Genomic DNA, 57,671 nt, shown 5'->3' with positions numbered 1-57,671 from the left:
CAAAGGAGAGTTGTACGACTTTCTGCGGGCCAACGACGGAACCGTGTTCGTGTGTAACGATTATGGCTACCTCACGGATATGAGCAAAGGCATCCCGCACATCGTGACCTATGGCAGTAAAACAGCCGACTACACCGGCGAAGTACATGCCGGCGATGCATTGCTGGGCGTACAGGTAACCGGCAACAGCCAGGTAGGATTTATACAAACCCACCTCACCGGCGCCTATAACTTCCCGAATGTGATGGCAGCCGTGGCGGTAGCCAGTCACTTCGGTGTACCGGAAAATAAGATAGCACCGGCTTTGGCGGCATATACCCCCTCCAATAACCGCTCACAGGTGATCCGGCAGGATAGCAATACCATTATCATGGATGCCTACAATGCCAATCCATCCAGTATGCGGGCCGCTATTGAAAATTTTGCCGGTATACAGGCTCCTAAAAAAGTATTGCTGCTGGGTGCTATGATGGAATTAGGCGCAGATAGCATCAAAGAACATGAAGCCCTGGTACAGTTACTGCAAAATACCCATTGGGAAGCTGTGGTATTGGTTGGCGGCGATTTTAAAAAGGTTAACCATCCTTACATTTTCCTGGAAAATGCCGCTGAAGCCCGCAACTGGCTGCAACAGCAACAATTCACCGATACTTATATACTCATCAAAGGCTCCCGCAGTACCGGTATGGAAAAGGTACTCGCCTGATAAATGCCGGCAGGGTGAATTGCGTAGCTGTATCTGGTTGGATATTCCTGCGTAATTCGCCCTGGTAGCAACAAAGCAGGGAATGATGCTCCCTTTCTGTGCATTTTGCACAATTAAAGGAACATAGCAGCGTTTATAGAAGAAAACAAGCCATTGCTGTTTATCCTCAAAGCAGTTATTTACATGAAAAGATAAGGCTGGTAATATCAGAAGAAGCCGGCTTAAAAAAAAGACCTGCAAGCTAAAAAACCCGCAGGTGTTCATAACCTATGCCAACTTTAGAGTAATCGTAAAAACTTAAACTATAGTAACAGGAAGTTTAAGCTTTATAATATTTTGAATATTGTTATTTTTTTGTTTTGTAAGTGTTGATATAGAGATAACGTAATGGAAAATGTATTTGTTCAAAAATTTGAAAATAATTTTGGTTTAATTTTTTAACCGCGTCATTCAGTTGATCGTTCACGTCATTCCGGGGTGTGCTTCTGAATTATGTACGAATAACATTTTCCTTTGGATTGCTAAAATGGAAAAAAAATAAAAAAAATATTTATTATTTATTATCAAAATGTATAAACAATTATTTATCTGATCTCTTGACAAATTTCTATCAGCACTCCATTTGTATTTTTAGGGTGTAAAAAGCAAATCAGCTTGTTATCAGCCCCCCTTTTAGGCGTCTCACTCAACAATACAAAGCCTTCTTCCTGTAACCGTTTCATCTCTGCCTCAATATCTGCCACTTCAAAAGCAATGTGGTGGATACCTTCTCCCTTCTTATCCAGAAACCGGGCAATCGGACTTTCCGGCCGGGTAGCTTCCAGCAGCTCTATTTTAGTGCTTCCTTGTTGAAAAAAAGCAGTTTGCACGGCTTCACCGGTTACTTCCTCTCTTTTGTAACAAGGCGTATGCAGTAATTTCTCAAACAGGGGTACAGATATTTCCAGCGAGTTAACGGCAATTCCGATATGTTCTACGTTCAGCATGTTTTTTTTGTTGGGGCAGTACACCGGAAACCTCCTGTTACTGCCTGGTTATGGACGATGTGGTTATCCGGTAAAAATAGAACTTATGTCGTAAATTTGACCCGTTTCTCTTTACGAATATAAACGGCTATCAAGATGCTGAAACTCCCGGTATACCTGGATTATAATGCCACCACTCCCTGCGACCCCAGGGTAGTAACCACCATGTTGCCTTACTTCACGGAGATTTTCGGCAATGCAGCCAGTCGCAGCCACGCTTTTGGCTGGGCGGCGGAAGAAGCCATCACACATGCCCGGGAGCAGGTAGCCGCCCTGATTGGTGCAGAAACAAAAGAAATCATTTTCACCTCCGGCGCCACGGAAGCGATTAACCTGGCCATTAAAGGCGTCTATGAAACCTACACCACCAAAGGCAATCACCTGATTACCGTGGCTACGGAACATAAAGCAGTGCTGGATACCTGCAAACACCTGGAAAAACAGGGGGCACAGGTTACCTATCTGCCAACAGACCCCGAAGGGTTTATTGACCTGGCCCAGCTGGAAGCTGCCATTACCCCGCAAACAATTCTTATTACAGTCATGTACGCCAATAACGAAACAGGACTGATACAGCCGGTAAAACAAATCAGCGATATCGCGCGGCGGCACGGCGTATTATTTATGACGGATGCTTCTCAGGCTGCCGGCAAAATTCCGGTAGATGTAAATGCAGATGGGATCGATCTGCTGGCGTTTTCCTCTCATAAAATGTATGGCCCCAAAGGCGTAGGCGCTTTATATGTACGCCGTAAATCTCCCCGGGTTAAAATAACCGCCCAGCTAGACGGTGGCGGCCATGAAAACGGGATGCGTTCCGGTACCCTCAATGTAAGCGGCATTGCCGGTTTCGGCATGGCATGTGAACTTTGCAGGACGGAAATGCCGGCGGAAGCGGCCCGCCTTGCCGGGTTAAGGGATCGGCTTGAGCAGGCGCTGTTACAGCTGGAAGCCACCGCTGTCAATGGCAGTACGGCCCATCGCCTGCCACACGTCAGCAACCTGTCTTTCAAATATGTGGAAAGCGAAAGCCTGCTGATGGGCTTTCACAAAAGTATTGCGGTATCTTCCGGGTCGGCCTGTACTTCGGCTTCCATGGCGCCTAGCCACGTGCTGAAAGCCATGGGCCTGAGCGATGAACTGGCACATGCTTCCATCCGTTTCGGGCTGGGACGTTTTACCACGGAAGCAGAAATCGATTATGCCATCACCACCATAACAGCCGCTATCCTGCAACACAGGGCAGTAAGCCCGCTGTGGGAAATGTATAAAGCCGGTGTAGACCTGGATGCTATTCCCCGGAATCGTCACTAGGAGGCAGTTCCCGGCCGCGCCCGGACTGATTTCCACCTCTCCCTGTTTTACGGAAAAAATACGCCCGCCGGCTACACAATAAAAAGGCACGCGGCTAACTGCCAAAAGCTTTTATATTTGTACTTTCACTTATACTAATCCTTATAAAACTGTTCATGCTAGCCATCTTTAAGAAAGAGATTAACCAGTTCTTCAGCAGTGTTACCGGCTACGTAGCCATCATCCTGTTTTTGCTGGCCAACGGGCTTCTCCTTTTTGTTTTTCCGGATACCAGCTTACTCGATACCGGCTACGCTAACCTGGACCCGCTGTTTGACCTTGCGCCGCTGATTTATCTGCTGCTGATACCGGCTATCACCATGCGTTGTTTTGCGGATGAATTCCGGTCCAACACCATAGAACTGCTCAGCACCAAACCACTCACCTGGTGGCAGATTGTACTGGGCAAATTCTGGGGCAGCGTGCTGATTGTGGCTATCTCGCTTTTACCGACTGTGGTGTATTACATAGCGGTAAAGCAACTGAGCATAGATCATCACCAGTTGGATAATGGCGGCATACTGGGTGCTTATACCGGCTTACTCTTGCTGGGCGGCGTTTTCACCGCTATCGGTATCTGGTCGTCTTCTCTCACCAATAATGCCATGATTGCTTTTCTGATCGCTGTATTCACCTGCTTTATTTTTTACAACGGCTTTGATGCCCTCAGTAAAATCCCTGCCCTGAGCGGCGGAGCAGATTACTACCTGCAAATGGCTGGTATTAAGTTTCACTACCAATCCATCAGCCGGGGTGTGATCGACAGTCGGGACGTGATCTATTTCATCAGCCTGATCGGATTAATGCTTTATCTGACTAAATTATCTTTACAAAGAAAACTCTGGCAAAACAGTTAATATCCGGTTTCTGATTTATCCGGATATTACTGGTATCAGTTGTGACTACTATCTGAAAACGCCTGTCCGGGTAACAAAATTACCTACATCTAAATAGTATGGCTAAACGAAAAAAATATATCCAGCGTGCAGTAACTGTCATCCTGTTACTCACCGGCCTCAATATAGCAGCAGCCTATTTTCACGGCAGATGGGATCTTACCGCAGAAAAAAGATATACACTCACCAGCCATACCCGGCAACTGTTGCGGCAACTCAATAGTCCCGTGGAAATTGAAGTATTTCTGAAAGGAGATTATCCGGCCAGTTTCCGGCAGCTGGCTACTGCCACCAATGAGCTATTGGAAGAGTTCCGCGAATACGGCAAACAAAATATCAAATTCGTATTCGTGAATCCGGGACAGGGGTTGCCTGATTCATCCCGGATGAAGGTACTGGGAGAACTGACGGCACAGGGTATCATGCCTTTCAATATGAAAGTGCAGGAAGATGCCGGTGACGGATTTGCCACTAAACTCATCTTTCCCGGTGCCCTGGTACATTACAAAGGAAAAACCATAGGGGTCAATCTGCTCAAAAATCAGGGCGGACAAGATCCCATGCAAACCATGAATAACTCCGAAGCCTTGCTGGAGTACCAGTTTGCCAATGCCATCAGCAAACTGCAGGAAGAAAAAAAGCCGCTTATAGGCTACATGATGGGGCATGGTGAATCGCTCGGAGCGGAAGTATACGATGCCCTGAATACGCTGCAAAGCAGCTATGAACTGGACACGCTTACGCTGCAGGGTACGGATTACATCCCCCGTGATTTCAACATTATCCTGTTTGCCAAGCCCGCAGCTGCTTTCAGCGATGCCGACAAACTGAAAATAGACCAATACGTGATGAATGGCGGTAAAGTACTGTGGTTCATTGACGAATCCAGTGCATCGATGGACAGCCTGCAAAGACATCCGGAGTTTTATGCCTTCGATCGCGGGCTTAACCTGGAAGACCTGTTGTTCCGCTATGGCGTACGTATTAACCAGGACCTGCTGCAAGACCTGCAGTGCGACGTAGTACCGCTGGTAGTGGGTAATGTAGGCAACCGGCCGCAAATACAACCCGTGCCTTTCCCTTATTTCCCCATGCTGACACCTACCGGTCATCATGCCATCGTAAAAAACCTGGACCTGGTGCTGAGCCGCTTTGTCAGCTCCCTGGATACCATCAAAAACGAATCAATCCGTAAAACCATCCTGCTCACCACTTCTGTCAACAGCCGTACGGTACGTATTCCGGCGCAGGTAAGCTGGGATATGGTACGTACACGGCCCAATCCCCGGGAATTCCGGCAACAACATGTGCCTGCAGCCGTATTGCTGGAAGGACATTTCACCTCGTTGTTCCGCAACCGGCAGGACCCTGTGCTCGTCAGCAGATTGGAACAGGCATCCAAACAAGCCTTTAAAGCCACCTCCGACAGCAGTAACCAGATGATTGTGGTAAGTGATGGCGATCTGATTGCCAATGCGGTTTCCCGCAAAGATGGGCCTCTGCAGATGGGTATCAACGAATACAATCCCGGATTTGCTTTTGCCAACAAGGAGTTTTTCCTGAATTGCCTGGAATATCTCAGTGGCAACAACGGTGTGATGGAAGCACGCAATAAAGAGTTAACACTGCGCCTGCTCGATGCAGAAAAAGTTAAACGGGAGAAAACAAAATGGCAGGTAATCTGCTTCCTGGTACCTGTAGGACTGGTGCTTCTGTTTGCTATGATCTTCCAGTTTATCCGGCAAAGAAAATTTGTTGCCTGATCATAATACTGTTCTTAACATCCGGAGAAGATTCACTGGCAATTATATGCAAATATTTGCTCATGAATCTTCCCGGAAATCCCGCTCTCCCTTCTCTTCTCCCATAACTTTAATTCCGGCGTGTTCAGGGAAAAACATGCTGAATTTCATATCTTTGCCGCTCACCAAATTGATTTTGGTCGCATGACACCCATCCAGTGGACGTACCTCACTTTCGCTATTGTGATAGTCCTTGCACTGATTTTTGACCTGGGCCTGTTCAGTAAAAAAAATCAGAAAACAACTATCAAAACTGCATTATTACAAAGTATTTTCTGGGTTGGGTTGTCAGTTCTTTTTTTCGGGTATATGTGGTATGAAGACGGTGCAGAAACTGCCCTCAGTTTTATGAGCGCCTATCTCATGGAGAAGTCACTCTCTATAGATAATATTTTTGTTTTTATACTACTATTCAATTTCTTCAAAATAAAAGAAGAAAACTACTCCCGGGTATTGCTGATAGGGATTTTGATGGCACTGGTATTCAGAGCTGTTTTTATCAGCGTAGGTGTAGTATTGATTCAGCGATTTGACTGGATACTATATATTTTCGGGGTATTCCTGATTTATACCGGTATCAAAATGTTTGTCGCCAATCCGGATGATGAATTTAAACCGGAAGAAAATGTTGTTTACCGGTTTATGAACAAATACATGCGGGTAACCACCGAAGATCCGAAAGGGCGCTTCGTCATCCGCAAACATAATAAGGCTTATCTTACCACGTTATCACTGGTAGTAGTGATGCTGGCTGTGACGGATATTATATTTGCAGTGGATTCCATTCCTGCTGTATTTGCAATATCACAGCAACCGGTAGTCGTATACACTTCCAATATATTTGCCGTATTGGGGTTAAGATCCCTCTTCTTTTTGTTGAGAGGGGCGGTAGATAAATTTGAGTATCTGCCACAGGGTATTGCTATCATACTTGTTTTCATAGGACTAAAAATGCTGGCAGCGTATTTTATACATATACCCGTATACGTATCACTCATCATGATCGTACTATGCCTTGGAGGTTCCATTCTTTATTCGCTCTATCATCAGCAAAAAGAATCACCGGTAGAAAAGTGAAGTAAAAAAGCAGTAGTGAAACATGTTTTCACGCCTGCAAACTGATTATTCAAATCTGATAAACGTGTATAACGCAGCAAGCATCAACAAGACCCTGAAAGGGGAATTGTTGCAAGAGACCGGATTTTCTGAAATTGATCATCTTTTATTGGACAGCCGGAAGTTAAGTTTCCCGGAGACATCGTTGTTTATTGCCCTGGTAAGTCCACGCCGTAATGCCCACCAATACATAGAAGAGCTGTACCGCAAAGGTGTCAGCAATTTTATTGTCAGTGAGCCCGTACCACTGGAAAACTACCCCAACGCCAACTTTATTCTTGTAAAGGATACGTTGCAGGCCCTCCATACCCTGGTGGCCTCTCACCGGCACCAGTTTCATATTCCGGTGATCGGCATTACCGGCAGTAATGGTAAAACCATCGTAAAAGAATGGCTCTATCAATTACTGGAAAAGGATTACAACATTGTTCGCAGTCCTAAAAGCTACAACTCTCAGATCGGGGTGCCTTTATCCGTATGGCAGATGAAAGCAGAACACCAGCTGGCTATCTTTGAAGCCGGCATTTCCCAGCCGGGAGAAATGGTGAACCTGGAAAAGATTATCCGGCCTACGATCGGCATCTTTACCAACATCGGAGAAGCACATAGCGAAGGCTTTCTGAATATCCGGCAGAAGATTAACGAGAAGCTCGTATTATTTGCCAAAAGCGATATCCTGATCTACTGCAAAGACTACCTGGCACTCAACGAATGCGTACTGGCTTTCCACAACCAGGTAGGTAAAAAAGAAAACCAGGAAGGAGGCCCCGAGCTGTTTTCCTGGTCCCGGAAAACAGATGCAGACCTGCGTATCATCAGCGCCGATAAAAACGATAACCATACCCGTATAGACGCCCTGTACAAACAGGAGCCGCTGCATATCACCATTCCCTTTGTGGATGAGGGTTCTATCGAAAATGCCATTCATTGCTGGGCACTGATGCTTTACCTGGGTAAAGAACAGGAGGTTATCCAGCAGCGCATGGATCAGCTGAACAATATTGCGATGCGCCTGGAACTGAAACAGGGTATCAACAACAGCTCCGTGATCAACGACAGCTATAACCTGGACCTGGGCTCACTCACGATTGCGCTGGATTTTCTGCAGCAACAGCAGCAGCATGCCACCCGCACCGTGATCCTCAGCGATATCCTGCAAAGCGGTAAGAGCGATGCCTCTCTTTATGAAGAGGTAGCCGATCTCCTGCAGAAAAAAGGGATCAACCGACTGATTGCCATCGGTAAAAATATCAGCCGGGAAAAGAAATGCTTTCAACAGATAGAAGGTTTAAAGACCCAGTTCTTTACCACTACTGACGAATATATTCAGCAATTCAATGCAGATGATTTTGAGAACGAAACCATTCTGGTAAAAGGCTCCCGCGTTTTCCAGTTTGAACGTATCGGTAAACTGCTGGAACAAAAAGCCCATCAGACCATCCTGGAAATCAACCTGAGCGCCATTGCCCACAACGTGAAACTGTATCAGTCACTGGTAAAACCCGGTACACGGCTGATGGCGATGGTAAAGGCCTTTTCCTATGGCAGCGGCAGTTTTGAAATTGCGAACCTGCTGCAGTTTCATGGGGTAGACTACCTTGCGGTAGCCTATGCCGATGAAGGGGTAGAACTGCGCCGGGCGGGTATTACCATGCCTATTATGGTGATGAACCCGGAACCTGCCAGCTTCGACGCCATCCTGCACTGGAACCTGGAGCCGGAAATCTATTCCATGCAGATTCTGCAACAGTTTATGGAAGAAGTCAGCGCGGCAGGCAAAACAGATTTCCCCATCCACATTAAACTGGATACAGGTATGCACCGCCTGGGCTTTGTGAAAAGCGAAGTAACCGCACTGGCGCAGATCCTGACCACTACGCCTGTGATGAAGGTACAGTCTATCTTCAGCCACCTGGCTGCCAGTGAAGATCCTGAAAAGGATGCGCTCACCCAGCAACAGGGCAAACTCTTCTTTGATATGAGTCATGAGCTGCAGAAAGCATTGGGATATACCGTTATCCGCCACATTGCCAACAGCGCCGCTATCAGCCGGCATCCGGAGCTGCACCTGGATATGGTGCGCCTGGGTATTGGCATGTATGGTATCGACAGCAGCAACGGTATTCAGGACCAGCTGCGTCAGGTTAGCACCCTGAAAACCACCATTGCCCAGCTGAAACACCTGGAACCGGGCGACACAGTAGGGTATGGGGCCAGATGGGCCGCCAGCGAACCTTCCGTGACAGCCACCGTACGGATCGGCTATGCAGACGGGTACCCCCGCCGTTTAAGCAATGGTATCGGCAAAATGCTGATCCGGGGCAAACTGGCGCCGGTAGTAGGTACCATCGCTATGGATATGCTGATGCTGGATGTGACACATATCCCGGATGTAATGGAAGGGGATGAGGTAATTGTTTTTGGTCCGGGCCTGCCTGTACAGGAACTGGCCGACTGGGCGCAAACCATTCCCTATGAAATATTAACAGGAATTTCACAGCGGGTAAAACGGGTATATTTCCAGGAATAATAGGATATTGCATTTCTGACTTTGAAATAATCTGTTATTTTTGATAAAATTTTAATATCAATTGAAATATCGTCACGTAGTATTTATCGTTATCCTTATCCTGGCTATTGACCAGGCCTTGAAATTCTGGATCAAGACCCATATGTTCATGCAGGAGGAATTTATCATATTCCCCAACTGGTTCCGTATTCATTTTATTGAAAATGAAGGAATGGCCTATGGATTAAAATTTGGTGGCGATTTCGGAAAGATCCTGCTCACGCTTTTCCGTCTGGTAGCGGTAGTAGTAGGTTTTGTGTATATGAAACGACTGGTCAAAGAAAAATACAGTACCGGCTTGCTGATTTGCGGCTCCCTGATACTGGCTGGCGCTGCGGGTAACCTGATCGACAGTATGTTCTATGGCCTTATTTTCAATGATAGCATTGGTTATGAAGTAGCGAAGTTTCTGCCTTCCGGTGGCGGTTATGGCAGCTTCCTGCACGGCCGTGTGGTGGATATGCTGTATTTCCCCATTTATGAAGGTTATCTCCCTAAATGGATACCCTTCAAAGGAGGCGATTACTTTGTATTCTTCCGCCCGGTATTTAATATTGCCGATGCCGCTATTTCTGTTGGGGTGATCACCATCCTGCTTTTCCAGAAGCGATTCTTGGGTAAACACATGCAACCTTCCGGTGGCGAAAAAGCGATCGTAAAAGATACCATCAGCTAAGACCTTCCGGTTTACCTTATACATGGCGCATAGTACATGATACTATGCGCCATTTTTTTGCCTGTCCGTCACCTTTTTATACGTTGCCCCATCTTCCAATTATCGCATTGTTAGCTGATTAGCCCGCCCACTGCAGTCTGTGGGCAGCAGCCCGCTCCTTTTTTTCAATAAATCCGCCTATTTGCTTTGAAATAAAGGAGACCCTCGTTATATTTGTCTACTAATTCTATAGACTATATGACTATTGGATCATTACAGTACCTTTTAGCAAATCGATGTTGAGTCACAGCAAAGGCTTTTCCGACCCCTCCGGCAATCGTTTTAACTATCCAAAATCTATAACATCAACTTACAACGTAATGCAACATTTTTTGCCTATACTCATCAGGTACTTCTTTATTATGTTGGTACTCAGTCCAACCTTTGTTCAGGCACAGCTCAATGGTTCGTACGTCATACAAGGCAATATTACAGATGATCATGGCATCGGCCTTCCCGGTGCATCTGTTCAGATCAAAGGCACTTCTTTCGGCGCACAGACAGATACCAGTGGTCATTTCGATATTACCACCAATACCAAATTTCCCCTGCGGCTGGTCATCCGGCTGATTGGCTATCAACCACAGGAATTTGAAGTTAAAAACAGCACCAGTAAACTGGCCATCCAGCTGTTTACCCAATCGCTGCTGGTCAATGAAGTAGTGGTATCCGCTTCGCGGCAACAGGAAAAGTTGCTGCGTTCTCCCGTAGCCATTGAAAAGCTGGATATCCGGGCCTTAAAAGAAACCCCTTCTTCTACTTTTTACGATGCCCTCGGTAACCTGAAAGGAGTACAGATGACAACAGCAGGGCTTACCTTCAAAGTATTCAATACCCGTGGTTTCAATGTTCCCAACAACTTCCGGTTCATGCAGCTTGTAGATGGCGTCGATAACCAGGCCGCTACGCTGGGCGTACCCCTGGGAAATGCCATCGGCCCCACCGAACTGGATATACTCAGCGTGGAAGTCACTCCCGGCGCCTCTTCCGCCTTATACGGCATGAATGCCATCAACGGGATGTCGAACCTGGTTACCAAAAATCCGTTCCTGTATCAGGGTGTAAGCGTTTATCAGAAAATAGCCGTGAATCACGTAGGAGATGGCGGTGGCGCCAAACCACTAACGGAAACAGCTATACGCTATGCGCAGGCCTACAATAAATGGTTTGCCTGGAAAATAAACCTGAGCTACATGCAGGGCACCGACTGGTATGCCGACAGTCATGATGATTTCAACCCGCAAAGCAAGGCGAATCCTGACTTCCCGGCATTAAGCGGGGAAAACAACATCGCCAACGATGCCTGGAACAAATATGCCGACCAAACCAACAAACTCATTGTAGCAGCCGATAAACATGCCTATAGGGTAGGGCGTACCGGCTACTGGGAAAAAGACCTGGTAGGTGATTATACCGTGAAAAATAAAAAAGCGGATGTGTCTTTCAATTTCCGCCTGCCGCATCAGCTGGAACTCTCTTATGCTTACCGCTATGGCCAGATGGATGGCTTCTTTCAGCGCGGTAACCGTATCGGGCTGAGAGGAGTAGAAGTGCAGAACCACAAGCTGGAACTGGTACATCCTGACTTTACCATTCGTTCCTATGTATCCATCGAAAATACCGGCAATTCCTATAACATGAACCCATTGGCAGATAACCTGGAAAAGTCATTCAAATCAGATGATGTCTGGTTCAAAGACTATACCACGGGGCTCAACAAAGCACTGGGCGACAAACTGGACATTGCCGCTGCACACCGCGCTGCACGTGCCTTTGCGGATGCAGGCAGATGGACGCCCGGCACACCTGCCTTTGATGCGCAGGTAGCCAAAATAAAGGGCGTCAATGACTGGGATATATACCCTACGTCCAAAGATCCCTCCAATACCACCGGCGGCGCTGCCTTGCTGCAGATGAGCCGTTTCTATCATACCGAAGGCACCTGGAACCTCCGGAAATATATCCGGTTTGCAGATGTGCTGGTGGGCGCTGATTACCGCACCTATGAAATCATTCCGGACGGCAACAACTTTGTAGACTTCACCCGCGCCCTGGACAAACGTAATCAAAGTGGCGGCAAACATATCTGGTATGGTAAAACCGGCGGATTTGTACAGGTCAGCAAAACCTTTTTTAACGATGCCCTCAAGCTAACCGGCTCGTTGCGCTATGATAAAAACGAACAGTTTGAAGGCAAGATCAATCCGCGTATTGCCGCTGTATACAGCATCAAGGACAAACATAATTTCCGGGTATCCTGGCAGAATGGATTCCGCTTCCCTTCGCTGTTTGAAGCCTATTCCTTTGTCAACAACGGCCAGGTAAGAAGGGTCGGCGGGCTCGCCTTTATTGAAGAAGGATTAGGATATTTTAAAAACTCATATCTCACTTCTTCGGTAGATGCCTTTAATACTGCCGTCATCAAAACCATCAATGCCGAACCAGGTATTAGCCAGGCCGATGCCGCTGCAAAAAATGCAGGCGTCCTGAAAGTAGCCAACCTTAATCCGATTGTGCCGGAGCAGATCACAGCTTTTGAAGCCGGTTACAAGGCGGTATTACTGAACAACAGGCTGTTTATCGATGTGGATGGCTATTACAGTTCCTATAAAAATTTCATCGGACAGGTAGAAGTATCTGTACCTAAAACCGGCGATGTCAATCATCCGGATGCTTCCGTACTGGATCAGATGCTGGATAAAAAGAAACTGAACCGCTACCGTGTATGGACCAATAGTACTTCTACTGTTAACAACTACGGATTTGCAGTAGCGGTGACTTACGATATCTATAAAAACTTTACCCTCAGCGGTAACGCCAACTACAACAAACTGGAACAGGATAAAACCAAGGATGATGCATTGATCCCCGGCTTCAATACCCCACGCTGGTTTACCAACCTCAGTATCGGCAACCGGAATGTACTGCCAAATCTGGGTTTCAATGTAGTATGGCACTGGCAGGAACGGTTCTATTGGCAGAACCTCTTTGGTAATGGAGATGTACCTGCTTACAGCACCGTAGATGCACAGGTTACCTATCGGGTTCCCAAGCTGAAAACATCGTTTAAACTGGGTGCATCCAACCTGTTCAATACGGCTTATTTCCAGTATGTAGGTGGGCCAACCATCCGTGGATTGTATTATTTCACGGTGACCTATGACAACGTGTTTAAAAGAAAATAAACGACTTCCCGGCTGCAGCGTTCACCCACGCTGCAGCCATCACTTATTTTAAAATGTATGTTATGTCGCAACTAACGGACAACACTACACGTCAGACAAATATCATCAGTACGGTGGCAGCGCCCCGGCCCAATAGCCGGAAAAGACATTGGTGGCAGGTCGCAGGGGTACTACTGCTGGCGGTGGTATTGCTGGCTGCGATCTATCATTACCTCGTGCCAGCGCCGGCGCAGCTACAGGTATATCATTTTATGGACTCCTTCTTCACGACCGAATTATTATTTTATATCGTAGTGGGGCTGAGTGCACAATTGGTAGATGGCGCATTAGGAATGGCCTATGGTGCCACTTCCTCCTCGCTGTTGCTGGGATTGGGGGTATCACCGGCTGTGAGCAGCGCCAGTGTACATGTGGCAGAGGTATTTACGACCGGCGCCTCCGGTTTTGCCCATTTCAAGCTGGGTAACGTTAATAAGAAACTGTTTCTGTGCTTATTGATACCAGGCATGGCAGGCGCCATTATCGGCGCTTATCTTTTATCAGACAAAATAAACGGCGACCTTATCAAACCTTTTATCAGTGCGTATTTACTAATATTGGGCGTTATCGTCATCCGGAAAGGATTACAACAACACAAGCGTAAAAGAAAAACCAAAAGACTGGCCCCGCTGGCATTTGCAGGCGGCTTTATGGATGCAGTCGGCGGTGGGGGATGGGGTCCTATCGTTACCTCTACGTTACTCAGTAAAGGCAGAACTGTACATTACACCATTGGCTCCGTCAATGCAGCTGAATTTTTCGTCTCCCTGTCCAGCGCAGCTACCTTCCTGATTTTCACAGGTATCTCCAACTGGCAGGTGGTCATAGGCCTGGTTACAGGCGGTGTTATTGCGTCTCCGTTTGCAGCAATCCTCGTTCGCAAAATCAAACGGAAACCGCTGATGATTATGGTAGGAGTACTGATTATACTCCTGAGTCTGCGCACCATCGTTACCGCAGTGCTGCATCTCCTTTAAAAAACATATTCCTCTCCGGTACTTTTTACCGGCGGTCATATGGTTGTATAAAGGTACCTGTGTGATGGCATGATTTGCCTGATCATCTTCGTACCTTCATAACAGTTAGTAACAATTACTTACAAAAAAAGCGTCCCAATCATATGGAACGCTTTTTTATTGAAAAATATTACGAATTATAATTTGATTTCACCCACCATGTTGCCTGGTACTACCCATTCGTCGAATTCGGCAGGGGTCACATAACCCAGTTTCACGGCCATTTCTTTCAGGGTTGTTCCTTCTTTGTGGGCTTTCTGCGCGATCTCTGCAGCTTTATAATAACCGATCTTGGTATTCAGCGCAGTTACCAGCATCAGGGAATTTTCCACATGTTTTTTAATGTTTGCTTCAATCGGCTCAATACCTTCTGCACATTTATCATTGAAGCTCACGCATCCGTCGCCGATCAGGCGGGCAGAATGCAGGAAGTTGAAGATCATTACCGGCTTGAATACGTTCAGCTCGAAATGACCGTTTGAACCGCCAATACCGATGGTTACATCGTTACCCATAACCTGTGCAGCAATCATGGTGAGTGCTTCACACTGGGTTGGGTTTACTTTACCCGGCATGATGGAAGATCCTGGTTCGTTATCAGGAATATGTATTTCGCCAATACCTGCGCGTGGGCCGGAGCTCAGCATACGTATGTCGTTGGCTATTTTCATGAGGCTAACGGCTATGGTTTTCAGCGCACCGTGTGCTGCTACTACCGCATCATGTGCTGCCAGTGCTTCAAATTTATTTTCAGCGGTGATAAAAGGCAGGCCGGTTAATGCAGCAATATTCTTCGCTACATTTTCGGAATATCCTTTAGGGGTGTTGATACCAGTACCTACGGCAGTACCGCCCAGGGCCAGTTCCGCCAGGTGTGGCAGGGAATTGTTGATGGCTTTTAAACCATGGTCCAGCTGAGAAACATATCCGCTGATTTCCTGACCGAGGGTGAGTGGCGTCGCATCCATAAAGTGGGTACGGCCTATTTTTACTACATCTTTAAAAGCTACCGCTTTTTGTGCCAGGGTATCGCGCAGTTTTTTAATACCGGGGATTGTTACTTCCACCAGCATTTTATAGGCTGCAATGTGCATGGCAGTAGGGAAAGTATCGTTGGATGACTGGGATTTGTTTACGTCATCATTGGGGTGGATAAACTTATCTTTATCAGTAAGCTGTCCGCCGTGAACCACGTGTGCACGGTAAGCCACCACTTCATTCACGTTCATGTTGGACTGGGTACCGGAACCGGTTTGCCATACTACCAGCGGGAACTGGTCGTCCAGTTTGCCTTCCAGGATTTCATCACATACCTGGCCAATCAGGTCGCTTTTTTCTTTGGGCAGTACGCCTGCTTCCAGATTGGTTAAAGCTGCTGCTTTTTTCAGGAATGCAAATGCACGGATAATTTCTTTCGGCATTTTGTTGATGTCCTGTGCGATCTTGAAATTCTCAATGGAGCGTTGCGTCTGAGCACCATAATAGGCGTTTACAGGTACTTTTACCTCACCCATCGTGTCTTTCTCTATTCTAAATTCCATGGTGTAAGCTTTTATGATTTAGAGCACAAAAGTAAAGAATTACACATTAGAAATTAAGAATAACGTCCCGGAGAGCAGATAATGGCGGAGGATCTCCGCGTATAGCTGCTAACCGGGACGTTAATGTATATTGCTTTTATTAAGCGCCTGTAAAATTCGGCTGTCTTTTCTCCGTGAAAGCGGCGGCGCCTTCCTGGAGGTCTTTGGTAGCAAAGCAGGCGGCAAATTCCTGTATTTCTGTATCATAACCATCCTGATCCTTATCCAATGCGGCATTGGCGCATTTTACCACCCGGGCTATTGCCAGCGGTGCTTTGGTCTGGATCTTCCGGAGAATGGCGATAGTTTTAGGCAACAGTTCTTCCAGCTTTACCACATGATTTACCAGTCCCCATGACAGGGCTTCCGGAGCAGTCAGCATATCGCCGGTCATCATCAGCTCCAGGGCTTTTCCTTTCCCTACGAGCTGGGTGAGCCGCTGTGTGCCGCCATAACCAGGAATGAGTCCCAGGTTTACTTCGGGCTGACCGAACCGGGCATTTTCGCTGGCAATCCGGAAATGACAGGCCATAGCCAGTTCACAACCACCTCCTAATGCGAAACCGTTTACAGCGGCCACAATAGGTTTAGGACTGTTTTCGATGCGCTGAAAAATTACGTGTCCTTTCTTTGCCAGTTCTTCTCCTTGTTTGGGAGACAACGAGAGAAACTCCGCAATATCAGCACCCGCTACAAAAGCTTTTTCGCCAGCTCCTGTAATCACAGCGCCTTTAATATCATGATTGCTGTAAATTTCATCCACTGCCAGTGCCAGTTCAGCCATCACAGTTTGGTTGAGGGCATTCATTTTATCCGGGCGGTTGATCGTAATGATCAGGATATTATTTTCCAGTTGCGTACTGATAGCTTGATACATGCGTTCCTTTTTGGTTGCTCAATATTAAGCAATTTCACTTACCTAACGAATCAGTTTGAGCGCTGCTTCCAGCTGCTTATCCTGCTCCAGGTCCAGTGCGGCTTTATCATATTTTACTTCCTGATCCGGCGGGAAACCAATGCCTTCATAAATATTTCCGTCTCTGTATTTAAATATCAGGGAAGAAGTATATACCAGGTTCAGGAAACTGGTAGAAAACTGACCACCGTTGTACATTTTATTGGCGGTAAGCGGGCCGTTTCCGCCCCAGGTACGTTCACCGATAAAATGTCCGTTAGGCAAGGATTTAATCACCATGGTTGTCAACTCTGCCATACTCACAGACCAGGAGTCAGCCAGTGCGATGATAGGAGCGGTGATATTGCGGCCATCCGGCGATGGCGTTACAAAAGCAGGCGCCCACGGAGAATAATCCAGCCGGCCATTACTCAGTTTAGAACGGGTCTGGCCAAAATCCACCTGTTTATCCACCAGTTTTCCCATCAGGAAATTTAAGTCAGCCAGGCTTCCACCACCATTACCACGAACATCAATAATTACCCCTTTGATATTTTTGGTATTTTTCAGGTTATCAAAGAAGGCCTGCAGTACCGGTTTTACACCATTAGCCGGGTCATTGTTTTCATACAGGCTTTTCAGGTTGAAGGCACTGCAAAAGAAATAGAGAATATCCTGATTAATCCTACCGGTAACAGCCACATACTGTCTATCTGCCGTATTGGTAAATCCACGCACAGCAGAACCAGCATCCAGGTATTTTTTGGGGATTGTTCTGTAGAAATTGAAAATGCTGATCGGTATGTGGTAATCAGGTTGTTTTACCTTACGCTGATAAGCAGGATTGATACTGGGTTGATCAGCCAGCCAGCTATCCTTGAAAGAAATATCATAGTGTGAATCTATCAGGCCGGCGGTCATTTCCTGGAAATAACCATACCCTTTTACCACATCACTGGAATCATACAGATTCAGTTTGGCAAAAAGCGGTTTGTAAGTATCGTATACCCGGTCCCAGTTGGTGGTATCAATATCCCAGAACACGTAGTTATTGTTCATACCGTTCCAGTAGGAATCAAATACTTCACTGAAGTTTCCTTCTATATAATCTTCCGGTTTGTTGAGATCCGGATTTTCTTTACGGCAGGAGGATGCCAGCAGGAGAATGGAAAAGAAAAGGATATATTTCTGCAGATGTTTCATTGCTTAGGACATTAAGTTGTTAACAAATATTACTTCGATGCGGCCACCGGAGCATGATGAAAGAGGTTACGCACGCTGAACAGACAGCCAGCCTGTAGTACATAGGTATCATTATACCGGGGAATCTGGTTGACCATGTAGTTCTTTTGCTGGTCAGACAGACCATAGTAATATCTGCCTTCTACAAAAAAACGGAATTTATCTGCCAGCAGGTATTCTACGCCAATACCTCCTACGAGCCCCAATTCAATGCGGCGATCCCGGCGACTGTCGAATTCATATTTTTCGTTGTACTCATAGGCCTGATTGAACTGCAGGTACTTATAGATTTGTTCCCCGGCGGGGATATCCGGCCCGGAGTTAAACACGTTGGCCATGACGCCTTTGATACGGCCACCGGCCCAATAGCCTGCATAACCACCGGCATTCAGGAATCCTTTCAGCTTTTTCCCACCAAAAGAAAAGTGCGCCATCAGGGGCAGCTGAATGTAACTGATCGTGTTGCGCTGATAAATGCCATCATAAAAATGTGTTCTCTTGATTTCATAGTTCTTCTGAATGTAAGAGGGGTCGGCCTGAATGGCAAGCCAGTTGTTGACATGATAACGTACCGGAATACCGATAACAAAACCGCTGCGGTTATCATATTTTGTAAAAGTGCGATAGCCTGTACTGGTTCGGAGGTAGTTATTTGTGTATCCGCCGGATACACCTACTTCAAGTTGGGCTTGTGCTGCCTGGGTTATCATGTTTAAGCACCACAATAGTACGGCAAAGGAGAGGTGTTTGCTCTTCATAGATCATTAATTTGGTTGTATTGCTCTGAGGATAAAACAAAAATGTCCCGGCACCAACTTGCGATTGGTTGCGGGACATTCAAATGTAATAAATATTTTCTTTTAATAATTCACCTGAAACTCAGCTTTCCCATTTTTCATTTTAAAATAGTGCCTTTTCTTGTTCACCCTAAAATAATTTACGCCATTGAAGTTATACCCCAATGAAACCAATACGAGGTTGGCCTCCGTGTTCCTGTAGGGATACGTAGTGGCGCCTTTCACGGTTTCTTTGTAATCCTGGTTGAAAAAATTCTGCGGGTAATACTGTACTTTCAGTGCGATACCATGTTTAATCCGGAAGCCGGCAAATAAGGAAGGCATCAGCAGGGGAGTGCGGTCACTGAACCATTCATTGAATTTATGCACCTTACGACCATCGACAAATTGTTTCTCTTTATAGTTGATCGCCATCTCAATTTCGCCACCGGCAAAAAAGATAAAGGTTCCTTCTGAAAGATCTCCGATTTTGAAGCCCAGGGGGATGCCCAGCGTATATACCCGTTGTTTTAATTTCACGGAATCGTTGGGTTTCGAGATCAGCCCGATGTTTTTCAGGTTCACACCTGTGAACATACCGAAATGCCGGTTGAAGTCTTTATTGAAATTGGTACCCAGGTTAAACACTACGGTAAAACGGGGCACACTGGCTACATGCGCGCCATTGTCTTTCATGTCAGCAAAAGACAACAGCGGGCCATCGCCGCCATGCGTTACGTATATGCCTTTCCGGTACCGGGGATAAGAACCAAAGATCAGGGAGAATTTTGAAAAGCTGGCTTTGGTGGTTTCCGTGGAATCTGCCGGTGTTACATCAGTGGTGTCGGACTTAGTCTGTGCGAACGTGGTGGTGCCTTCTATCAATAATAACAGGAATACCAGGTACAATTTACATTTCATAAACGGATCGATTGTGGTTTTTTAGATGGTGGCGAACCAATTTCCACTGAAGACGATCCGGTTTTGAAAAAGTTACGACAGCTGTAATATTTTTTTTAAAAATTTCTATGGGAAGCTACCCAGTCGACAATATATTCGGAAATATCCTTTGTATTAGTGCCTGGCGGGAATAATTTACCGACACCCATTTCCTGTAACGCCAGCATATCCTCATCGGGGATAATGCCGCCGCCGGTCAACAGTACATCATTCATTCCCTTTTCTTTCATCTGGGCAATTATTTTCGGGAAAACTGTCATGTGGGCGCCGGACAGAATACTGACGCCAATGGCATCCACATCTTCCTGGAGGGCAGCATTCACTACCATTTCGGGGGTTTGCCTTAAACCGGTATAAATGACTTCCATACCGGCATCCCGCAGTGCAGCGGCAATTACTTTAGCACCACGATCGTGGCCATCCAGGCCCACTTTAGCTACCAAAACACGAACAGGACGATTTAATGGGTTGACCATGCCATTTTATAATTAAGTCAGTAAATGTACGAAAAAGCTCTCATCATACTGTGCCTTCCCGCCGAGATTAAGGTACGGGAAAACACTTTATGCTGGTAGCTTTTTTGTACATTTGTCGTCCGCAAAACAGATATAAATCATTATGAGCGAAGAGAAATCACTCAATTTTATAGAACAGATTGTAGAAGAAGATATCGCCAACGGTGTCAATGGTGGCCGTGTACTGACACGTTTCCCGCCAGAACCCAATGGCTACCTGCATATTGGCCACGCCAAATCCATCGTGCTGAACTTTGGACTGGCCCAAAAATACAATGGTCATACCAACCTGCGTTTTGATGACACCAACCCGGTGACAGAAGATACCGAGTATGTGGAGTCTATTAAAGCGGATATCCGCTGGCTGGGCTTCGAGTGGCAAAAGGAACTGTATGCCTCCGATTATTTTGACCAGTTATACGCTTTTGCCGTTCAACTGATCGGGAAAGGGCTGGCCTACGTGGAAGACGCCACTGCAGAGCAAATCGCTGCCATGAAAGGTACACCTACCACTCCTGGTGTGGAAAGCCCCTGCAGAAGCCGCTCTGTAGCAGAAAACCTCGACCTGTTTGAGCGCATGCGCCAGGGTGAATTCAAAGATGGGGAAAAAACCCTGCGGGCTAAACTTGACATGTCTGCTCCCAATATGCACCTGCGCGACCCGCTCATGTATCGTATTAAACATGCCCATCACCACCGTACCGGTGATAAATGGTGTATTTATCCGATGTATGACTTCGCCCATGGTCAGAGCGATAGCATTGAAAACATTACCCATTCCGTATGTACCCTGGAGTTCATCCCCCACCGGCCGCTGTACGAATGGTTTATAAAAGAACTGGAGATATTCCCCAGCCGCCAGTACGAGTTTGCCCGTCTGAACCTGAACTACACGGTGATGAGCAAACGAAAACTGAAACAGCTGGTGGAAGAAGGCCATGTAAACGGCTGGGATGATCCCCGCATGCCTACTATCAGCGGTTTACGCCGCCGGGGTTACACGCCGGCCAGCATCCGTATGCTGTGCGAACGCGTAGGGGTACAGAAACGGGACAACATGATTGACATGGGACTGCTGGAATTCTGTATCCGGGAGGAACTGAATAAAACAGCCAACCGCGTCATGGCTGTACTGGACCCGGTGAAACTGGTGATCACCAACTATCCGGAAGGACAGGTAGAAGAAATGGTGGCCGATAACAACCCGGAAGATGAAAGTGCAGGTACCCGTACCCTCCAGTTCAGCAATACCCTGTATATTGAACGGGAAGACTTCATGGAAAACCCACCTAAGAAATTCTTCCGCCTTGGCCCAGGCCTGATGGTAAGGCTCAAAAACGCCTATATCATCAAAGGAGAAAGTGTGGAAAAAGACGCAGATGGCAATATCACGACCATCTATGCGACTTATTTACCGGAAAGCAAGAGTGGTGGCGATCTCAGCGGATTGACCGTTAAAGGTACCATCCACTGGGTAAGCGCAGCCCATGCAGCTACCGCAGAAGTAAGGATCTACGACCGCCTGTTCCGCTCAGAAAATCCCAGTGCAGAAGAGGGCGACTTTAAATCCTTCATCAACCCGGACTCCCTGCAGGTAATTCCGCAAGCCTTTGTAGAACCCGGACTGCTGCAGGCAAAACCCGGCGAACGTTTCCAGTTTATGCGTAAGGGTTATTTCTCCGTAGATCCGGACAGTACACCTGAGAAGGTAGTCTTCAACCGGACTGTCACGCTGAAAGATGCGTGGGCGAAAGAAGCAGCCAAAGCTAAATAATAGCCTGACTATATTATAAAGAGAAAGCGCGGATGATCATCATCCGCGCTTTCTCTTTATATAACGTAAATGGCAGCTGCTATTGATTAAATGCCAGCAAACCATTGGCAATCCGCTGACGGGTTTCTTCCACACCCAGGGTTACCACGATGTCAAATACGGGAGGCCCGAATTTGCCACTGGTCAGCATAATACGGAAAGGCAGTTGTACTTCTCCCATCTTGATATTTTTTTCTGCAGCCAGGGCTTTAAAAGCCGCTTCCAGTTCCGCTGCAGTAGCAGCAGACAAGGTTTCCAGCTGAGCAGACCAGGCCTCAAAGAAGGCTGCCTTATCTGCATTCCACTTCGGTTTCACCGCTGCTTCATCATAGCTGGCAGGGCGCTCGAAGAAGAAGAAACCATGATCCCAGATTTCATTCACAAAGTAACAACGCTCTTTCACCAAACCAGCTACGGTAGCCACATACGCCGGATCCGCCGTAATGCCTTTTTCCGCCAGTACCGGCTGGAACAGGGCCGCCAGACTTTCATTGTCTTTATGATGCAGGTATTGGTGGTTGAACCATTTGGCCTTTTCGTAATCGAATTTGGCGCCGGCTTTATGTACGCGGTCGATAGAGAATTTCGCTACCAGTTCTTCCAGGGAGAAAATCTCCTGGCCGGTACCGTCATTCCAGCCCAGCATAGCCAGCATATTTACAAATGCTTCCGGCAGGAAACCCAGTTCCCGGAAACCTTTTGTAAACTCGTTGCTACGGGGATCTGTCCAGTTCATCGCATATACGGGGAAGCCTAAACGATCGCCATCGCGTTTGCTGAGCTTACCGTTACCATCAGGCTTCAGGATCAGTGGCAGATGCGCCCATTGCGGCATATCCGCTTCCCAGCCCAGGTATTTCCACAACAGGATATGAACAGGTGCGGAAGGCAGCCATTCTTCCCCGCGGAAAGCGTGGGTAATTTTCATCAGGTAATCATCTACTACCACGGCGAGGTGATAGGTAGGCATACCGTCAGCTTTCAGTAATACTTTATCATCTACCTGTGTAGTATTAAATGTTACTTCTCCTCTTACCAGATCCGTAATCGTCAGTTCTTCATTCACCGGCATTTTGATACGGATCACGTGTGGGGTATTATCGGCCAGCAGTTGTTGTACAGTGGCTTCCGGTAATACCAGGGAGTTACGCATTTGTTGCCGTACCACGTGGTTGTACTGCGGAGCAGGGTTTTCCGGGCTTTTCAGCTCCTGGCGCATATTCTCCAGCTCTTCCGGGGTATCAAAAGCGTAGTAGGCATGACCGGACTTTACCAGTTGCTCGGCATACTGGCGGTATAAGTCCTTCCGCTCACTTTGCCGGTAAGGTGCAAAGGGACCACCTACCGTCGGACTTTCATCCGGCGTTAAGCCGCACCAGCGCAAACATTCATTGATATATTCTTCCGCACCGGCTACAAAGCGGGTCTGGTCTGTATCTTCAATACGCAGCACAAAATCACCATTGTGCTGTTTTGCAAACAAATAGTTGAACAATACAGTGCGTACACCTCCAAGGTGTAACCCGCCCGTAGGACTGGGCGCAAAACGCACTCTTACTTTTTTGTGATCCATAGGTCGCAAATATAAGGAATTAGCCTATAGAGCGCCGTTAAAAGGGTCACGGAAAAACAGGATTTTTCATCGCTTTCCGGCCACCGGCAAGATAACAATGCTGTACAATGGTCAACAGCTTATTGTATATTGCAGGTCAACAGCCGATTACTAAAAGTTAACAGTGCTATGTTCTATCTTACCAAAACCCCCGGCATATTAAAAGCCTTGTACAAAAGCTGTATCTGGAACTTATCGCCGGCCGGCAATAAAGTATACCTCACCTTCGACGACGGACCTCATCCGGAGGCCACCCCGTTTGTGCTGGAACAGCTGGCAAAATATGATGCCAAAGGCACCTTTTTCTGTATCGGTAAAAATGTGGTGGAAAACCCCGCTATTTATCAGCAGATCCTGGAGGCAGGGCATACTACCGGTAACCATACCTTTAACCACCTGAATGGCTGGAAAACCAACACGGCTACCTATATTGAAAACATACTGGAAGCACGCAAGTATATTACCTCTCCTTTATTCCGGCCTCCTTATGGCAGGATTACCCCTTTTCAGATCCGGCAGCTGAAACAAAAGGTGCCGGGGGTTAAAATTATTATGTGGGATGTACTCAGCGCAGATTTCGATACGGAGATAGATGGCGAAGCCTGTGTACAGAATGTGGTGTTTAAAATACAACCGGGGTCTATTGTGGTATTTCACGACAGCACCAAGGCGTGGGACCGGCTGTCGTACTCCTTGCCGCGGGTATTGGAGTATTGCCGCAAACAAAAATATGAAATAGCGGCCCTGCCGGTATAAATGCAAATCGCCACGCCTGAAAGTCAGTGTACTTCCAGGCGTGGCGACGACAAATACTTCGTTATTTGGTCAGATCTATTTCCTTCCACTTATCGCCCACAGTGATCACCGCTTTGTGATCACATACACCAGTGCCATAATCCAGGATACCGGATTTGTTGCCATGTACCACTTTCAGCTGTCCTTTGCTGACAGTATTACATATCCAGGCTTTAATCAAAGGCGAGATGGTGGTATAGGTAGCAATGGTATTGGCGCCCAGGCCGCCTTTTTCGTAGGTTACCTTTGCTTCTCCCTCGATGCTGTATTCATCATCACTCCTGTTGGCTTTACTAGCGCCGCCGGCAATCTGTTTAATGGTTCTTTTGGTAGTATACCCCAACACCAGGGTATCCCCAAAATTTACCTTACCACCGGCTATTTCGATGCTATACTGTACCCCATTCGTATTATCGTAAGAGATCATGTTGATGGTAGCATTTCCGGATACCGGCACGCCTTGTATTTTGTAGTTATCCAGTTTCACCTGGGCTACCGAACCTGCTTTAAACAACGGCGCACTCAGTGTAATCGTTACCGTACCACTGCGGATTACGCCGTAGTTGTCGCGGCAGGCGCCTCCGTATATGACCGTCAGGTCTTTAGGCCAGTTCGGCTGGTCTTCCATCCGTATATCCGGACAGGAGGCCGCATCAGCCTGGGTTTTATCGATCTGGGCAGCACGGCTTAGTACACCCTGGCCTTCGGCGGCCATCAGTACTACATCAAACAGGTCTGTATAAATAAGATTGAGTTTTGCTTCGTGGCCGGCGGCGGCAATGGTACCGTTATCTACTTCATTGGAAGGGGCCGGATCGCCGGGGCCTACCGGGGGTTTATTCTCTTCTGCATCCTTTTTGCACGCAAAAAAAAGAGCGGCAATGGCTACACCGGTGAAGGTCCACGCCAGCACACGGTTTGTACTGAAATAGCTTTTCATAGTTAAGGTTTTTTTAGCAATTAGGTTTTTCGGACTTTACCTTTGTATAGATAAAGATATATACTTAAATATTAAAAATATTAAGAATTTAATAAATAAACCGTTATGAATTGGATAGATACCCACGCCCACCTGTATTCAGAAGAATTTGCAGCAGACCGGGAAGAAGTGATCGCGCGGGCATTGGCAGCAGGAGTAGACCAGCTCTTTTTACCCAATATTGATGAAACCTCCATCGAAGGGATGCTTCAACTGGAATCGCAGTATCCGGATCAGGTATATGCCATGATGGGAATACACCCCTGTTATGTAAAGGAAGAAGTGGATGTACAGCTGGACCTGGTAAAAGCCTGGCTGCAGCAACGTCCTTTTAAAGCCATCGGCGAAATAGGCCTCGATTTCTACTGGGATAAAACCTTCCTGACCCAGCAATACCGCGCCTTTCAGGAACAACTGCTCCTGGCCAGGGAATACGGATTACCGGTAGCGATTCACAGCCGGGAGTCCACACAGGAATGTATAAACGAAGTAAAGGCATTACAGGATGGTCGCCTCAGCGGCGTGTTCCACTGCTTTTCCGGTACCACAGAAGAAGCAAAGGAAATAATTGACCTGGGCTTTTACCTGGGCATCGGCGGTGTAGTTACCTTTAAGAAGTCCGGCCTCGACAAAATCCTGGAGACAATAGACCTGGCACACATTGTACTGGAAACGGATGCCCCCTACCTCGCACCGGTACCTTACCGTGGCAAACGGAATGAAAGTGCCTACCTTCCTTTGGCCGGAGAAAAGGTGGCGGATATAAAAAATCTAAAAATTGAAGAGGTGGCCGATATTACCAGCAGGAATGCCCGGAAATTATTCAAAATGCTCTAACTGTTTAGATGATACCTTTGCAGGCAATGGCAGCTAGCACAATGAGTAAAATATTAATTATCTACACGGGTGGTACCGTTGGTATGATCTACGACGACAAAACCAAGGCGCTCCGTCCGATCGGGTTTAACGAGATCAGAAACAATTTGCCGGAACTATACCGGATGGGCATCGACTTCTATGTATTTGCATTTAATCCGCCGATAGATTCGTCTGATATGCAACCGGAGATCTGGGTAGAAATAGCCAGCATCATTGAAGACCGGTACGACCGGTACGATGGTTTCGTGATACTGCATGGTTCTGATACCATGGCCTTTACTGCATCTGCCCTGAGCTTTATGTTGGAGAACCTGTCTAAACCAGTGATCTTAACCGGCTCACAGCTGCCTATCGGAAAAATCCGTACCGATGCCAAGGAGAATATTATTACGGCCATGGAAATAGCCTGCAGCCGGCATAATGGCACCTCCGTATCGATGGTTCCGGAAGTATGTATTTATTTCGACTTTTCCCTGTTCCGGGGAAACCGCTCCAAAAAGTACAATGCAGAGAAGTTCGAGGCATTCTACACCATGAACTATCCGCAACTGGCCGAAGCAGGTATCGATATCAAATTCAAGAACCAGTTTATTTTACCTCCTCCTACTGCACCGCTGAAAGTGCATAAGGAACTGGAAACAAATATCACAGTACTGAAACTGTTCCCGGGTATTACCCGCAAGGCAGTGGAGGCTATCCTGAGTGTTCCCGGCCTGAAAGGCGTGATCATGGAAACCTTCGGTAGTGGTAATACCAATACCCAGCCATGGTTTATTGAGAGCATCCGGAAAGTCATTGAAAACGGCGCGCTGGTAGTAGACATCACCCAATGCGACGGTGGCTCCGTAGAACTGGGCAAATATGAAACCAGTCAGCACCTGACCGAAATAGGCGTGGTAAGCGGCCATGATATGACGTTTGAAGCAGCAACCACCAAACTGATGTTTGTACTGGGCCAGGGATTATCCATGGAAGAAAGTAAAAAGCTGATAGAGATTCCGCTGAGAGGAGAGTTAACGCCTTTCGAAATATTCTAACTACCACCACACCACATAACATCGGGCAACAGCAGACAGCGATCTTCTTCGCGTAAGCTGTTGCCCGATGTGTTATTTGTAATACCGTAGCTATTAATAGTTTAGACCTATTACTTTTTTTTATTTCAAATTAATTACGGTAAATTTAGTTATTGACGAGATTGCAACACCCCTGTACCATCCCAAATTTTTCTTTCACTAAAAATCAATTGACTATGACAGTCTCTTTATCACAGAAATGCATTGCAGAGTTCTTCGGCACCTTTGTATTGGTATTCATGGGTTGCGGTAGCGCTGTACTGGCGGGCGCCCACGTTGGTTTCCTGGGCATCGCTTTCGCTTTTGGATTATCAGTACTCGCCATGGTATATGCAATCGGACATATCTCGGGCTGCCACATTAACCCGGCCATCACCATCTCGATGCTGGCTCATGGCAAAATCTCCGGTAAAGATGCCGGCGCTTACATTGTATCCCAGATTGCCGGCGCCATTGTAGGTTCCGCTGTGCTGTACTTCATTGCGCAGGGCAAAGCAGATTACGCCATCGCAGTAAATGGCCTCGGGCAAAATGGGGTAGAAGGGGGCTCTCCCGATCATTATTCCCTGATCAGCGGATTGGTAGCAGAGATTGTGTTAACCGCCATCTTCCTGATAGTCGTTCATGGCAGCACCAGTAAAAATAATTCCAACGGCGCATTTGCCGGTTTAGCCATTGGCCTCGCACTTACCCTGATTCATATTGTAGGTATTCCTGTTACCGGTGTATCCGTGAACCCAGCCCGCAGTATCGGACCCGCGTTATTTGTAGGAGGCGCCGCGTTATCACATCTGTGGGTATTTATCGTAGGACCCATTGTAGGCGGGCTTTTGGGCGGCTTTATCTGGAAGTTATATGATAACAAGTAAAAAACTCTTGGAAATATAAAGTAAAGGATTATCTTTGCAACCCTGAATCGGAAACTCAACCCTTCCATCAAGGTTCAGATAATCTACGGAGAAGTGCAGGAGTGGTTGAACTGGCACGCCTGGAAAGTGTGTATAGGTGAAAGCCTATCAAGGGTTCGAATCCCTTCTTCTCCGCAAGCTTTAAAGCTCTGGTGACTTCGGTTATCAGGGCTTTTTTGTTTTAGGGAGATGATTACGTGCGCCCGTAAATAATCATGAAAAGATCAACGGATTCAGTCACTTTCACAATAAACTATAAAACCGCTACCGCACCCGCAAAGCCGCACCACATCACCCCAATTATTGTAAATATCACATTGCATACATCCAATATTGTTTTAGTATTGCGCTCCAATTACACAAAACAGTTTTCATGAAACACCTTTACCTATCCCTGACTTTTATCCTACTTGGCATGCTGGCTGTTGCCCAAAAACCAGCTATTACCTGGGGAGATGAATTTAAATTCCGCAAAGGCAGCACCGACCTCCAGGTGGTGTTTGCAGATCAGAACAGCGTCTATTTACAGGAAAGTCATCTGGCTTTAAAAGGCTATTACGTATTTGCCGCTACCACGCGGGAATCTGCATCCCTGGTAAAAATGGATAAAGATCTAAAGGAAGTTTACCGCAACGACTTTAATAAGGAATTAAGAGGTAAGGAATTCGTTCAATTCTTTACCTGTGAGGACAAACTATTCCTGTTTTCATCCGATTACAGCAGGCCGGATAAAACCCTGACGCTCTATGCAGCAGCCATCGATAAACAAACCGGAGAACTTACCGGAGAATGGAAAGAAGTAGCGAACTATCAGAAAGAAGAAAAAAATGATGACATCGAGTTTAAGCTGTCCTATAATACAGACAGTACAAGAATGATCATTGTCAGCAGCGTGCAAAGATCCGAACGGAATGAATACAAGATTCAGGAGCTGGATAAAAATCTGAAAACAGCCGCCAAACCCATTAAAATCAAAAACGGATTTGAAGCTAAAAAGTATCGGCTGGAAGACTTGTTGTATACCAACGATCACAAGGTGATACTGGTAGGCCGCATGTATGAATACGAAGAAGGTAAAAAGAAGAAAGAGAAGTTTCTCGATTTCACCAACTACAACATTCGTATTTATAACGAAAAAGGAAAACAACAAACCGAAATCAACACCACCATCAATGGGAAATGGCTCTCCAGCACAAAATTAATCCAGGAAAAAAATAAAGACCTGGTACTGGCAGCTTTTTACAGCAAACAGAAAAAGGGCAAAACGATTGATGGCTTACTGGTCCAAAGAATTAACGTAGCAGACGGAAAAGTGATATCCACCAGTGACAAGCCCATTAACCACTCGCTTTTATCTGCAGACAACAACTTTGATGAAGAAGAAGATAAAGACGAGAGCAGGGAAGAGCGAAAAATGAGAGAAGAAATACGTAAAGCGCAAGACGAAGGAGAAGGTTTTTCCAAATACATGCAATTCCGGCAGATCTTTTATACGGCAGACAATGGACTCGTTATTCTGGCGGAGCAGTACCATCAATACACCTATACTACCCAGAGTTACTCAGCAGGATCCAGCGTTATCCCTGGTCAGATGAGATCCACAACCCGCACCAATTATCTCACAGACGATCTCATGATGTGTAAGGTAGATGCAGCAGGTAATATCAGCTGGCTCCAGGTACTACCCAAAGATCAGTACGAGAGCATACAGACCTCATCTAGTTCCGGTAGCGGCCTGTCATTCTCCAATAGCTTTTTCATGAATGGTGGCAGACCTTTCTACTCCGGTTTCGGCGCCATGCAAACAGGGGGTACCATTCATATTTTATTTAATGACAATCCCAAAAATGCCCAGGTAATGCAGGCAGGACAGAAAGCGAAGACGGCTGAACGCTTCTCCAAATCTGATTGTTTTATTTTAAACGTAGATGAAATTTCCGGGAAATTTACCAGAAAGGTATTCTTTAACAATGCTGGTGTTCCTACTGCCATGCCACGATTGGGAGCCGTTATTGGCAATGAGATGTATATGGTGGGTAAAACGGATAAGCTGTTAGGTAAATCAAAAATTGCAGTAGCCAGAATTACCATTAAATAAGGTGAAAGAACATGGGATAAAACCGATCCTGTAACAGACATACAACATGCTTCAAAGCGCTGGTCACTTCCATGGCCGGCGCTTTGAAGTAAATACAAATAAATCATAACGATGAATACTGTATATATACTGTGGCACATCTATTATGATGAAAGCCTGGAGGGCGGAGAAGACAGCAAATTACTGGGCGTCTATTCCAGTCGTGAAAGTGCCTATAAAAGGCAACTCATAAGCGCTACCTTACCCGGATTCAGCGATCATCCAAATGGTTTTCTGATCGTTGACTACCAGCTGGATAAAGCGGAATGGCCGGAGGGCTTTGCCACGATCATTCGCGGAGAATAACATTCGTATGTCGATATGTATTACCCCTCACGATAGCTATTGAAAATGGCGGGCACTTTAAAGTCAATACAAATAAATGATAAAGATGAATGCTGTATATCTACTGTGGCATATCCATTATGATGAAGACCTGGATGGCGGAGAAGACCGCAAATTCCTGGGTGTCTATTCCAGTCGTGAAACTGCCTATGAACGGCAATTGATAAGCGTTACCTTACCCGGGTTCAGGGATCATCCGGATGGTTTTCTGATCGTTGAGCATGAACTGGGAAAAACGGAATGGCTGGCAGGTTTTGCTACACCCATTTGTGGAGAATAACATTGTGCCCTGATATCGTATTCCTTCCTTATCAATCAGCAAAACTGTTTCCCTTGCACACAAACGTATCCAGGCAATGATACCTACCAATCCCAAACTGATAATCATGATCCATACCAGGGGTGTCAGTTGTGCGTAGATAAACAATAAAAAGGCCGTTGTCGTGTAAAGTATACCTGAAACTACTAAACCGGTGGCACCTCGGTTTAATTTCACATGATCCTCAGACATTGTTTATAGGCATTTATCATACGGTTAAGTTAAACCATTTTTCTATCACCAGGTATACGATATGTATAACGGCAACGACAATACGCTTTTATATTCCAAAGGATAATTTATCTTCTCTCATAAATGTAGCAGGCTACTTTATAATTACCAACAGGAAACATAAATACGGTCAACCCAATACCTGCTGCGCATTGCCAGCATTACTATACATGCAACTACATCGCGGCAAACTGCGAAAAAGGAATAGCCCAACACTTTTATCGCTAGCTACAATCAGCCAGTGCTAACCCCACTGCTGCCGGTACTGTTTAATTTTGACAGATCAAATGATGTGTTGACTATGGAAAATATATTCTCCACTGCTATCTCTATTTTAAACAATACGGTCATCCGGTATTTTCTATTGGCCGGTATTCCATTCATATTGTTTTACCTGCTGTTGCCTGACCGGTTAAAGCGTTTTAAGATACAGCCCAAAGCAGCCATCAAAAAAGACTGGCTGCGGGAAATATGGTACTCTATGCAAAGTTCCCTGGTATTCACCGCTATCACCGCAGTACTGTTGGTTCCGCCCCTGCACCCCTATACGCTGATGTATGATCACATCCATGACTATCCCGTATGGTATATCGGTGTTGGCGTGGTGGTCAGCCTGGTGATACACGATACCTACTTTTACTGGATGCACCGGTTGCTGCATCATCCCAGGCTCTTTAAATATACGCACCTGGTGCATCATAAAAGCACCAATCCTTCTCCCTGGGCATCCTATAGCTTTCATTTGCTGGAAGCTATTGCAGAAGGCGGCGTACTGCTGATAGTAGTCATGGTGATTCCCATGCACCTGATTACCTTACTGTCATTTACCTTCACTTCCTTTTTCATTAATGTATACGGACATCTCGGCTATGAGATTGCCCCGGCGGCACTTCGGCGTAGCTGGCTGTTTGAGATCTTTAACACTTCTGTACACCATAATCTCCATCACAGTAAATTCAAAGGGAATTACGGGCTTTATTTTCGTATCTGGGACAGGGCTATGGGTACGGAGCATCCGGATTATGTAAAGGAATATGACCGGATACAGGAACAACGATTTGGCAAACAGCACCGAAAGAAGGCATCACCGAATCCTGTTGCACAAACATAGTCTGGCATCCTAACCAAACTAACAATATCCGGCAGCAGCTATTTATTACCTTGCATGGCCATTTGTGAAGTATAGTATTTCATCAGATAATGATAGATCACCAGTTCATGCAGACGGGCGTTGGCTATAAACAGGCGGTTCAGGAACATGTGCAGGTAATCACCTAATAAGCGCACTTTGTCTGCAGGCGTTACCAGCTGTTGTTGTATCAGCTCCTGCAGCTGTTGAGATACAGCCCGCTGGGCGGCAGACCGTTCCTGGAAAACAGCCGTAACATCCGGTGGCAGGATCCCTTCACCGGCATCTGTAGCCAGCAAGGTGGCCATCGTTTTAGTGTGTTGCCGGTACTTATTATTCAGTTGCAGCATCAGGGTATGATCACCTTTATGCTCCTTGAAAAAGCCCTGTTGCAGATCGGTGCATAACTGTAGTTTTTCGACCAATGTGCAACCAAAATCCCGCAGCAGCTCCGCAGCCCCCAGGAGCGCATATTGCCAGCGTTCTTCGTTACTCCGGCCATTATGTAAAGCCAGCAGCTGTATCACCGCATGGCTGTCGTGATAAAAAAGTGCTTCACTCAGGAGCATGGTATAACTTCCGTAACGTTCCACCTCGCGGATGTAGGTATCAAACTGTAACTTCTGTACCAGGTCATTTTCCAGATAAGGCGCGATGGCCGCGCTGAGGCTGGCCATTAGTATGCCACTGAAATTCCCGCCGGCGGTATGATGAAAGCGGATACGGATGTGGGTATCGGGATCCTGATAACGGATGAAGAACCAGCTGGTAATCCATCCTTCGTGCTGCCAGCTTCTGATCAGCGGCAGCAACTCTTTCACCAACAGTTTATCTACCCACTTGGAACCACAATAGATTTTAGCATACAACCATGCACTGCCCGGAGCAAAGATGCGCTGATTGGCAGGAACCGGCGGCGCGGCCTGTGTTCCCGGGTCTGGCTGATAGGTGGTATTACGTACCGGGATAATGATTTCATTGCAATACGCTGCCGTGCCATCAGACAACAGGCGGGTATCTGCATTAAACAACTGTTCGTATAAGATGACATTACTTTTCGCCAGTTTATCCGTCAGCAGTGAGCGGGCAAATGTACAGGTAAAATCTACTGGTAGCTCATTATCACCTTCTGATAACAACACTTGCTCCGGTATACCGAATTGCGCCTGCAACAACAGTAAAGCAGCATCAGGAGTATGTTGTAAGGCCAGCAGCTCATCAAAAGCAGCTTTGGTGATATACCACCGGGCTCTTTCCAATATGATTTCCTGATAGCTAACGCGTGGCAGAAATGATTGTTCTTCCAGGAAATCCCAATCCCACTGGATAGAGATCGTTTGTTGCTGGTATTGCAGGTCGCACAGGAATTTATAGGCAGGCAGGCCCTGTGTAAAATTATGAGCACTGGTAAGCCTTGGTATGACTTCCTTTCCCAGTTTTGCAGAGCGGAGTATGACTTTATTGTTTCTTACAGATACCAGCAGATCGCTTACCGGTAGCTGAGCAGCAGCGGGCATCGCCGCATTGCCTAAAAAAGGAATTTCGTAATCATATAGTTGCGGGCGCAGCAGAATGTTGCCCATACGGCCTTCCGGCAGATGAATCACTTCCGCAAAGATGCGGTCTTTTTCCAGCGCCTGTTCTGCTGCGGCATATTGCCTCATTTGGGTTGTCAGCACTTCGTTGCCGGCCGCAAAACGCCCCATCAATGCCAGGGCGTTGGGGCCTCCGCAGGATTTGAGCACAAAACGAAAATCACCGTTATCCAGTGCGGCCGCATCCCGGGCTATCAAGGCCCCCATGGTATAAAGGCCTGGTGGTAATGGCCTTGCTTCTTTCTCTGCTGCCAGCTGTTGCAGATCTTCTTCGGTGATGAAAACTTCCCTGGCCTGGCTTTCGCGGGCAGCCAGGTATTTCCGGAGTATCAGTTTTTTAACGGCATCCCATACGGTTTCAGTATCTTTTTTCAGGGCTGGTAATACCAGGTCATCGATGAGCGGTGTATAGCTGGCGTTATCACCGGTGATGATACCATAGCCAATGCCCGATTCGCTGTCCAGCGCCTGCATCAGCGGAATTTCGCGTTGGTCGTACCGTTGCAGAAACTTCTCCTTAAAGGTGAGCAGGTCGGTATTCACGAACCCTTTGCCCAGTATGCACAACTGTTCGATCCGTTGTACAATACTGTTGATGACTGGCCGGGCAATAGCTGCTGCGGCAGGCCGATAGAAAAGATCTACCTGAATGAGGTCTTTTCCATTGATCGCCGGAAAATGGGCCGTAATAATATCTCTGATATGCAGGTTACGCCGGATACCATCTTCCTGTTGCAGCAATAAATGATGTATCTCCTGTAGCGGCGCCAGTACGGCTGTTTGCGGCACTTGCTCTTCCAGGAAGGTGATCAGGGAGGTAAAATAATCGGCGCCGCTGATACGGGGATCAGTGGACGCAATCAGTATCTGATTGTTGATCAGTTCATCGATAAAAGTAGTGGCAACATCCGGCGGAATATCCATACCGGTCAGGAGTGTTGTCAGCTCACCGATGCGGATACCAGTAGCCGCGGCCTCCATGATATGTGTCAGGTAAGACGTACGGGTAAAGGCACTGAGGTAGTAATATCTTTTTTTATCGTGCAGCTGGTACTCAAAGTAACGGTACGAGGCACCGGTTTCATACAGGCTGTTATTCGGATAGAAGAGCACCTGTTCGCGGATTTCCGGCAGCTTTATCAGTTCGGTCGCCAGTTCGGACAGGTAATTCATATCTAGCCGCGATACCTTCTCCCAGGACTGCACCGTCGCCAGCCGAAGTTCGGTTGTTTGCGGATGGAGCGTACCTACGGTACATCCGGCAAAGAGGCCGTAGGGTGTACAGCGGGAGCTCATACGCAGGAGATACTGGTACAAGGTCTTGACCAACTTATGATGTTGTGGTGTTGTGGATACAGCGGTATCTATACCGGCAGCCAGCCATTTCATCATTTCATCGAAGAGGGCAGGACTGGCCAGAAAGATGGCTTCCTGCAGCAACGGATCGGCATACAATTGCCGGATAGCCCGGAGAAACAGGACATAATCATTATTACTCCTATGGTGCAATTGCAACGGCTTATCGTAAGATAAGAGTGGAATCCGGAGCAGGTAAAAATCACAGGGTGCTAATCTTGACATCACACAATATGCAAACAATTTCTGAGATAGAAATACCACTGGCCAGGCGATATGGTCAATGCGGCCTGGCCAGTGGATAAAATTTTAATAATCTTTTAGTGATGGCAGATGGTCATTCCTTCAGTTGTTGATTAGTCGTTCCATTTCACTTACAAACTTTCTGTAGCTGGCAGGTTTGGCGAGGTAGCCCTGACCTGTTTTCCATCCGATATTTTGTATTTCACTGATGGGATAGGCCGTGACGAGAATAAAAAGACAATCTTTCTGAAGCAGGTTTTCAATGCTTTCTCTGCGCACCCCTCTCATATTAACATCCATTAATACAACATCCACCTCTTTATCGGCAACCAGTTTTTCTATCGTTTGCAGTTTATTGGTTCTGGTTATTAGCTGCAGGTACGTAGTTCGCCGGATATAACTTTCCAGTATGTCCAGTGCCAAAGGCTCATCATCAACTATGGCACATTTGTATCGCATGATGTTCTTACATTAAACAGGTTAACAAAGAATGGATTTTACAGGTGTGTAGCTAATGTTTTCATACCTGTAGTCGTCGGCGTTGTTGGCAGCACGGACGGAATGTATCCTTCACCTGATTTTTTGTCGGCACTCATGTTTTCGATAGTGCGTGCGTCGGCCTTTGAAATAATCTCTTTGTCTAAAACCAGGGCTGATACTGCATTCATGTTAACGTGTTCTTTTTTCATATTCTATTTTTTTGTAATAACAAATAAAACATATCTGGGAGACAAACATCGCCAATTAGCGGGAGCAGGCATACTTTATTAGACATAACCCGTCAAGTTCTCGACGAAAAGACACTGAGGCAGGATTTCTGTGGTGCTACTCTTCTCCGTCGTTGTAATTGGTGATCCCCAACAATTTGATCAGGTCCTGGCGGTTGGACTTGGAAATAATAACAGATTCATTATTAATTAATTCAGCTGAATTCCCTACAATGGATCTGATCGCCTGAATCCGAACGATGTAGGATTTATGGATCCGTACAAACTGATCGGGCGGCAAAGTATCTTCAATCACCTTCATACGCATGTAGGTGATGATATTTTTTTGTTTACAGACAATCTTGATATAATCCTTCATGCCTTCTACATAGTAGATATCTTCAAACAGCACTTTGGATAATTTATAGCCATCTTTTACAAACAGGTGGTTGGGTTGTTGTTTTACGACTTCCTGTACAAACTGCTGCTTCTTCTGCTGAATATGGCTTCTGGCTTTATTCACGGCTTTAAGAAACCGTTCAAAGGAAATGGGTTTTACGAGATAATCTACTGCATCCAGCTCAAAACCGGTAATGGCATAAGCCGGGGAAGCAGTAGTAAAAACAACAAAAGGAGGATTGCTGAGCGAGCGGATCATCTCAATCCCGTTAATATTGGGCATCTGTATATCTGAAAAAAGCAGATCTACCGACTGTCGTTGCAGTACGTCAATGGCATCAAAGGCATTTTCACAAAAAGCCACAGGTTGCAGGAATGGAATTCTGGCAATGTAATTTTCCATCAGATCCCTGGCATAAGGCTCATCGTCAACTACGAGGCAGGTAATTACTTGTTCCATGTTTTTCTAATTCAGCGTTAGTGTCAATACTACTTTGTAATAATCGGTATTATTTTCTATATGCAGCATATGCCTGTCCGGGTATAACAAAGCCAGTCTCTTTCGGGTGTTGCTCAGGCCAATGCCGCCTATTACTTGTTTTTGCTCTGGTAACTCTCCTTTACTATTAGTGATTTCAAAACTAAGCAAACTGCCGTTTACTTCCATACTGGCATGTATCCAACAATTGCCCGGGTTAGTATTATGGGAATATTTAAATGCATTTTCCACAAAAGGAAACATCAGCAACGGCGCAATTTGTTGGTTGCTGATTTTCTCCGTATCACAAATAAAGCGAATACTTGCGCTTTTTCCATATCTGACACTCTCCAACTCTATATAATTCTTCAGAAAATCGGCTTCTTTATTCAAATCTACTTTTTCTGTATTGGAATCATACAGGGTATAACGCATCATTTCTGAAAGGTGCATAATCAGATCCGATGCCAGGGCATCATTCCGGATAGATAATGCATAGATATTATTCAGCGTATTAAACAGAAAATGTGGATTCAGCTGCGAACGCAGAAAACTTAGCTCCAGGTTCAGGTTATCCCGTTCCAAACGGAGTGTCCGGGTAGAAAACCGGATGATATCCAACACCAGTTTCAATGACATGGCAGGTGCAATCGTCATGATAACCGGAATAAAGATCCGCAACATATGCACCACAGAAAATACATTCCCCCATCCGCCGTTCATCACGGTAGCTACGTCTCTTTTCAGTGTCAGATTATGCAGCGTGAGATTATAATAAACGTACGTTGTACACAGATAATTCAGTACTGACCAATAAAAGAACAGGAGAAACAAGCAGACCAGGGAGAGAAAGATATATCCCCGGCCCAGTACTTCCGGAATAAGAAAATAAAAGGTAAAATAGAAAAAGCCTACAGATCCCAGAATATTCCGGATAACATACACCAACGTGACATCCGGTGTTTCTGAAAAAGTAGCCGTGATCATAATAGCATACAACCCCGCCAGAATAAGCCACATGTACACGTGCGCCCATATCCGCACCCTGCTTGTGTAATATTTCTCAGATAGAAAAACCGAAAACCAATCCAATAATTTCCGGCTGATATCAGGAGGTGTGTCATTGGATTTACTTCTAAAAAAAGTTAGCATTGTTCTAACAAAATGTCTTTAAGTATAAGATACAGGCTTTTTGGCAAGGAAAGTAGCATAAAAAAAATTTATTGGTTCAAATTTTCTTTTCTCTTATATTAATAATTAAGAAAATACGACCCAAAAAAACACCTCTTTTCTTTGATGGTAGCGGGAAAGCGCCCTTTCTTCCCCCACCTGCCATTTACCTCAGATTGGGTACTGCTGTTATTTCATCGTGTATCCTGGTCACTTCATCTAATAAGTTTTATAAAATGATAGAGAAAATAGACTTTTGATATTGTAATCAGGCAGATAGCATTTACCTGATGACTTTGATCGATTTTTTATTGTTAGAAACAAGGATGAAACTGCTAAAACGCAGCGTCACTATACTTTCATCCATTGTTGTTCCCGTTTTTGCTGGATTACCTGTGGTAACTATGCACTTTCAGCAATATCACCTTTGCCCTTCTGCACTGGCGGTATTGTTCCTGTTCTGTAATTAAAGTCTAAAGCCCATGAACTTTTTACAAACACCTAAAAAAATAACTATGACTCAACCACTATCTGCCAATATTGAAAAATTGCAGTAGCAGTTACTGCCCCCGATAGCGCTGCATCTGGTCGCGATGTAGCGCAGTATATAGAAAATATTATTCCGGCGTTTGTCCCCTTAAGTTATTATTTGCCCCTTACTTGAACAAAAAATGAACGGTACTATCTATCAAAAATATTCTTTTCTATGAAAACAGCCTTCCTACATCAAGAAGCGGTTCTGGTCCGTTTCTGAAAAGCCCAAAACTTTTCCTTTGCAGGTTACAGCCCCTGGAGGGATGGACAACAAGTCCATCCCTTTTCAGTTATAAATAACCGATGACAGTTTTCCGTTTTAATATTAAAGATAATATTAATTAAACTGATTGCGGCCAGGGATTCTGATAAACAGTATTATTCAGGCTTATTTCCCGGGCCGACAAGGTCAGCTGTATCTGTAACGGTTGTTCGCCGGAAGCGTAAAACTGTTCGGTATAACCCACACAATAAGCGTCCCTGAACTGCAATGATTTCAGTCTGGACATAGCATCCCTGCGAAAAAAAGTAATACTGCCGCTCTTCATGCGGGTATTCGAAATCATCCAGTCGAATAATCCGGTTTCGCCGGCCGACTCCAGCAACAAACTAATGGTGCCCCCTTTGGGCCGGGCGGCAGGTCTTCCATTGTGATCGGTGTGCTGGGTAAAAGAGAACCGGCATTCCAGGATATTCATCTCGTCTCCGTCTATGCGGAGAATGGCTTTGAAAGACATAAAGACATGGTTATTAAGGTTAACAGGCTTGCCAGGATGGCAAACCAACAAAAATGGTATCACTATGAAAATACGCATTTCCCCTTACATGCCGAAAAACCAATGCCGGTCTTTATATCAGGTCAAAAGCCTGCGCAAAACTGGTGAGATCATATCCCGACTGCGCCCCGATTTTCGCTTTGATGTTACGCCTGTGAGTAACGGCTGTTTTCTCGGAGATATGCACTTCCGCCGCTATTTCTGCTGCGCTCATTCCCAGCGCCATGAGGCGCAAGATCTCTTTCTCCCTTTTGGTAAGCGCTGCAAAAACATGCTGGTGGCGGCGCAGGAAAGTATTCTCCTGTAACAGCCGGTTTACCTTGCTGGTAACATGATGTAACGGGTCAATCGGAATCGCACAACTGATCACGTGGGTAGGTGCTCCCCGCTCATCCCGCATAAAAACCCGGGTAGCCCCCAGGTGCCAGACCCAATCCTTTTCGGGCCCGATCCTTACCTGTTGAAAAAAAGTAACCCCCAGGTTGGCAGTTGCCGGGGCTTCCAGTAAAGCCACCACTTTCGGCAGATAATCTTCTACATCCTGCGGATTAAAATAATGTTCAAAATAAGCGGCGCCCATGGCCTGTAATGCTTCCAGAGAGGTATTAAGTTCCCGCAGCCCACGCGGGGACATATACGCCACATAATTCTCCACCACGTTCATTACAATTACAACAGCCGGTAACTCCTGGTCAATGGCCTGTAAAGCTTTTAGTTTATCCTCCAGACAGGTCGCGTCATTAATAGATACAGCTTGTTCCCTCATGAACTGAAATAAAAAGTATAGGAAAACTTGAACGAATACCGGTTGAATAAAATGCCCTTCGTAAACAAATGTATATAAAAATAGGGAAGGGTCCCTATTCGTTTAGAAAGAGACCCTTTTTTGGGGGTATTAATACGAAGCCTGATTAAATCAGGGGATGACTTTTATATTTTAGTGTGACGCAGTAAATAGTATGCTGAGCAACAAAGGTAGTGTAAACACTGTGGGCATAAAATACCTATTTATGAGTATTTTTCAACCAGTTATGCGCGTTTCTGTAAACAAGGCTGACTGTTTCAGGAGCTACCCTGCTCACCAGGTAACGGTGACGATTATACGGGAAAACACAGTTACCTGATGATAAATACAGGGGAAAACAAACAATAGTACCTTATGGCAGGCAAAAAACAATCATATAGCTGCCGGCCGGCTTTACCGGCAACCTATGATCAGGCACTAATGGCCAGTTTCTTTTCTATATGGGATAACAGTACTTCGGGTTGAAATTCCTGCTGGAAAAATATATCCGCGAAATCGTAAGTAATCTGAAGAGAAGGTGTCACCAGGTAAACCGCCGGCACAGGCACATCCGCATCAATACCAGAAACACGTCCCCACACCGGGTCTGATTCCAGATAGATACCTGCCTTCTTCGCCAACCGGTTTTCCTCATCCCATACAATATCAAATGGTAAGGGATCCGGATTTACGGCCAGAAATGCCTCCTGTTCTTCACTGGACAATACCAGTACATGTGCTCCCGCCGCTTCAATGGCAGGATAACTGTCTTTCAGTAATTGTAACAAACGATCTGCATAACCATTCCAGTGCAACGAATAAAAAACCACCACCAATGGCTGCGAAGCCAGGCGATGCAGCTCAACACCCTGTTTAAGGCCTTTCAGCAGGTGAGTACCCCGTATAACCCGGGTGGCTTCTATTAATAAATCAGGAAAAAAACTACCGCTGCGAATAGGGTTAATCTGCTCCCGGTTTCTACGGGGACTGGGGAAATTCTCCGGAATCGGGGACGTCAGAAAATCTGCGAATCTGTGAAGTGTAGATGTGGACAGTGACATAATTACGCTTTTTAAAATGGCTGATAAAATGGTCGCCGTTATTATAGGTTTAGATAATCCATATCGTTGTTACGCCACAAAGATAAGGGGAAAATTTCAATTACCCTACTAAATCTATAGACTATATGTTTTTGTAAATATAAAATATTGGTTATTAGGAAGATAATATTCCCAATTTTTTTATTTAACTTGAAATAAGGTGCCCTTACAACTAAAAAAGAATTATGCTGCTGAAACACAGATTATCACTCAGCCAGATATTCTCCTTCACCTGGAAGGTAGACCTGATGCTACTGGCTTGTTGTACCCTTGTATATTTCCTGGACAAATACTGGCTGGTTAACCACATTTCGGTGCCGTTGGCCGTATCTGCGGTATTAGGTACCGCCCTCGCTTTTTTCATCGGCTTTAATAATAACCAGGCTTACGACCGCTGGTGGGAGGCCCGCAAAATATGGGGGGCCCTGGTCAACGACTCCCGCTCCTGGGCACGCAGCCTGTTATTTTATACGGCAGCGGAAGCGGAAGACAGTACCAAAACAATGGCCCGGCACATGATTCACCGCCACCTCGCCTTTATCAACGCCCTGAAAGCCTCCCTCCGCAAACGCCCCGACGATTACTACACCCGCTACCTCACCAAAGAAGAAATTGACTACGTACAAAAGCAAAGCAATCACGCCAATGCCATCCTCAGCCTGCAATCCCGCGATCTGCAGCTCCTGCGCGATGCCGGCGCCATAGACGGATTCCGTTTTATAGAAATGAATCAACTGCTGGTAAGACATTGCGATAGCATGGGCATGAGCGAACGTATCAGCAACACAGTATTCCCTCCCAGCTACGTTTATTTCACACAACTGTTTATCTGGTTCTATGTTATCATGAACACCCTGATGATGACCGAATCCATAGGCGCCTGGGCCATCCCGTTTGGCTGGATGTTTGGGTTTGTATTTCATGTGACGCACCTGAGCGGTACCACCCTGATGAATCCTTTCGAATTCCAGCCCCTGGCCATTCCGCTGGACAGTATTGCCCGCACCATAGAAATCAATGTCATTGAGCTGCTCGGCGACGAACCAGTCCCGGCTTCGGTAAAACCAAGGGCCAACGGATTGTATATTATGTAGCGCCCCCACTGTACACCAGCACCATCCGCCATACTGGGAAAGATCTTCCCATAGATCTCTCCGTCATTTGTAATTCGTAATTCCTTATTTTTACGCCATGACGTATGACCAATTATGTAATCTATACGCCCATTCAGTAACGCTTAAGATACTCCGGGCCCGTAGCGCGCCAATGATGTTGTCATTTTTTCATTACACATTCAAGGAAAAAAACCATACTACCATTTCCAATGTGGAACTGGTGACCCGCTTGTCTGATTACCTCGGGCAAACCGGCTACCAGGCGGCGGATGATGAGATAGACGCCGGCCACCTGCTGGAACATAACGACGTAAAAGCCCGCCAATATATTGACCAGTGGAGCAATAAAGGCTTTCTGCGCAAATATCCCGACGACGACGGTCTCGATATCCACGAACTGAGCAGCGACATGGAAAAAGCCATGCACTGGGTATCTACCCTCCGGAAACGGGAATTTGTAGGTACCGAAAGCCGCTTTAAAGATATCTTCTCCAAACTCAAAGAGCTGATCGATCAAAGCAATAAAGATCCACAGCAAAGAATTCAGGAGCTGGAAAGAAAAAAATTTGAAATAGAGCAGGAGATCAAAAGCATTACCATCACTGGTAAAGTACAGGTATTTGATGATACCCAGATCAAAGAACGGTTTTATGATGTAAACCGGATGTCGCGCGAACTGCTGAGCGATTTCAAAGAAGTGGAACACAACTTTGAACAGATCACCCAGGAAATTTACCGCAAACAAAGTGAACGGGATGTTGCCAAAGGTACCTTGCTCGCCTATACGCTGGATTCCTTCGAAGCGCTGCAGCAAAAAGACCAGGGCAAAAGCTTTTACTCTTTCTGGCAGTTCCTCATGGATGAAAACAAACAGGAAGAAATGCGGGAGCTGATAGAAAAACTGTACTCCCTGCTGGAAGACCGGAACATCGAATACAAAAACGACCGGTTCCTGAAAAAGCTCAAACAATTCCTGCACGCCTCCGGCAAAAAAGTAATTGACGCCAATAAAAAACTCAGCGATAAACTCAGCCGCGTACTCAGTGAAAATAATCTCACGGATCGCCGGAAAGCAACAGAACTGATCAATGAAATCCGGCAACTGGCCTTTCAGGCACTTGAGCAGCCACCCGGTGAATCTTTTTTCATTGATATAGAAAGTGATCCGGAAATAGACTTCCTCGATCGCTGGGAGCTGGCCGATGAAAAGAAACCCAATGTGGAAGTATCCTTCCCTGAAGGCATGGGCGGTACACATCCCGATGCCGGCGACTTTGATGCATTATTCAATCACTTTAACATTGACCGGGCTTTACTGGAAGATCGTATTGCCACCCAGCTGGAAAACAAAAAACAAATCAGCCTGAAAGAACTGGTGGATATTTACGGCACCGAAAAAGGCCTGACGGAACTTATCACTTATTTCGCTATTGCCAGTCAATCGCCGCATCACATCATTCTGGAAACCGCAGACCCGGTAGTATTGGGCAACCGTACCATTAATATGCCCATGGTGCTCTTTACTAATTCTCAAAACTAAAATATGTCCGATAAAAATATATCGCCCTTTGCACACGTGTTCATTAAACTCATGCAGGGGCCTGTTTATGAAGAAGATAAAACCTACTGGAAAGACCTCCTCGGATGGCAGACGGAACTGAGCAAGTACCTGCAACAAACAGGCTTACAGCTGATAGTTAGTGAAGCTGACGGATTTGCCCGCATCGTACAACCCGATACGGATGAAACCATGGACAAACCTTTGCCCCGGCTGATGCGCAAAACCCGGCTGACCTACGAGGCCACCTTGCTGTGCATCGTACTCCGCGAAGCCCTCGACGAATTTGATATCAATGGCAATGGTACCCGGCTTTTCCTCACCCAAAGAGAAATCAAGGAACGATTGGCGCTCTTCTTCAAAGACCGGCACAACCGCTCCAAACTACTCAAGGATCTCAACAAACCGATCAACAGTCTTTTAAACATCGGCGTACTGAGAGTAACCCGGGAAGATGCAGCCAATAAAGAGCTGCATCAGTATGAGGTAAAAAGAATCATCAAGGCACTGGTGAACAACGATAAACTGGAAGAAATTAAATCAAAATTAAAACTGCATGTCCACTCTGTTTAATAGTGATTCCCAAGAAAGTGGATTCCGTTTACAATATTTCGAAATATACAACTGGGGCACCTTTCATAACAAAATATACCGCGTTAACACCAATGGCAACACGTCGTTACTGACCGGCGCCAACGGTAGCGGAAAAACCACCCTTATCGATGCACTGCTGACCTTACTGGTACCTTCCGGCAAAAGGTTCTATAACCAGTCATCCGGTACAGAACAACGCCGCGACCGTGGTGAAGAATCCTATTTCTGGGGCTACTACGGTAAAACATTCTCTGAAGAATCGCAGCAATCCAAAACAGACCAGCTGCGGCACAAGGAAAACAATCCTTACTCCGTACTGCTGGCCTACTTTTATAATGCCGCTACCATGCACCAGATCACCCTCGCACAGGTGAGATGGTATGCCGGCGAAATGAAACGGCAATACATCGTTTCACCACATAAGCTCAACATCAACGAACATTTCGGTAATGGTAAGTTTGATGTAAAAGGCGACTGGAAAAAGAAGCTGCGTGCCAGCTTCCCGAAAACAGAAATCACCGACAGCTTTAAGGAATATGCCGCGCTGTTCAGCAACATATTCGGCCTGAGAAGTGAAAAAGCCCTGTCGCTGTTCAACCAAACCGTGGGTATTAAAGTACTGGGAGACCTGAATACGTTTATCCGCGGGCAAATGCTGGAAGAAACAGAGAGCGAAAATGAATTCCTGAAACTCCGCGAAAACTACGACAGCTTACTCTCCAGCCACCGGGCCATTCAGAAAGATGAAACCCAGCTGAAAATGCTGGAACCAATTATCGATAACAGAACCTCCTGGCAACAGATACAGGATAAAAACCGGGAACTGCAGTCCTTGCAGGATATTTTACCGGCTTACTTCAACCGCCAGGAGAAAGATATTCTGGAAGCAGAAATCCAGGTACTGCAACAGGAACTGGAAATGACCGCCAGTTCCCTGACTAGCGTCAACGACAACCTGCAATCGCTGCAACTCCGCAAGGAAGAACTGATTGCCCAAAAGGCCAACAACAGTGTAGATGAACAGCTGCGTTCCATCGAAAAAACCATTCATTACGAACAGAAATCGCTGGAAGCGAAACGTAATAAAATGGAGGAATACAATAAACTGGCAGAAAAGCTGCAGCTGACAGCCAGTCCGGATGAACAGGCCTTTCACGAAAATATTGCACTGGCAGAAAAACAGCTGGCCGGTATCGACAAACAACTGGAAACACTACAGGAAGAAATCTTCCACCACAAAAGCAGTCTGGCTGCTGAAAGAAGCCAGACCACCCGGCTGGAAGAAGAAATAGATTCCTTCCTGAACCGTAAAAACAATATCCCGTATGAACTGATCCGCATCCGGCAACAACTGGCCGACATGCTGGATGTTTCAGAAGATGATCTCCCGTTTGCCGGAGAACTGATCCGGGTAAAAGATAAAGAAAGCCACTGGGAGAATGCCATCGAAAAGGTATTGCACAACTTCGCCCTGCGGCTGCTGGTACCGGAAGATTACATCATCGATATCAACCGCTATATCAATGATAATAACCTACAGACCAGGTTAGTATATCATAAGATAGAAGAGGAAAGTTATACCATGCTGCGCATGCCGAATGATAAAGAAAGCCTGCTGCAAAAGATAGATATCAAACCAGGTACAGCATTTAAGGAATGGCTGCAAAAGCAGTTACTGGATCAGTTTGACTATATCTGTACTGATGATATGACTGCGTTTAACCGTGCCCGTAAGGCCGTTACTTCCAACGGACTAACGCGGCAGGCTACACGCCACGAAAAAGATGACCGTCCCAACCGTTCACAAAAGAACAATTATGTGCTGGGTTGGAATAACAAAAACAAGCTGCGCGGCCTCCGGGAAGAGCAGGACGAATGCAACGCCAGCATCGACACCTTACAACACAGTATCAACCAGCTGGAAACAGCGCGTAAAGGTATCAGCGCCAACCAGGCATTGACCGGCGCCTTGCTGACACTCCGCAATTTCAGCGAAATCAACTGGCAGACACACGCCGCCGTGATTGAAACTTTTTCCCGCGAAAAAAATCAACTGCTGCAAACCAGCGATAAATACCAGGTGATCTGCGAACAGCTGGATGAAACCGCCACCGCCATCACCGGTAAGGAAAAAGAAAAAGAAAAAATCCTGGAAGACAGGGGTCGGCTGAATGATAAATACACGGAGAAACAACGGTATTTCAAACAGCTCAAAGCCAACCTCCTGGACGACAGTGCCGTACACCGCGCCCTGGAATACCTGTCGGACCTCGCCATTACAGAAACAGCTACCACCGCCTTACAACTGGCAGCACACCGTAAGAAGGCCGACGAAAGCCTGAAAACAGCGCTACAGGAAGCCATGCGTACCGCCGCAGAAAAAGAAGCCGAAATTACCCGGCAACTGTCTGCCTTCGTAATGCCACCTAAATCCATACACGACACCTATCCCGACTGGCTGGGCGACGTTACGGATCTGCAGCCGCATGTACGGTACCTCGATGAATTCACCTCGCTGTATGAACGCATCAAATACCAGCGCCTCATCGAACACAAAGAACGTTTCCGGCAGTATATGGACAACAGTATGCTGAATGCCATCACCAACTACCGGGCATGGATATACGGACAGGAAGACCTGATACGTGAAGTCATGGAAGACCTGAATGAACCATTACGCAATATCACCTTCAATAAAAATCCGGATACCTACCTGCAGCTGGAATGCCGCCATGTACGGGATGTGGAAATCAGGAATTTCAAAGAGAAGCTGAGTAACGCGGTACCGGATTCCTATAAATATTATCAGGAAAAAGACGAAGCCTACAGTGATCAGTTGTTTGAAAACATCAAAACCCTGATCAATGAACTGCAACAAAATGAAGCCTGGCGCCGGAAGGTAACGGATGTGCGCAACTGGCTGGACTTTGGCGCGAAGGAATATTACATCGCCGATAACAAGGCATTTAAATATTATGAAGATACCGCCAGTCTTTCCGGTGGTGAAAAAGCCCAGTTTACCTACACCATCCTGGGTGCGGCTATTGCCTATCAGTTTGGGATCAATGAAGCCAACCGGCAACACCGCAGCCTGCGCTTTATTACCGTGGATGAAGCATTCAGCAAACTGGATCCGGAAAAGAGCCACTACCTCATGGAATACTGCGGTCAGCTCAACCTCCAGTTACTGGTTGTAACACCGCTGGACAAATTAAACATTGCAGAACCTTATATCCACGCCTGTCATTTTGTGTCCAACAAAAACAAGCGTGACTCTGTCGTGTATAATTTCACCATGGAAGAATATCATGAGCGGAAGAAAGAGTTTGAAGCTGCCATAAATTAGTGATGGCATCACATCGTATCAGCCCGTAGTGTTTTGTAGCATCAACCTGCAAAACCCTACGGGCTGATTTTATTTTACCCATTGCGGTACCGGTAATTTTAGTTATATTATCATTTAATGAATATATGATAAACATCAGGTTGACAGATTTCATCAGCGACTACCTTTGTAACTATAATTCATGATTATGCCGTCTGTGGAAATACTATCGAGGATACAGTTTGCATTTACTATCGCCTTCCATTACATCTATCCCCCGCTGAGTATCGGGCTGGGATTGTGTTTGGTAATAATGGAAGGATTGTACCTGAAAACCGGGCTATCGCTTTATAAAGATATCACCCGATACTGGATCAAAATATTTGCCCTGATATTTGGCATCGGTGTGGCTACCGGTATTGTGATGGAATTTGAATTTGGTACCAACTGGGCCACTTATTCCCATTATGTAGGAGATATATTCGGGAGTGCCCTGGCAGCAGAAGGCATCTTTGCCTTTGCCATGGAATCGGCCTTTCTGGGTGTACTCCTGTTTGGCTGGAACCGGGTGAATAAGGGGGTACACTTCTTTTCTACCTGTATGGTGGCGCTGGGCTCCATCTTTTCCGCCCTTTGGATTGTGATTGCCAATTCCTGGCAGCAAACGCCTACCGGCTTCCGTATAGAAGGCCACGACATGCAGGCCCGCGCTGTGGTCACCGACTTCTGGGCCATGGTATTTAATCCTTCTTCTGTAGATCGTTTTTCCCATGTGATTATAGGCTCTTTCCTCGCCGGGTCTTTTCTGGTGATGAGTGTAGCGGCCTGGTATATCTTAAAGCAACGTTTCGTCAAACACGCGCAGGCGATGTTTAAAGTGGGGCTGAGCGTGGCCGTAATAGCCGCGTTACTGCAGCTCTTCACCGGACACCGTTCGGCCCATTACGTGAGTAAATACCAACCGGCTAAGCTGGCTGCGATGGAAGGGCATTATGATAGCCTGGCGGTAGCAGACATGTACCTCATTGGCTGGGTGGATAACAAAAAACAACAAACCACCGGTATCAAAATTCCTGGAGGTCTTTCTTTCCTCACCCATGGCAGTTTCAATGCGCCTGTGGAAGGACTGAATGCCACACCGGAAAAAGACAGACCCGGCGCTGTGAATTTTGTCTTCCAGACCTATCATATCATGATTTCTATCGGGATGTTGCTGATTGGGCTCACCCTGCTCGCGGTATTCCTGCTATGGCGCAAAAAACTGTTTAACCAGCGATGGCTGATGATCATATTTGCCTGGGCGGTATTGTTACCGCAAATCGCTAACCAGGTGGGCTGGTACGCAGCGGAAGTAGGCCGGCAGCCGTGGGTGGTGTACAAACTGCTCCGCACTTCCGATGCACTCTCCAAAAAAGTAACCGCCGATCAGGTGATGTTTTCACTGATTCTGTTTACGCTGGTATATATATTGCTGCTGGCATTGTTCCTGTATCTGCTAAACAGGAAGATACAGCACGGGCCCGACATTTCGGAGCTTGCGGAAGATGAATACGATGGCTATTACAACAACAATATTGAACACCGTCCTTCTTAAATTATAGCTGCATGGAAACAATACTCGGACTGGACCTGCCTACCTGGTGGTTTTTGGTGATTGGCGGATTAATCACCGGTTATGGTGTACTGGATGGTTTCGACCTGGGGGCAGGCGCATTACATCTTTTCTTTAAAAAAGAAGAAAGCCGCCGGCTCGCCCTGAATGCCATCGGACCCGTATGGGATGGCAATGAAGTATGGCTGGTGATCGCCGGAGGTGCTTTATTTGCCGGATTTCCCCTGGTATATGGGGTAGTGCTGTCTACTTTTTATATCCCGTTCATGTTATTCCTGGTAGCCCTTATCTTCCGGGCTATCTCTATTGAATTCCGCAGTAAAGAATCCTGGCGCTGGTGGCGACAAATGTGGGATATCAGCTACAGTGTATCCAGTATTGCCATCACCTTGTTACTGGGGCTGGTATTGGGCAATCTGATTCATGGCCTGCCGATCAACGCGGCGCATGAGTTCACAGGCAATCTCCTTACTTTCTTTAATCCGTATGCGATACTCATTGCCGTTACTACCTTATCACTGTTTATGTTACACGGCGCCATTTACCTGGTGATGAAAACAGAAGACAGGCTATACGCCCGGCTCACGGTACTGGTTAATAACTGCAGTAAGTTCTTCATTCTTTGTTTTATTCTAACGTCTATGGCTACACTTATTTATGTGCCCCATATGACGCATCAGTTCAAAAACCATCCGGAGTTATTTATATTACCATTGGTGGCAGTACTCACCTTGCTGAATATTAAACGGAATATAGATGCCCGCAAATATTTTACGGCATTTCTCTTCTCCTGTATTATTACTTCCTGTCTGCTGATCCTGTTTGCAGTGGGCCTGTATCCCAATATTGTCATATCTACAACTAATCCGGCTTATAGTATCAGCATTTATGCCGCAGCATCTTCGGTCAAGTCACTGAGAATTATGTTGCTGATAGCTGCCATAGGCACTCCTATGGTGATCGGCTATACGATATTTTTATTCTGGACTTTCCGGGGTAAGGTGAAGCTGAATGAAATGAGTTATTAGACCGGCAGGTCATAGGCTATAAAAAGAGGCCCCCGCAAGAAATTGCAGGGGCTTACCATTTAACCTATATTCTGTACTGTAGCATTGAGTTATCGATCTCCGGAAAATCACATTGTCTTCATTCTCAATAAACTTACTTTTATCCGGAGAATTATTATGTATTAAAGACAGTTTAAGAAGAACAAAGTTTAACCGGGATAAAAAAAATCCTGAAAATAATTTTCTGCTACCGAAATTAGCATCCTGAACCACGTTTCCCATGAACCGCATAGACAGACTTACCGCTATTCTCATTCAATTACAAGGCAAAAAAATTGTAAAAGCTGCAGAAATTGCAGACAGATTTGAGATCAGTCTGAGAACTGTATACCGGGATGTAAAAGCACTGCAGGAAGCAGGAGTACCCATTGGTGCGGAAGCCGGTACGGGCTATTACATTGTAGATGGATACCACCTCCCACCGGTAATGTTTTCCAAAGAAGAGGCTGCTGCACTGCTGACAGGCGAAAAACTAATGGAACAATACAGTGATCACAGCAACCAGAAACAGTTTGGCTTTGCCATGCAAAAAATCCGGTCTGTATTGCGCGGTTCAGAAAAAGACTACCTGGAATCCCTGGACGAAAATATTGCGGTATTAAGATCCCGCCCAAAATATCCGGAAGATGAAAGCTTTCCCAATCGTTTTTTAACGGATATCCAGCAGGCCCTGGGCATGAACCAGGTGATCAACATGGAATATTTTTCGTTTCAGGACGAAGTCGCCACCCGCCGGGAAGTGGAGCCAATCGGTATTTTCCATATGCGCACCAGCTGGCACCTGATTGCCTGGTGCCGGCTGCGGCAGGGATACCGCGACTTCCGGGTAGATCGCATCCGTAAACTGCAGGTAACTTCCACTATCTACAAAAGAGATGACCGCATTTCCCTGCAGGACTACCTGCATCGGGAGAAAAGCCGTAACCAGGGTGAAATGTTCCTGATAAAAATTGCACTCGACAATGATATCTTACGGTATATCCGGGAGCAGAAGTACTATTACGGACTAATGGAAGAAACTACCGAAGGAGATAAAACCATTCTCACCTTTTTACAGCCTTCGCTGGAATACTTTGCCAGATGGCTGATTGTATTTGGTCATCACGCCGCTATTGTACAGCCTCCGGAGCTGAAAACGGTCATGCAAGGTCTGATCACTGAGTTACAGGATCATTATTTTTAATTTTTCTCAGCGGCTGCTGACATAAGGCTGTCACTTCCCCTGCGTTGCTTTGTATTGTCAATAAAAACAGACAATATGAAAAAGCTCCGTAACTGTTATGTATTTGTATTCGATCAATATTCCGACTGGGAACCTGCGCTTGTGACCTATGGCCTTCACACCTTTACGGACGTGAATATCATCACCTTTTCTATCGACGGACAACCGGTTACCTCCGGTGGAAACCTGCAGATAATACCGCAGCAAAGCCTGCAAGAAGCCATGACAGCCGATATAGACCTCCTTATATTACCCGGTGGCGCTCCCATGGAAGCAGGCGGCCATCCGGCCATACTTCCCCTGATACAACAACTGGTGGCATCCGGTAAATCTGTGGCGGCTATTTGCGGCGCCACCGTTTTCCTTGCGCAGCATGGCTATCTCGATACCATCCCTCATACCAGCAATCATCCGGATATACTGAAAATGATGGCGCCAACCTACCAGGGTTCAGCGCTGTATGTTCAGACACCGGCAGCCACCGGCGACAACATCATTACAGCTGCCGGCACTGCCATGGTAGCATTTGCAACAGAGATCTTTACCTTTTTCGGGTTGCTGGAAAATCCACAGCTGCAGTTCTGGCTGGGGTTCTTTCAGGGAAACGCAGACATACCGGTTATTGAAACAGCATCTCCGCTTCACTTTTTCTACCGCCGCTATGAAACCAACCTGCCAGGTTTATTACCCCTGGTGCGTAGTGCGATCAAAGCACTGTACCCGGTAGCGATAGCCGCCGGTCTTGAAATATGCGGCGCACCGGAATGGCACTACCACGGTTTTGATGGGAATCCGGATACGGTGTTTACGCTCGATATAGGCCTGCCCGTAACCGAAGTGCTGTCTGTTCCGGCGCCTTATCACTGCGAAACGCTGCCTGTATTTGACTGTGTAGGCATGCAGCATCCCGGTGGCTGGGATAAGCTGGGAGACACTTACGGCAAACTCATTACAGGTATACAAATGCTGGGAATACCCATGACAGGAAGCAACCGGGAACAATACCTGCGCTTTAGTTTCGAGCATCCGGAGCAGAATATTACCAACGTACAAATAGGCGTCTCAAAAGCCTGATGTTATGAGAACTTATATATATGGAGGGTGGGTGTTGTTACTCACCTTCCTCTGCGATCATTTACAAACACTAACGGATATGACTAAACTGGATTTAACGAAGGTGTATAAAAACTACTACACCGCTACGCTGGCGCCACAATTGGTGACCATTGAAAAAGGATTGTTTCTGACCATCACCGGCAAGGGCGATCCTAATGGAGCCGCTTTTGCGGAAACTACTTCCGCGCTTTACACCGTTGCCTACACCATCAAAAACAGCAGTAAAGAGCTGGGGCGTGATTTTACCGTAGCAAAACTGGAAGGCTTCTGGTGGGTGAATGTTACAACGGAAGACCCCATGCTGGTACCGCGGGATCAATGGCATTATGAACTGGCCATCCGGCTGCCGGAAGAGGTAACCCGGCAACAGTTTATAACGGCAGTCATGACGGCGGAGCGGAAGAAAAAATCGACCTTGTTCCGGGAAGTGGATTTTAGGTACATGGAAGAGGGGAGGTGTGCACAGATTCTGCATGTGGGCCCTTACAGTGAAGAACCTGTATCATTAAAAAAGCTGGATGAGCTGATAAAACGGGAGCAGCTACAGGTAACCGGGCGGCATCATGAAATATACCTGTCAGATCCCCGGAAATCATCTCCGGAAAAAAGGAAAACAATTCTGCGTATAGCAGTAAGTAGTTAACAGCCGGCGTAAGCCGTTGTTATCATGATGAGTAGAAAACAGGTGAAAAGTAGTGAGCTATTAATCGCCTAAACCGAGATGCAGGATAGCCTGTTGTGCGGCAATCTGGCTGGCGTCTTTTTTATTGAAGGCTTTACCACTGCAGATAAGCTCTCCGTCTACTACGGCGCCAACAGTAAAGATCCGGCGGCCATTGTCCATTTGTTCTTCGAGTAATTCGAATTCCAATGTTTTACCATTTTTGTTTGCCCAGCCGTAAAGTTTGTTTTTATGGTTCATCTCTACGGTTTCCAGCATCTCCAGATCTATATAGGGCATGATGATCCGTTTGTGTACAAACTGTTGGGTTTTGTTATAACCACGGTCCAGGTATACAGCGCCTACTAAGGCTTCGAGGGTATTTCCGAAGATCTGGCTTATTTTCAGGAAGCTGTTGTATTTATCGTAGATGGTGAGTTTACGCAATCCCATCTTGATGGCAATATCGTTCAGCTGTTGTCTGTTAACGATCTTGGAGCGCATCTCTGTTAAATATCCTTCTGTTTTATAGGGATATTTTTTAAAGAGATAATCACCCACGATGGCACCCAGGATGGCATCACCAAGGTATTCCAGCCGTTCATTGCTTTCGAGGAATTTCTCTTTGCTGGAACGATGGCTCAGGGCTATCTCATATAAAGCGAAATTGCCTGGAGGAAAACCCAACAGGCTATGCAGCTCTTTATACAAGTGCCTTTTTTTGGATACTAGTCGATATAAAAAACCTGGCAGTAATTTCACACAATCAAGATCAAGGAACAAATTTTTTGAAAATCAAGGAGGCATTATGACCACCAAACCCAAAGGTATTGGTTAATGCGGCTCTTACTTCTCGGTGTTGTGCGGTATTAAAAGTAAAGTTCAGATTAGGGTCTAATTGCGGATCATCTGTAAAATGGTTAATCGTAGGAGGAACTATGCCATCGATGATAGACATAATTACGGCTATGGATTCAACAGCACCAGCTGCTCCGAGCAAGTGACCTGTCATGGATTTTGTGGAACTGATATTTAACTGATAGGCATGTTCCTCAAAAACCCGCTGAATAGCTTTTACTTCTGCAATATCCCCCAGCGGAGTGGAAGTACCATGCACATTGATATAATCGATCTGGTCTGCCTGCATACCGGCATCTGCCAGCGCTTGCCGCATAACATTCATAGCGCCCAATCCTTCCGGATGTGGAGCTGTGATGTGGTGGGCATCCGCTGTAGCGCCGCCACCGGCTAATTCTGCATAAATTTTAGCGCCTCTTTCCAAAGCATGGTCTAATGATTCCAGTACCAGTGCACCGGCACCTTCTCCCATTACAAAACCATCACGGTCGAGGTCAAAGGGTCTGGAGGCTGTTTTAGGGTCATCATTCCTTTCGGATAAAGCCTTCATGGCATTGAAGCCACCTACACAGGGTTCATTAATTACATTTTCTGATCCGCCGGTAACTACCATATCGGTTTTACCGTAACGGATGCTGTACATTGCTTCTATAATCGCGTTGGTAGCGGATGCACAGGCAGATACAACAGAAAAGTTCGGTCCTCTGAAACCATGACGAATAGAAATATATCCGGCAGCAATATCCAGGATAAGCCTGGTAATCAGGAAAGGACTAAAGCGGGGAGTACCATCCCCAGTATGAAATTCCTTTAGCTCATGGCTGAAATTGATCATACCACCAACACCGGTGCCCCATATTACCCCAACCCGATCTGCATTGATCTTGTCTTTGTTAATATTGGCGTCCAGTATCGCCTGATCTGCGGCAATTACCGCTGTTTGTGTAAAGGGGTCCATCTTGCGGGCCTCCTTTTTGTCCAGGTAGTTAGTAGGATCGAAATTTTTCAGTTCGCAAGCAAAACGGGTTTTGAACTTGGAAGCGTCAAATTGCTTGATAAAATCCGCGCCGGATACACCGTTCGTCAATCCGTGCCAAAAATCGGCTACAGTATTGCCGAGCGGTGTAAGAGCGCCTAAACCTGTAACGACAACTCGTCTTGGTTGCATTAAAACAATTCTGATTAGTAGGATTATTTTACATGTTCTTCCAGGTAAGCAACTGCCTGGCCAACAGTAGTAATAGTTTCAGCTTGTTCGTCAGGAATGGAGATGTTGAATTCTTTTTCGAATTCCATAATCAGTTCTACCGTATCCAAAGAGTCAGCGCCTAAGTCGTTGGTGAAGCTGGCTTCAGGAGTTACCTCAGCTTCGTCAACGCCCAATTTGTCAATGATGATCTTTTTAACTCTTGATGCAATGTCTGACATAATTTTAAGTGTTTTTGGTTTAAAACTTGACTGCAAAAATATAATTTTTATTGAATTGCCAAGAGATAGCCGCAATTTTAAACCTCTTTCCCTGTGTATAATCGCCCCAAACTCAATACAGTAAACATATTCATTGCTTTGTTAATAAAAGAATTTATATCCCTTCAACACCCTTAAACGGGCAGAAATGACCGTTTACCCCTAAAATTGACCTTCCGGAAGACCTTGATACGATCCCTTCTTTTACGGTTCGTATAAATCACAATAAATCTCCATTCAACCGTTTTTTTCACCACTTATCTAAACCCTTAACGCTAATTAACAGTCGTTCCACGCTTTCACTCCCGTCATTTATTAAATTTGCCTTGCCAGGCAGCAACTTTAGCTTTATACGCCCGGTTTTTTAACCGGCAACAAAAAAACAAAGGTACTGAATGGCTCTTTCCAAATGGCTGATAGCTCATAATCAACAGCTAACAACCGAAAGCCAAAAGCTAAAACAACATGTCTAACACAAAAAGAACCGTTCGCTCAATAGTAATATTAGCGATAGCCGGTATCGTGGTTTTTCTTATCTACAAAAAAATAGCTGGTAGCAACGCGGAGAAAAGTGCTGCCAGCGCACCTGGAGCCAAAACTCCTGGCAACGCCAAATCAGTCAGTATTGATGCCTGGATCGCCAAAACATCTAAACTGGACCTGGCAATTGAAGCCAGTGGTACCCTCCAGAGTAATGAAGAAGTAGAAATAAAGCCGGAAATCAACGGGCGTATCACCCATCTTTATTTTAAAGAAGGTACAGCTGTAAGAAAAGGAGACCTCCTCGTTAAACTCTACGATGAAGACCTGCTGGCACAATTACAGAAACTCAAATTACAACAGCAGCTGGCTAAAACCACCCTGGAACGTCAGGAAAATCTGCTTAAAATAAATGGTATCAGCCGCCAGGACGTGGATGTAACCCGCAACCAGGTAAGTGCCTATGGTGCTGATATCGAATATACCCAAACCCAGCTGCAGAAAACAACCCTCCGGGCTCCCTTCAGCGGTAAACTGGGTTTACGGAACGTCAGCGAAGGCGCCATCGTTTCCGCAGCCACTATCATTACTACCCTGCAACAGATAGATCCTTTAAAAATGGACTTCGCTGTAGCAGAAAAATACCGGAACGCCATTAAAAACGGCGACCAGGTCAACTTCACCGTAACCGGTGACGATAATTCCTACACCGGCAGCATCTATGCGATTGATCCGAAAATAGACCTGACTACCCGCACGGTAAAACTGCGGGCCATCATTCCCAATAGCAGCAGCCGCCTCTTTCCGGGATCTTTTGCCAAAGTAAAAATCATTCTGAAAG

The 57,671-nt window shown here is 46.1% G+C and carries 48 protein-coding genes and 1 tRNA gene (2 of these 49 cut by a window edge); 29 read left to right on the top strand and 20 right to left on the bottom strand.

Going from position 1 to position 57,671, the window contains the following annotated elements; genetic code table 11:
- Positions 1–706, top strand: partial view of a UDP-N-acetylmuramoyl-tripeptide--D-alanyl-D-alanine ligase gene (locus tag OL444_RS05420; RefSeq protein WP_264734248.1) — the 3' portion only. Its footprint begins 575 nt before the window's first position; 706 of the gene's 1,281 nt are visible here — the last part of the coding sequence; its start codon lies beyond the left edge, outside the window; the stop codon is at positions 704–706.
- A 584-nt stretch (positions 707–1,290) separates the two neighbouring features.
- Here the strand turns inward: OL444_RS05420 and mce are convergent.
- Positions 1,291–1,692 (bottom strand): methylmalonyl-CoA epimerase, encoded by a 402-nt coding sequence (mce, locus tag OL444_RS05415; RefSeq protein ID WP_264734249.1) that lies wholly within the window; start codon positions 1,690–1,692, stop codon positions 1,291–1,293.
- A gap of 135 nt (positions 1,693–1,827) precedes the next feature.
- On the opposite strand from mce, the gene OL444_RS05410 reads away from it, so the two are divergent.
- The 8 genes from OL444_RS05410 to OL444_RS05375 all read left to right on the top strand — a co-directional run bounded on the left by OL444_RS05410 (position 1,828) and on the right by OL444_RS05375 (position 14,383).
- The gene (locus tag OL444_RS05410) at positions 1,828–3,045 is read left to right on the top strand and encodes an IscS subfamily cysteine desulfurase (protein ID WP_307734779.1); all 1,218 of its coding nucleotides are present in this window, start codon (positions 1,828–1,830) and stop codon (positions 3,043–3,045) included.
- A 155-nt stretch (positions 3,046–3,200) separates the two neighbouring features.
- A complete protein-coding gene (gldF, locus tag OL444_RS05405; protein WP_264734250.1) occupies positions 3,201–3,941 on the top strand; it encodes a gliding motility-associated ABC transporter permease subunit GldF in 741 nt (246 codons plus the stop codon).
- 98 nt (positions 3,942–4,039) lie between these two features.
- Entirely contained in the window at positions 4,040–5,743 is a 1,704-nt protein-coding gene (gene gldG, locus OL444_RS05400) for a gliding motility-associated ABC transporter substrate-binding protein GldG (protein WP_264734251.1), read from the top strand.
- 183 nt (positions 5,744–5,926) lie between these two features.
- The gene (locus tag OL444_RS05395; RefSeq protein ID WP_264734252.1) at positions 5,927–6,859 is read left to right on the top strand and encodes a TerC/Alx family metal homeostasis membrane protein; all 933 of its coding nucleotides are present in this window, start codon (positions 5,927–5,929) and stop codon (positions 6,857–6,859) included.
- A 64-nt stretch (positions 6,860–6,923) separates the two neighbouring features.
- On the top strand, positions 6,924–9,428 hold the full coding sequence (locus tag OL444_RS05390) for a bifunctional UDP-N-acetylmuramoyl-tripeptide:D-alanyl-D-alanine ligase/alanine racemase (protein WP_264734253.1): 2,505 nt from the start codon (positions 6,924–6,926) through the stop codon (positions 9,426–9,428).
- A gap of 61 nt (positions 9,429–9,489) precedes the next feature.
- Complete coding sequence (locus tag OL444_RS05385; protein ID WP_264734254.1) at positions 9,490–10,143, top strand: lipoprotein signal peptidase; 654 nt, start codon at positions 9,490–9,492, stop codon at positions 10,141–10,143.
- A 359-nt stretch (positions 10,144–10,502) separates the two neighbouring features.
- Positions 10,503–13,367, top strand: a complete 2,865-nt coding sequence (locus OL444_RS05380; protein ID WP_264734255.1) for a TonB-dependent receptor — start codon at positions 10,503–10,505, stop codon at positions 13,365–13,367.
- 62 nt (positions 13,368–13,429) lie between these two features.
- Positions 13,430–14,383 (top strand): sulfite exporter TauE/SafE family protein, encoded by a 954-nt coding sequence (locus OL444_RS05375; RefSeq protein ID WP_264734256.1) that lies wholly within the window; start codon positions 13,430–13,432, stop codon positions 14,381–14,383.
- 176 nt (positions 14,384–14,559) lie between these two features.
- On the opposite strand, the gene fumC is transcribed toward OL444_RS05375, so the two are convergent.
- The 6 genes from fumC to OL444_RS05345 all read right to left on the bottom strand — a co-directional run bounded on the left by fumC (position 14,560) and on the right by OL444_RS05345 (position 20,351).
- Positions 14,560–15,963, bottom strand: coding sequence for a class II fumarate hydratase (fumC, locus tag OL444_RS05370; protein ID WP_264734257.1), 1,404 nt, complete (start codon positions 15,961–15,963; stop codon positions 14,560–14,562).
- A gap of 139 nt (positions 15,964–16,102) precedes the next feature.
- Positions 16,103–16,879: an enoyl-CoA hydratase/isomerase family protein gene (locus OL444_RS05365; RefSeq protein ID WP_264734258.1), complete on the bottom strand. Its 777-nt coding sequence runs from the start codon at positions 16,877–16,879 to the stop codon at positions 16,103–16,105.
- Between the two features lie 42 nt (positions 16,880–16,921).
- On the bottom strand, positions 16,922–18,100 hold the full coding sequence (locus OL444_RS05360; protein ID WP_264734259.1) for a S41 family peptidase: 1,179 nt from the start codon (positions 18,098–18,100) through the stop codon (positions 16,922–16,924).
- Positions 18,101–18,129: 29 nt separating this feature from the next.
- On the bottom strand, positions 18,130–18,897 hold the full coding sequence (locus OL444_RS05355) for a porin family protein (protein WP_264734260.1): 768 nt from the start codon (positions 18,895–18,897) through the stop codon (positions 18,130–18,132).
- A 102-nt stretch (positions 18,898–18,999) separates the two neighbouring features.
- Positions 19,000–19,836, bottom strand: a complete 837-nt coding sequence (locus OL444_RS05350; protein ID WP_264734261.1) for a hypothetical protein — start codon at positions 19,834–19,836, stop codon at positions 19,000–19,002.
- Between the two features lie 95 nt (positions 19,837–19,931).
- Positions 19,932–20,351, bottom strand: coding sequence for a cobalamin B12-binding domain-containing protein (locus OL444_RS05345; RefSeq protein ID WP_264734262.1), 420 nt, complete (start codon positions 20,349–20,351; stop codon positions 19,932–19,934).
- Between the two features lie 142 nt (positions 20,352–20,493).
- Between OL444_RS05345 and OL444_RS05340 the strand changes: the two genes are divergently transcribed.
- On the top strand, positions 20,494–22,164 hold the full coding sequence (locus tag OL444_RS05340; RefSeq protein ID WP_264734263.1) for a glutamine--tRNA ligase/YqeY domain fusion protein: 1,671 nt from the start codon (positions 20,494–20,496) through the stop codon (positions 22,162–22,164).
- Positions 22,165–22,243: 79 nt separating this feature from the next.
- Here the strand turns inward: OL444_RS05340 and gltX are convergent, their stop codons facing one another.
- A complete protein-coding gene (gene gltX / locus OL444_RS05335) occupies positions 22,244–23,776 on the bottom strand; it encodes a glutamate--tRNA ligase (protein ID WP_264734264.1) in 1,533 nt (510 codons plus the stop codon).
- 168 nt (positions 23,777–23,944) lie between these two features.
- On the opposite strand from gltX, the gene OL444_RS05330 reads away from it, so the two are divergent.
- Positions 23,945–24,571 carry a polysaccharide deacetylase family protein gene (locus OL444_RS05330; RefSeq protein WP_264734265.1) on the top strand — a complete coding sequence of 209 codons (627 nt, stop codon included), beginning with the start codon at positions 23,945–23,947 and terminating at the stop codon, positions 24,569–24,571.
- Positions 24,572–24,632: 61 nt separating this feature from the next.
- Here the strand turns inward: OL444_RS05330 and OL444_RS05325 are convergent, their stop codons facing one another.
- Positions 24,633–25,550, bottom strand: a complete 918-nt coding sequence (locus OL444_RS05325) for a hypothetical protein (RefSeq protein WP_264734266.1) — start codon at positions 25,548–25,550, stop codon at positions 24,633–24,635.
- Between the two features lie 105 nt (positions 25,551–25,655).
- Between OL444_RS05325 and OL444_RS05320 the strand changes: the two genes are divergently transcribed.
- The 8 genes from OL444_RS05320 (at position 25,656) to OL444_RS05285 (ending at position 32,595) form a co-directional block, all read left to right on the top strand.
- On the top strand, positions 25,656–26,426 hold the full coding sequence (locus OL444_RS05320) for a TatD family hydrolase (RefSeq protein WP_264734267.1): 771 nt from the start codon (positions 25,656–25,658) through the stop codon (positions 26,424–26,426).
- Positions 26,427–26,467: 41 nt separating this feature from the next.
- Entirely contained in the window at positions 26,468–27,505 is a 1,038-nt protein-coding gene (locus OL444_RS05315; protein ID WP_264734268.1) for an asparaginase, read from the top strand.
- 215 nt (positions 27,506–27,720) lie between these two features.
- The gene (gene aqpZ, locus OL444_RS05310) at positions 27,721–28,413 is read left to right on the top strand and encodes an aquaporin Z (protein ID WP_264734269.1); all 693 of its coding nucleotides are present in this window, start codon (positions 27,721–27,723) and stop codon (positions 28,411–28,413) included.
- Positions 28,414–28,500: 87 nt separating this feature from the next.
- A tRNA-Ser gene (locus tag OL444_RS05305) sits at positions 28,501–28,587 on the top strand.
- A 238-nt stretch (positions 28,588–28,825) separates the two neighbouring features.
- Positions 28,826–30,550: a hypothetical protein gene (locus OL444_RS05300; RefSeq protein ID WP_264734270.1), complete on the top strand. Its 1,725-nt coding sequence runs from the start codon at positions 28,826–28,828 to the stop codon at positions 30,548–30,550.
- A gap of 111 nt (positions 30,551–30,661) precedes the next feature.
- A complete protein-coding gene (locus OL444_RS05295) occupies positions 30,662–30,895 on the top strand; it encodes a DUF7336 domain-containing protein (protein ID WP_264734271.1) in 234 nt (77 codons plus the stop codon).
- 85 nt (positions 30,896–30,980) lie between these two features.
- A complete protein-coding gene (locus OL444_RS05290; RefSeq protein WP_264734272.1) occupies positions 30,981–31,214 on the top strand; it encodes a DUF7336 domain-containing protein in 234 nt (77 codons plus the stop codon).
- A gap of 571 nt (positions 31,215–31,785) precedes the next feature.
- Complete coding sequence (locus OL444_RS05285; RefSeq protein ID WP_264734273.1) at positions 31,786–32,595, top strand: sterol desaturase family protein; 810 nt, start codon at positions 31,786–31,788, stop codon at positions 32,593–32,595.
- Between the two features lie 38 nt (positions 32,596–32,633).
- Here the strand turns inward: OL444_RS05285 and OL444_RS05280 are convergent, their stop codons facing one another.
- The 8 genes from OL444_RS05280 to OL444_RS05245 form a co-directional block, all read right to left on the bottom strand.
- Positions 32,634–35,789, bottom strand: coding sequence for a lantibiotic dehydratase (locus OL444_RS05280; protein WP_264735318.1), 3,156 nt, complete (start codon positions 35,787–35,789; stop codon positions 32,634–32,636).
- A 120-nt stretch (positions 35,790–35,909) separates the two neighbouring features.
- Positions 35,910–36,266, bottom strand: a complete 357-nt coding sequence (locus OL444_RS05275) for a response regulator (protein WP_264734274.1) — start codon at positions 36,264–36,266, stop codon at positions 35,910–35,912.
- 38 nt (positions 36,267–36,304) lie between these two features.
- Positions 36,305–36,496: a hypothetical protein gene (locus OL444_RS05270; RefSeq protein WP_264734275.1), complete on the bottom strand. Its 192-nt coding sequence runs from the start codon at positions 36,494–36,496 to the stop codon at positions 36,305–36,307.
- A 136-nt stretch (positions 36,497–36,632) separates the two neighbouring features.
- A complete protein-coding gene (locus OL444_RS05265) occupies positions 36,633–37,373 on the bottom strand; it encodes a LytR/AlgR family response regulator transcription factor (protein WP_264734276.1) in 741 nt (246 codons plus the stop codon).
- Positions 37,374–37,379: 6 nt separating this feature from the next.
- Positions 37,380–38,411, bottom strand: a complete 1,032-nt coding sequence (locus OL444_RS05260; RefSeq protein WP_264734277.1) for a sensor histidine kinase — start codon at positions 38,409–38,411, stop codon at positions 37,380–37,382.
- 1,025 nt (positions 38,412–39,436) lie between these two features.
- Positions 39,437–39,832, bottom strand: a complete 396-nt coding sequence (gene tssD / locus OL444_RS05255) for a type VI secretion system tube protein TssD (protein ID WP_264734278.1) — start codon at positions 39,830–39,832, stop codon at positions 39,437–39,439.
- A gap of 112 nt (positions 39,833–39,944) precedes the next feature.
- Entirely contained in the window at positions 39,945–40,637 is a 693-nt protein-coding gene (locus OL444_RS05250) for a helix-turn-helix transcriptional regulator (RefSeq protein ID WP_264734279.1), read from the bottom strand.
- A gap of 449 nt (positions 40,638–41,086) precedes the next feature.
- Entirely contained in the window at positions 41,087–41,716 is a 630-nt protein-coding gene (locus tag OL444_RS05245) for a redoxin domain-containing protein (RefSeq protein ID WP_264734280.1), read from the bottom strand.
- Between the two features lie 224 nt (positions 41,717–41,940).
- Between OL444_RS05245 and OL444_RS05240 the strand changes: the two genes are divergently transcribed.
- The 9 genes from OL444_RS05240 to OL444_RS05200 all read left to right on the top strand — a co-directional run bounded on the left by OL444_RS05240 (position 41,941) and on the right by OL444_RS05200 (position 54,007).
- A complete protein-coding gene (locus tag OL444_RS05240; protein WP_264734281.1) occupies positions 41,941–42,849 on the top strand; it encodes a bestrophin family protein in 909 nt (302 codons plus the stop codon).
- Between the two features lie 97 nt (positions 42,850–42,946).
- Positions 42,947–44,410, top strand: coding sequence for a DUF3375 domain-containing protein (locus OL444_RS05235; protein ID WP_264734282.1), 1,464 nt, complete (start codon positions 42,947–42,949; stop codon positions 44,408–44,410).
- A 3-nt stretch (positions 44,411–44,413) separates the two neighbouring features.
- Positions 44,414–45,001 (top strand): DUF4194 domain-containing protein, encoded by a 588-nt coding sequence (locus OL444_RS05230; protein WP_264734283.1) that lies wholly within the window; start codon positions 44,414–44,416, stop codon positions 44,999–45,001.
- Complete coding sequence (locus tag OL444_RS05225; protein ID WP_264734284.1) at positions 44,985–48,368, top strand: ATP-binding protein; 3,384 nt, start codon at positions 44,985–44,987, stop codon at positions 48,366–48,368. Before OL444_RS05230 ends, OL444_RS05225 begins: the two co-directional genes overlap by 17 nt.
- Before the next feature lie 181 nt (positions 48,369–48,549).
- Positions 48,550–49,941, top strand: coding sequence for a cytochrome ubiquinol oxidase subunit I (locus tag OL444_RS05220; RefSeq protein WP_264734285.1), 1,392 nt, complete (start codon positions 48,550–48,552; stop codon positions 49,939–49,941).
- 11 nt (positions 49,942–49,952) lie between these two features.
- A complete protein-coding gene (gene cydB, locus OL444_RS05215; protein WP_264734286.1) occupies positions 49,953–50,987 on the top strand; it encodes a cytochrome d ubiquinol oxidase subunit II in 1,035 nt (344 codons plus the stop codon).
- Between the two features lie 259 nt (positions 50,988–51,246).
- On the top strand, positions 51,247–52,209 hold the full coding sequence (locus tag OL444_RS05210) for a helix-turn-helix transcriptional regulator (protein WP_264734287.1): 963 nt from the start codon (positions 51,247–51,249) through the stop codon (positions 52,207–52,209).
- Between the two features lie 75 nt (positions 52,210–52,284).
- The gene (locus OL444_RS05205) at positions 52,285–53,322 is read left to right on the top strand and encodes a DJ-1/PfpI family protein (RefSeq protein ID WP_264734288.1); all 1,038 of its coding nucleotides are present in this window, start codon (positions 52,285–52,287) and stop codon (positions 53,320–53,322) included.
- A 4-nt stretch (positions 53,323–53,326) separates the two neighbouring features.
- Positions 53,327–54,007, top strand: coding sequence for a GyrI-like domain-containing protein (locus tag OL444_RS05200; protein WP_264734289.1), 681 nt, complete (start codon positions 53,327–53,329; stop codon positions 54,005–54,007).
- A gap of 60 nt (positions 54,008–54,067) precedes the next feature.
- On the opposite strand, the gene rnc is transcribed toward OL444_RS05200, so the two are convergent.
- From rnc to OL444_RS05185, 3 genes are all read right to left on the bottom strand, one after another.
- Positions 54,068–54,736 (bottom strand): ribonuclease III, encoded by a 669-nt coding sequence (gene rnc / locus OL444_RS05195; RefSeq protein ID WP_264734290.1) that lies wholly within the window; start codon positions 54,734–54,736, stop codon positions 54,068–54,070.
- Between the two features lie 61 nt (positions 54,737–54,797).
- Entirely contained in the window at positions 54,798–56,051 is a 1,254-nt protein-coding gene (gene fabF / locus OL444_RS05190; protein ID WP_264734291.1) for a beta-ketoacyl-ACP synthase II, read from the bottom strand.
- 23 nt (positions 56,052–56,074) lie between these two features.
- On the bottom strand, positions 56,075–56,311 hold the full coding sequence (locus OL444_RS05185) for an acyl carrier protein (protein WP_012788038.1): 237 nt from the start codon (positions 56,309–56,311) through the stop codon (positions 56,075–56,077).
- A gap of 504 nt (positions 56,312–56,815) precedes the next feature.
- Between OL444_RS05185 and OL444_RS05180 the strand changes: the two genes are divergently transcribed.
- On the top strand, positions 56,816–57,671 hold the 5' portion of the coding sequence (locus OL444_RS05180; protein WP_264734292.1) for an efflux RND transporter periplasmic adaptor subunit. Its footprint extends 233 nt past the window's final position; the window shows 856 of its 1,089 coding nt (coding positions 1–856); the start codon lies at positions 56,816–56,818; its stop codon lies off the right edge, out of view.

This window comes from Chitinophaga nivalis (genome assembly GCF_025989125.1).
Lineage (GTDB): Bacteria > Bacteroidota > Bacteroidia > Chitinophagales > Chitinophagaceae > Chitinophaga > Chitinophaga nivalis.
Note: the sequence above shows the minus strand (reverse complement) of the source record. Positions and strands in the feature narration are given on the sequence as shown.

Excerpts from the sequence above, each read along its gene's own strand:
- OL444_RS05260 (WP_264734277.1), bottom strand. The coding sequence starts at position 38,411 with ATGTGGCTTATTCTGGCGGGGTTGTATGCTATTATGATCACGGCTACT.
- OL444_RS05340 (WP_264734263.1), top strand. The coding sequence starts at position 20,494 with ATGAGCGAAGAGAAATCACTCAATTTTATAGAACAGATTGTAGAAGAA.
- OL444_RS05285 (WP_264734273.1), top strand. The coding sequence starts at position 31,786 with ATGGAAAATATATTCTCCACTGCTATCTCTATTTTAAACAATACGGTC.
- OL444_RS05410 (WP_307734779.1), top strand. The coding sequence starts at position 1,828 with ATGCTGAAACTCCCGGTATACCTGGATTATAATGCCACCACTCCCTGC.
- OL444_RS05375 (WP_264734256.1), top strand. The coding sequence starts at position 13,430 with ATGTCGCAACTAACGGACAACACTACACGTCAGACAAATATCATCAGT.
- fumC (WP_264734257.1), bottom strand. The coding sequence starts at position 15,963 with ATGGAATTTAGAATAGAGAAAGACACGATGGGTGAGGTAAAAGTACCT.
- OL444_RS05280 (WP_264735318.1), bottom strand. The coding sequence starts at position 35,789 with ATGTCAAGATTAGCACCCTGTGATTTTTACCTGCTCCGGATTCCACTC.
- OL444_RS05395 (WP_264734252.1), top strand. The coding sequence starts at position 5,927 with ATGACACCCATCCAGTGGACGTACCTCACTTTCGCTATTGTGATAGTC.
- OL444_RS05245 (WP_264734280.1), bottom strand. The coding sequence starts at position 41,716 with ATGTCACTGTCCACATCTACACTTCACAGATTCGCAGATTTTCTGACG.
- OL444_RS05185 (WP_012788038.1), bottom strand. The coding sequence starts at position 56,311 with ATGTCAGACATTGCATCAAGAGTTAAAAAGATCATCATTGACAAATTG.
- OL444_RS05265 (WP_264734276.1), bottom strand. The coding sequence starts at position 37,373 with ATGGAACAAGTAATTACCTGCCTCGTAGTTGACGATGAGCCTTATGCC.
- fabF (WP_264734291.1), bottom strand. The coding sequence starts at position 56,051 with ATGCAACCAAGACGAGTTGTCGTTACAGGTTTAGGCGCTCTTACACCG.
- tssD (WP_264734278.1), bottom strand. The coding sequence starts at position 39,832 with ATGTCTTTCAAAGCCATTCTCCGCATAGACGGAGACGAGATGAATATC.
- OL444_RS05235 (WP_264734282.1), top strand. The coding sequence starts at position 42,947 with ATGACGTATGACCAATTATGTAATCTATACGCCCATTCAGTAACGCTT.
- OL444_RS05325 (WP_264734266.1), bottom strand. The coding sequence starts at position 25,550 with ATGAAAAGCTATTTCAGTACAAACCGTGTGCTGGCGTGGACCTTCACC.
- aqpZ (WP_264734269.1), top strand. The coding sequence starts at position 27,721 with ATGACAGTCTCTTTATCACAGAAATGCATTGCAGAGTTCTTCGGCACC.
- OL444_RS05270 (WP_264734275.1), bottom strand. The coding sequence starts at position 36,496 with ATGAAAAAAGAACACGTTAACATGAATGCAGTATCAGCCCTGGTTTTA.
- OL444_RS05380 (WP_264734255.1), top strand. The coding sequence starts at position 10,503 with ATGCAACATTTTTTGCCTATACTCATCAGGTACTTCTTTATTATGTTG.
- gldF (WP_264734250.1), top strand. The coding sequence starts at position 3,201 with ATGCTAGCCATCTTTAAGAAAGAGATTAACCAGTTCTTCAGCAGTGTT.
- OL444_RS05220 (WP_264734285.1), top strand. The coding sequence starts at position 48,550 with ATGATTATGCCGTCTGTGGAAATACTATCGAGGATACAGTTTGCATTT.
- OL444_RS05315 (WP_264734268.1), top strand. The coding sequence starts at position 26,468 with ATGAGTAAAATATTAATTATCTACACGGGTGGTACCGTTGGTATGATC.
- OL444_RS05275 (WP_264734274.1), bottom strand. The coding sequence starts at position 36,266 with ATGCGATACAAATGTGCCATAGTTGATGATGAGCCTTTGGCACTGGAC.
- OL444_RS05210 (WP_264734287.1), top strand. The coding sequence starts at position 51,247 with ATGAACCGCATAGACAGACTTACCGCTATTCTCATTCAATTACAAGGC.
- mce (WP_264734249.1), bottom strand. The coding sequence starts at position 1,692 with ATGCTGAACGTAGAACATATCGGAATTGCCGTTAACTCGCTGGAAATA.
- OL444_RS05360 (WP_264734259.1), bottom strand. The coding sequence starts at position 18,100 with ATGAAACATCTGCAGAAATATATCCTTTTCTTTTCCATTCTCCTGCTG.
- OL444_RS05330 (WP_264734265.1), top strand. The coding sequence starts at position 23,945 with ATGTTCTATCTTACCAAAACCCCCGGCATATTAAAAGCCTTGTACAAA.
- gldG (WP_264734251.1), top strand. The coding sequence starts at position 4,040 with ATGGCTAAACGAAAAAAATATATCCAGCGTGCAGTAACTGTCATCCTG.
- OL444_RS05225 (WP_264734284.1), top strand. The coding sequence starts at position 44,985 with ATGTCCACTCTGTTTAATAGTGATTCCCAAGAAAGTGGATTCCGTTTA.
- OL444_RS05345 (WP_264734262.1), bottom strand. The coding sequence starts at position 20,351 with ATGGTCAACCCATTAAATCGTCCTGTTCGTGTTTTGGTAGCTAAAGTG.
- OL444_RS05200 (WP_264734289.1), top strand. The coding sequence starts at position 53,327 with ATGAGAACTTATATATATGGAGGGTGGGTGTTGTTACTCACCTTCCTC.
- cydB (WP_264734286.1), top strand. The coding sequence starts at position 49,953 with ATGGAAACAATACTCGGACTGGACCTGCCTACCTGGTGGTTTTTGGTG.
- OL444_RS05365 (WP_264734258.1), bottom strand. The coding sequence starts at position 16,879 with ATGTATCAAGCTATCAGTACGCAACTGGAAAATAATATCCTGATCATT.
- OL444_RS05300 (WP_264734270.1), top strand. The coding sequence starts at position 28,826 with ATGAAACACCTTTACCTATCCCTGACTTTTATCCTACTTGGCATGCTG.
- OL444_RS05350 (WP_264734261.1), bottom strand. The coding sequence starts at position 19,836 with ATGAAATGTAAATTGTACCTGGTATTCCTGTTATTATTGATAGAAGGC.
- OL444_RS05320 (WP_264734267.1), top strand. The coding sequence starts at position 25,656 with ATGAATTGGATAGATACCCACGCCCACCTGTATTCAGAAGAATTTGCA.
- OL444_RS05240 (WP_264734281.1), top strand. The coding sequence starts at position 41,941 with ATGCTGCTGAAACACAGATTATCACTCAGCCAGATATTCTCCTTCACC.
- OL444_RS05250 (WP_264734279.1), bottom strand. The coding sequence starts at position 40,637 with ATGAGGGAACAAGCTGTATCTATTAATGACGCGACCTGTCTGGAGGAT.
- OL444_RS05355 (WP_264734260.1), bottom strand. The coding sequence starts at position 18,897 with ATGAAGAGCAAACACCTCTCCTTTGCCGTACTATTGTGGTGCTTAAAC.
- OL444_RS05205 (WP_264734288.1), top strand. The coding sequence starts at position 52,285 with ATGAAAAAGCTCCGTAACTGTTATGTATTTGTATTCGATCAATATTCC.
- OL444_RS05295 (WP_264734271.1), top strand. The coding sequence starts at position 30,662 with ATGAATACTGTATATATACTGTGGCACATCTATTATGATGAAAGCCTG.
- OL444_RS05290 (WP_264734272.1), top strand. The coding sequence starts at position 30,981 with ATGAATGCTGTATATCTACTGTGGCATATCCATTATGATGAAGACCTG.
- OL444_RS05230 (WP_264734283.1), top strand. The coding sequence starts at position 44,414 with ATGTCCGATAAAAATATATCGCCCTTTGCACACGTGTTCATTAAACTC.
- gltX (WP_264734264.1), bottom strand. The coding sequence starts at position 23,776 with ATGGATCACAAAAAAGTAAGAGTGCGTTTTGCGCCCAGTCCTACGGGC.